This window comes from Candidatus Dormiibacterota bacterium, from assembly GCA_035544955.1.
Taxonomy (GTDB): Bacteria; Chloroflexota; Dormibacteria; order CF-121; family CF-121; genus CF-13.
Map to the genome: position 1 here is coordinate 114,218 of DASZZN010000033.1, position 57,671 is coordinate 171,888.

General features: G+C 65.6%; 46 protein-coding genes, 3 tRNA genes and 1 pseudogene (2 of these 50 running past the window's edge). 19 read left to right on the forward strand and 31 right to left on the reverse strand.

Features of this window, described 5'->3' with window-relative positions:
- Positions 1 to 246: the final stretch of a molybdopterin-dependent oxidoreductase gene (locus VHK65_11810; GenBank protein ID HVS06832.1), read on the forward strand. 1,479 nt of this gene lie to the left of the window's left edge; only the last 246 of its 1,725 coding nucleotides appear in the window; its start codon lies off the left edge, out of view; its stop codon occupies positions 244 to 246.
- A 331-nt stretch (positions 247 to 577) separates the two neighbouring features.
- Here the strand turns inward: VHK65_11810 and VHK65_11815 are convergent.
- Positions 578 to 651, reverse strand: a tRNA-Cys gene (locus VHK65_11815).
- Positions 652 to 766: 115 nt separating this feature from the next.
- Here VHK65_11815 and VHK65_11820 point away from each other — a divergent pair.
- Positions 767 to 1,999, forward strand: a complete 1,233-nt coding sequence (locus VHK65_11820; protein HVS06833.1) for an amino acid ABC transporter substrate-binding protein — start codon at positions 767 to 769, stop codon at positions 1,997 to 1,999.
- On the opposite strand, the gene VHK65_11825 is transcribed toward VHK65_11820, so the two are convergent.
- The 6 genes from VHK65_11825 to VHK65_11850 form a co-directional block, all read right to left on the reverse strand.
- Positions 1,996 to 5,283, reverse strand: coding sequence for an AAA family ATPase (locus VHK65_11825; protein ID HVS06834.1), 3,288 nt, complete (start codon positions 5,281 to 5,283; stop codon positions 1,996 to 1,998). The genes VHK65_11820 and VHK65_11825 overlap by 4 nt on opposite strands.
- Positions 5,284 to 5,315: 32 nt before the next feature.
- Positions 5,316 to 7,037 carry a DUF885 domain-containing protein gene (locus VHK65_11830; protein ID HVS06835.1) on the reverse strand — a complete coding sequence of 574 codons (1,722 nt, stop codon included), beginning with the start codon at positions 7,035 to 7,037 and terminating at the stop codon, positions 5,316 to 5,318.
- A complete protein-coding gene (locus VHK65_11835) occupies positions 7,030 to 8,532 on the reverse strand; it encodes a leucyl aminopeptidase (protein ID HVS06836.1) in 1,503 nt (500 codons plus the stop codon). The genes VHK65_11830 and VHK65_11835 overlap by 8 nt, the downstream gene beginning before the upstream one ends.
- 111 nt (positions 8,533 to 8,643) lie before the next feature.
- Positions 8,644 to 9,234, reverse strand: a complete 591-nt coding sequence (locus VHK65_11840) for a hypothetical protein (GenBank protein HVS06837.1) — start codon at positions 9,232 to 9,234, stop codon at positions 8,644 to 8,646.
- Positions 9,235 to 9,309: 75 nt separating this feature from the next.
- Entirely contained in the window at positions 9,310 to 9,510 is a 201-nt protein-coding gene (locus VHK65_11845) for a MerR family transcriptional regulator (protein ID HVS06838.1), read from the reverse strand.
- Between the two features lie 10 nt (positions 9,511 to 9,520).
- A complete protein-coding gene (locus VHK65_11850) occupies positions 9,521 to 10,492 on the reverse strand; it encodes an LLM class F420-dependent oxidoreductase (protein HVS06839.1) in 972 nt (323 codons plus the stop codon).
- A gap of 350 nt (positions 10,493 to 10,842) precedes the next feature.
- Here VHK65_11850 and VHK65_11855 point away from each other — a divergent pair, with 350 nt between their 5' ends.
- The 7 genes from VHK65_11855 (at position 10,843) to VHK65_11885 (ending at position 19,357) form a co-directional block, all read left to right on the forward strand.
- On the forward strand, positions 10,843 to 11,136 hold the full coding sequence (locus tag VHK65_11855; protein HVS06840.1) for a WXG100 family type VII secretion target: 294 nt from the start codon (positions 10,843 to 10,845) through the stop codon (positions 11,134 to 11,136).
- Positions 11,137 to 11,173: 37 nt separating this feature from the next.
- Positions 11,174 to 11,476 (forward strand): WXG100 family type VII secretion target, encoded by a 303-nt coding sequence (locus VHK65_11860; GenBank protein ID HVS06841.1) that lies wholly within the window; start codon positions 11,174 to 11,176, stop codon positions 11,474 to 11,476.
- A gap of 6 nt (positions 11,477 to 11,482) precedes the next feature.
- On the forward strand, positions 11,483 to 12,622 hold the full coding sequence (locus VHK65_11865) for a WXG100 family type VII secretion target (GenBank protein HVS06842.1): 1,140 nt from the start codon (positions 11,483 to 11,485) through the stop codon (positions 12,620 to 12,622).
- The gene (locus VHK65_11870; GenBank protein ID HVS06843.1) at positions 12,622 to 13,167 is read left to right on the forward strand and encodes an SMI1/KNR4 family protein; all 546 of its coding nucleotides are present in this window, start codon (positions 12,622 to 12,624) and stop codon (positions 13,165 to 13,167) included. Before VHK65_11865 ends, VHK65_11870 begins: the two co-directional genes overlap by 1 nt.
- Before the next feature lie 47 nt (positions 13,168 to 13,214).
- Complete coding sequence (locus tag VHK65_11875) at positions 13,215 to 13,928, forward strand: hypothetical protein (GenBank protein HVS06844.1); 714 nt, start codon at positions 13,215 to 13,217, stop codon at positions 13,926 to 13,928.
- Between the two features lie 75 nt (positions 13,929 to 14,003).
- A complete protein-coding gene (gene eccCb, locus VHK65_11880; protein ID HVS06845.1) occupies positions 14,004 to 17,954 on the forward strand; it encodes a type VII secretion protein EccCb in 3,951 nt (1,316 codons plus the stop codon).
- Between the two features lie 65 nt (positions 17,955 to 18,019).
- Positions 18,020 to 19,357: an EsaB/YukD family protein gene (locus tag VHK65_11885; protein HVS06846.1), complete on the forward strand. Its 1,338-nt coding sequence runs from the start codon at positions 18,020 to 18,022 to the stop codon at positions 19,355 to 19,357.
- Between the two features lies 1 nt (position 19,358).
- Here the strand turns inward: VHK65_11885 and VHK65_11890 are convergent, their stop codons facing one another.
- Positions 19,359 to 20,807 carry a phospholipase D family protein gene (locus VHK65_11890; protein HVS06847.1) on the reverse strand — a complete coding sequence of 483 codons (1,449 nt, stop codon included), beginning with the start codon at positions 20,805 to 20,807 and terminating at the stop codon, positions 19,359 to 19,361.
- 33 nt (positions 20,808 to 20,840) lie between these two features.
- On the opposite strand from VHK65_11890, the gene VHK65_11895 reads away from it, so the two are divergent.
- Positions 20,841 to 21,443, forward strand: coding sequence for a DedA family protein (locus VHK65_11895; GenBank protein ID HVS06848.1), 603 nt, complete (start codon positions 20,841 to 20,843; stop codon positions 21,441 to 21,443).
- Here the strand turns inward: VHK65_11895 and VHK65_11900 are convergent.
- Together VHK65_11900 and mdh are read right to left on the reverse strand one after the other, a co-directional pair.
- Positions 21,440 to 22,990: a phosphoenolpyruvate carboxykinase gene (locus VHK65_11900; protein ID HVS06849.1), complete on the reverse strand. Its 1,551-nt coding sequence runs from the start codon at positions 22,988 to 22,990 to the stop codon at positions 21,440 to 21,442. The genes VHK65_11895 and VHK65_11900 overlap by 4 nt on opposite strands.
- Before the next feature lie 34 nt (positions 22,991 to 23,024).
- The gene (mdh, locus tag VHK65_11905; GenBank protein HVS06850.1) at positions 23,025 to 23,954 is read right to left on the reverse strand and encodes a malate dehydrogenase; all 930 of its coding nucleotides are present in this window, start codon (positions 23,952 to 23,954) and stop codon (positions 23,025 to 23,027) included.
- A gap of 51 nt (positions 23,955 to 24,005) precedes the next feature.
- On the opposite strand from mdh, the gene VHK65_11910 reads away from it, so the two are divergent.
- Complete coding sequence (locus VHK65_11910; GenBank protein ID HVS06851.1) at positions 24,006 to 25,358, forward strand: MFS transporter; 1,353 nt, start codon at positions 24,006 to 24,008, stop codon at positions 25,356 to 25,358.
- A gap of 3 nt (positions 25,359 to 25,361) precedes the next feature.
- On the opposite strand, the gene VHK65_11915 is transcribed toward VHK65_11910, so the two are convergent.
- The 4 genes from VHK65_11915 to VHK65_11930 all read right to left on the reverse strand — a co-directional run bounded on the left by VHK65_11915 (position 25,362) and on the right by VHK65_11930 (position 28,566).
- The gene (locus VHK65_11915) at positions 25,362 to 26,627 is read right to left on the reverse strand and encodes an ATP-binding protein (GenBank protein HVS06852.1); all 1,266 of its coding nucleotides are present in this window, start codon (positions 26,625 to 26,627) and stop codon (positions 25,362 to 25,364) included.
- Complete coding sequence (locus tag VHK65_11920) at positions 26,624 to 27,295, reverse strand: response regulator transcription factor (protein ID HVS06853.1); 672 nt, start codon at positions 27,293 to 27,295, stop codon at positions 26,624 to 26,626. Before VHK65_11920 ends, VHK65_11915 begins: the two co-directional genes overlap by 4 nt.
- A gap of 72 nt (positions 27,296 to 27,367) precedes the next feature.
- Positions 27,368 to 27,670 (reverse strand): hypothetical protein, encoded by a 303-nt coding sequence (locus VHK65_11925; protein ID HVS06854.1) that lies wholly within the window; start codon positions 27,668 to 27,670, stop codon positions 27,368 to 27,370.
- Positions 27,671 to 27,912: 242 nt separating this feature from the next.
- A complete protein-coding gene (locus VHK65_11930; GenBank protein HVS06855.1) occupies positions 27,913 to 28,566 on the reverse strand; it encodes a hypothetical protein in 654 nt (217 codons plus the stop codon).
- Between the two features lie 57 nt (positions 28,567 to 28,623).
- On the opposite strand from VHK65_11930, the gene VHK65_11935 reads away from it, so the two are divergent.
- Positions 28,624 to 28,707, forward strand: a tRNA-Leu gene (locus VHK65_11935).
- Positions 28,708 to 28,730: 23 nt separating this feature from the next.
- Here the strand turns inward: VHK65_11935 and VHK65_11940 are convergent.
- Positions 28,731 to 30,359 (reverse strand): ABC transporter substrate-binding protein, encoded by a 1,629-nt coding sequence (locus tag VHK65_11940; GenBank protein ID HVS06856.1) that lies wholly within the window; start codon positions 30,357 to 30,359, stop codon positions 28,731 to 28,733.
- Entirely contained in the window at positions 30,356 to 30,586 is a 231-nt protein-coding gene (gene secG, locus VHK65_11945; GenBank protein HVS06857.1) for a preprotein translocase subunit SecG, read from the reverse strand. Before secG ends, VHK65_11940 begins: the two co-directional genes overlap by 4 nt.
- A gap of 97 nt (positions 30,587 to 30,683) precedes the next feature.
- Between secG and VHK65_11950 the strand changes: the two genes are divergently transcribed.
- Complete coding sequence (locus VHK65_11950; GenBank protein ID HVS06858.1) at positions 30,684 to 31,736, forward strand: phosphatidylserine/phosphatidylglycerophosphate/cardiolipin synthase family protein; 1,053 nt, start codon at positions 30,684 to 30,686, stop codon at positions 31,734 to 31,736.
- On the opposite strand, the gene gpmI is transcribed toward VHK65_11950, so the two are convergent.
- From gpmI to whiA, 5 genes are read right to left on the reverse strand one after another with little or no spacing between them, the layout of a single operon-like run.
- Complete coding sequence (gene gpmI, locus VHK65_11955) at positions 31,693 to 33,276, reverse strand: 2,3-bisphosphoglycerate-independent phosphoglycerate mutase (GenBank protein HVS06859.1); 1,584 nt, start codon at positions 33,274 to 33,276, stop codon at positions 31,693 to 31,695. The genes VHK65_11950 and gpmI overlap by 44 nt on opposite strands.
- On the reverse strand, positions 33,273 to 34,058 hold the full coding sequence (gene tpiA / locus VHK65_11960; GenBank protein ID HVS06860.1) for a triose-phosphate isomerase: 786 nt from the start codon (positions 34,056 to 34,058) through the stop codon (positions 33,273 to 33,275). The genes gpmI and tpiA overlap by 4 nt, the downstream gene beginning before the upstream one ends.
- Positions 34,048 to 35,202 (reverse strand): phosphoglycerate kinase, encoded by a 1,155-nt coding sequence (locus VHK65_11965; GenBank protein ID HVS06861.1) that lies wholly within the window; start codon positions 35,200 to 35,202, stop codon positions 34,048 to 34,050. The genes tpiA and VHK65_11965 overlap by 11 nt, the downstream gene beginning before the upstream one ends.
- A 50-nt stretch (positions 35,203 to 35,252) precedes the next feature.
- Positions 35,253 to 36,263 carry a type I glyceraldehyde-3-phosphate dehydrogenase gene (gene gap, locus VHK65_11970; GenBank protein HVS06862.1) on the reverse strand — a complete coding sequence of 337 codons (1,011 nt, stop codon included), beginning with the start codon at positions 36,261 to 36,263 and terminating at the stop codon, positions 35,253 to 35,255.
- Positions 36,264 to 36,296: 33 nt separating this feature from the next.
- Positions 36,297 to 37,178, reverse strand: a complete 882-nt coding sequence (gene whiA / locus VHK65_11975) for a DNA-binding protein WhiA (protein HVS06863.1) — start codon at positions 37,176 to 37,178, stop codon at positions 36,297 to 36,299.
- Between the two features lie 22 nt (positions 37,179 to 37,200).
- Here whiA and lgt point away from each other — a divergent pair, with 22 nt between their 5' ends.
- A complete protein-coding gene (lgt, locus tag VHK65_11980; GenBank protein HVS06864.1) occupies positions 37,201 to 38,034 on the forward strand; it encodes a prolipoprotein diacylglyceryl transferase in 834 nt (277 codons plus the stop codon).
- On the opposite strand, the gene VHK65_11985 is transcribed toward lgt, so the two are convergent.
- The 8 genes and pseudogenes from VHK65_11985 to polA form a co-directional block, all read right to left on the reverse strand.
- The gene (locus tag VHK65_11985) at positions 38,031 to 39,704 is read right to left on the reverse strand and encodes a response regulator (protein HVS06865.1); all 1,674 of its coding nucleotides are present in this window, start codon (positions 39,702 to 39,704) and stop codon (positions 38,031 to 38,033) included. The two genes, lgt and VHK65_11985, sit on opposite strands and share 4 nt — an antisense overlap.
- A gap of 153 nt (positions 39,705 to 39,857) precedes the next feature.
- Positions 39,858 to 40,010 (reverse strand): annotated as a pseudogene (locus VHK65_11990) (ClpX C4-type zinc finger protein).
- Between the two features lie 4 nt (positions 40,011 to 40,014).
- Positions 40,015 to 41,886 (reverse strand): excinuclease ABC subunit UvrC, encoded by a 1,872-nt coding sequence (uvrC, locus tag VHK65_11995; GenBank protein HVS06866.1) that lies wholly within the window; start codon positions 41,884 to 41,886, stop codon positions 40,015 to 40,017.
- A gap of 4 nt (positions 41,887 to 41,890) precedes the next feature.
- Entirely contained in the window at positions 41,891 to 44,716 is a 2,826-nt protein-coding gene (gene uvrA, locus VHK65_12000) for an excinuclease ABC subunit UvrA (protein ID HVS06867.1), read from the reverse strand.
- Positions 44,717 to 44,789: 73 nt separating this feature from the next.
- On the reverse strand, positions 44,790 to 46,850 hold the full coding sequence (gene uvrB / locus VHK65_12005; GenBank protein HVS06868.1) for an excinuclease ABC subunit UvrB: 2,061 nt from the start codon (positions 46,848 to 46,850) through the stop codon (positions 44,790 to 44,792).
- 41 nt (positions 46,851 to 46,891) lie between these two features.
- Positions 46,892 to 47,587, reverse strand: coding sequence for a phosphatase PAP2 family protein (locus VHK65_12010; GenBank protein ID HVS06869.1), 696 nt, complete (start codon positions 47,585 to 47,587; stop codon positions 46,892 to 46,894).
- Positions 47,575 to 48,453, reverse strand: a complete 879-nt coding sequence (gene mutM, locus VHK65_12015; protein HVS06870.1) for a bifunctional DNA-formamidopyrimidine glycosylase/DNA-(apurinic or apyrimidinic site) lyase — start codon at positions 48,451 to 48,453, stop codon at positions 47,575 to 47,577. The genes VHK65_12010 and mutM overlap by 13 nt, the downstream gene beginning before the upstream one ends.
- A gap of 5 nt (positions 48,454 to 48,458) precedes the next feature.
- Complete coding sequence (gene polA / locus VHK65_12020; GenBank protein HVS06871.1) at positions 48,459 to 51,323, reverse strand: DNA polymerase I; 2,865 nt, start codon at positions 51,321 to 51,323, stop codon at positions 48,459 to 48,461.
- Positions 51,324 to 51,405: 82 nt separating this feature from the next.
- Here polA and VHK65_12025 point away from each other — a divergent pair, with 82 nt between their 5' ends.
- Positions 51,406 to 51,912, forward strand: a complete 507-nt coding sequence (locus VHK65_12025; protein ID HVS06872.1) for a bifunctional nuclease family protein — start codon at positions 51,406 to 51,408, stop codon at positions 51,910 to 51,912.
- Here the strand turns inward: VHK65_12025 and VHK65_12030 are convergent.
- On the reverse strand, positions 51,909 to 52,760 hold the full coding sequence (locus VHK65_12030) for a zf-HC2 domain-containing protein (protein HVS06873.1): 852 nt from the start codon (positions 52,758 to 52,760) through the stop codon (positions 51,909 to 51,911). The two genes, VHK65_12025 and VHK65_12030, sit on opposite strands and share 4 nt — an antisense overlap.
- Positions 52,750 to 53,364: a sigma-70 family RNA polymerase sigma factor gene (locus VHK65_12035; GenBank protein HVS06874.1), complete on the reverse strand. Its 615-nt coding sequence runs from the start codon at positions 53,362 to 53,364 to the stop codon at positions 52,750 to 52,752. Before VHK65_12035 ends, VHK65_12030 begins: the two co-directional genes overlap by 11 nt.
- A gap of 46 nt (positions 53,365 to 53,410) precedes the next feature.
- Between VHK65_12035 and VHK65_12040 the strand changes: the two genes are divergently transcribed.
- From VHK65_12040 to VHK65_12055, 4 genes are all read left to right on the forward strand, one after another.
- Positions 53,411 to 53,493 (forward strand) — tRNA-Leu (locus VHK65_12040).
- Between the two features lie 163 nt (positions 53,494 to 53,656).
- Positions 53,657 to 56,104: a hypothetical protein gene (locus VHK65_12045; GenBank protein ID HVS06875.1), complete on the forward strand. Its 2,448-nt coding sequence runs from the start codon at positions 53,657 to 53,659 to the stop codon at positions 56,102 to 56,104.
- Entirely contained in the window at positions 56,101 to 57,018 is a 918-nt protein-coding gene (locus tag VHK65_12050; GenBank protein HVS06876.1) for an ABC transporter ATP-binding protein, read from the forward strand. Before VHK65_12045 ends, VHK65_12050 begins: the two co-directional genes overlap by 4 nt.
- Positions 57,015 to 57,671, forward strand: the 5' portion of a protein-coding gene (locus VHK65_12055; protein HVS06877.1) for an ABC transporter permease. 390 nt of this gene lie beyond the right edge of the window; only the first 657 of its 1,047 coding nucleotides appear in the window; it begins with the start codon at positions 57,015 to 57,017; the stop codon falls past the right edge of the window. The genes VHK65_12050 and VHK65_12055 overlap by 4 nt, the downstream gene beginning before the upstream one ends.

Genomic DNA, 57,671 nt, shown 5'->3' on the forward strand with positions numbered 1-57,671 from the left:
TACGACGCCCATCCGGTGGAGCAGATGCACTATCACCTGACCATGCTGGCCTACGACATGAACGGTGAGGCGCTCTCGTTCGGCCACGGCGCCCCGCTCCGGCTGAGAAACGAGGTGCAACTGGGCTTCAAGCAGGTGAAGTGGTTGGCGGCCATCGAGTTCGTGGCGCACTACTCCGAGATCGGCGGCGGCTTCGGCGGTTACAACGAGGACCATGAGTTCTTCGGGTACCGCCAGTCGATCTAGCGCCTGTACGGCAGTGTTGCGGCGGCCCGGTCCCGTTGATGGCGAAGTCGGTGGCTTGCACGACGAGGTTGCCGTTGGCGACATTGACGGCCAAGCTCATCCTAGATTCCGAGCATCGGTTAACCGAAAGGTGCCGACCAGGAGGAAGGGGTGGCACGCCGACAAACCTGGGCCGCTCAATTGCGAGCCCAAGAGATAACGCTCCGCAGGCAAGCCGACGAAGCGCGTCGGCGATCCATCAAAGTTCGCCAGAGTTCATCGAGGTTGCCGTCACCATTGCCGTCAACCGCGGCGCGAATGGCGGGGCAGGCGTCAAATCGTATTCAAAAACTGGAGGCGAGTGCGGGATTCGAACCCGCGGTGGAGGTTTTGCAGACCTCTGCCTTACCACTTGGCTAACTCGCCGCCGCTGCAGCCAATCGCATAGTTTAGTTCGCCAGCCCCTGCCCGTCCGGGTATCAACAAATTTGTCACCCGATCGGCCGGGCTCGCTGGCTCGGCGGGCACATAATCACCCGACGTGCGGAGGTCCTGGCTTCCCCTCGCGCCGCTGATCGCGATCAGCTCAGTGGCGGCCGCCTGTGCACGCAGCCCCGCCGTGATCAGCGCGCCGTTGGGGAGCGCCATCACGGTCGGAGCCGTCCTCTCGCTCACCGGCAGCCAGGCGAGCAGCGGCCAGATGGCCAAGGAGGGTTACCTTTACTGTCAGGACTGGATCAACGGGAAGGGCGGCATCAACCTCAAGGGGGTCGGCAACCGGTTGAGTCTCGACATCGCCGACGATCAGAGCCGGCCATCGATCGCGGCGGCGGCCACGGAGCAACTGATCTTGGACAATCACGAAACGCTGCTGCTGGGCCCCTCGAACGACGCCACCACCAGCCGCGCGGCGCCCGTCGCCGAACAGCACCAGGTGCCGATGGTCAGCAGTGGCGCCTCCTCGGACGCGATCTTCAACAACCACTACCACTATCTATTCAGTGTGCTGGCGCCGGACAGCCGGCAGCTGCAGGGCGTGGTCGATATGGCGCTGGCGCAGGATCCGAAACCGCAATCGGTGGCCATTCTGTACGCCAGCGATAGCCTCTCGGCCGAGGTCGCCGCCGCTACCGCCGCATACGCGACGGCGAAAGGCCTGGCGCTGGTCTACAGCGCTTCCTATCCCTCGGGCGTCAACGACGTCAGCGCGCAGCTGGGGGCGGCCAGCGGGGCTGGCGCCGAGCTCATCCTCGAGGTTGGGCATCCCGGCGAGAGCGTGCGCACCGTCCAGCAGGCCCGGCAGATGAATATCCAGCCCAAACTCCTGGGGTTCACCGACGGACCCGGCGCCGCCCTCTTTACTGCCGATCTCCACAAGGCGGCGAATTACGCCGTGGGCGCGACGCAGTGGGCACCGGCCGCGCGCAACCAGATCAGTTATTTCCTTGACAGCTTCCACTACGCGCTGGCGTTCGCTGCGCAGTTCGGGCACCTTCCCGACGAGCATGCCGGCGCGGCGACGGCCGCCTGCCTCACGCTCGAGGTCGCGATCGAGCGCGCCGCCTCCACCGATCCGGCGAAGGTGCGCGACGCGCTCGCCGCCACAGACCTCAACACCTTTTTCGGCCAGATCAAGTTCGACGACCGCGGGGCGAATGCCGTCAAGCCGATTTACGTTCAGCAGGTTCAGTCAGGCTTCGCGGTCCTCGTCTGGCCGCCCGATGTCGCGAGCGCCCGACCTCGCTACCCGGATCCTGGCTGGGCGAAGCGCTAGACCCCGTCCGCGATCGGCACCGCCAGCCGGTACGCCACATGTGGCAGCGGGAACCCCTTCAGCGTCAGCGAGGCTTGAATGGGGCTGACCCGCTGCTCTTCTAGCCAATGCCGCGCTCGACGGTACGCCTCCTCGCTGAGAATGACCTCTCCCGGTTCGGCCTGAGCCTGCAATCGGGCGGCGAGGTTGATCGTTTCACCCACGGCGGTTAACGGCGAGCCCTCGCTGAGCTGTCCGACTACGGCCGGCCCGACGGCGACGCCCACGCCGACCGGCAGGCCGATGAAGCCCGCCTTGTCGCGGATGGCCAGCGCGGCCTCCACCGCCTGGATGCAGTGGTCGAGCTTGGCCCCGGTGACGTTGAAGATGGCCAGCACCGCGTCGCCGGCATAGCGATCCACCAACCCCTGGTGGCGGTGGATCTCCTGCTCGGCCCAGCGGTAGAAGGTCGCAATCCGGTCGGCCAGCTCGTGCGGCGGCTCCTGGATCGTGATTGCCGTGAATCCGCGGATGTCGATTGACATGACGGTCACGAGTCGCTCGGTCGGTTGGCGCCCTTCACCGTCGACCTCGGCGGCCGTGGCCGCGGTGGGCGGACTCGGTACCAAGTCTGGAACCGCCACCCCGAGCTGAGCCAGCCCTTGCGCGGCGAGGCGAGCCTCTAGCAGATGACCCCGTTCGCGGGCCGCCAGTAAGACGATGCGCAACTCGCGCTCCGCACCGTCGCGATCGCCTGACGCGAGCAACGCCGCGGCGAAGGCCCGTCGCGTCGGCCACTCTTCGTCGGCAAACTCCGCGCCGTCGAGCGCCGAAACGGCCTCGTGAAGGTTGTCGCGAGCGCCAGCCAGATCACCCTCGGCCAGCGCCAAACGTCCACGGGCACGCAGCAGGAGGGGGTGCCGGCCGAAGACGTCAGTGTGGGCGATGGCGAGCAGCCGTCGTGCTGTGGGGATGTCATCGGCGCGCAGAAGGGCGTCGACAGCGTGATCGAGGAGATAGATTTCGGTGTTTCGAACCGGGTCGGCCTCAACCATGCGCACCACCTGTTGCGCTAGCTCCTGGGCGGCCGCGACATTTCCTCCAACCAGGTGAAGCCACATGCTCTCGTAGATGAATCCCATCACTTCCTGCGTTTCAGCGGTGGCGGGCTGCGCCGGTAACACCCGCCAGGCTTCGTCGAGCTGGTCGAGGGCGGCGAGCGCGTGGGCGAGGACGAGCCGCATCCGGTGCGCAAACAGCGTGTCCTCGACCTCCTCAGCGCGAGGCACAGCGGCCTCGAGCAAACGCCGGGCCCGCTCCGGCTCACCCCGTGCTCGCATGGCCAGGAACCCTTCGGCCTCGAGGAGGCCGCTGTCACGCGACCGCAGTGGGCCTGACATGTCTTGCAACCACCCGAGTCGCTCGAGCGCCTGGCGCCCACGCGCGTGGTGAAGCTGGTCGCCGATCGCGTTGTAGAGCGCCACAACCGCGATCCAGTCGTAGCCGGCGGCGACGGCCTCGCGGTAGCCCTGATCGAGCCAGTGCAGCCCTTCTTCCACCTGACCCATGGGCTGAAGGTTGGTACCAAGATAGTTGTACGCATGGATCCTGGGTCCATCCGCCCCAACGGCGGTTGCGATCCGAACGGCTTCTCTCGACAGTTGCAGTGCGATCTCGTGTTCCTTGTCGAAGGTGTGGAGGCTCGCCAGGCGAACATACGCATAGGCCAGGTCTTCACTCGGACCGTGGGGCTCGAGCGCGGCACGTGCGGCCTCGAACTCCTGTCGAGCGAGGTCTGGTCGCGAGCGCATCCAATGACAGCGCCCCAGCCAGATGCGATAGCCCGCAGCCGCACGCGGGTCACCGCATTGATCGAGAATCGCAATCCCTTCAGCCAAATAGCGCTGGGCTTGACGGGTCTCACCCGCGAAGAACTGCACCTTCCCCAGACGGCTCAAGAGCTCGCCCCGCATGCAGCGGTCGCTCGTATGGTCGAGCAGCCGCTCGTAGAGGTGAACCGCCTCGAGGTAACCTTTCCGCCCTTCCGCGTCGGTCGCCGCTCGTAGGGCCACCGGGATCGCCTCCTGCCAGCGTGCCGCGGCCATCAGGTGGGAGGCTAGTTCCATGATATTGGCGCCAGGTTGCTCGCGCAGCTGATCGGCCGCCCGTGCGTGTAGCCGCTCCCGCTCGGGTGCGATCATGTCATCGAGGATGGCCTCGCGCGTCAGCGCATGACGAAAGGAATAGCCGCCATCAGTCTCTTCCTGCGCGAGCTGTTGCTCGACAAAGGCGCGCAGTGCGGCTCGCACGGTGGTCTCGGACTCTCCAGAGATGCCGACGAGCATCCGGTAGTCGAAGCAACGCCCCAGTACGGCGGCGGCCCGAAGAATGTTGGCCTGCTGCTCTTGGAGCCGTTCGACCCGAAGCAGGATCGTCTCCTTGACGGTCGCCGGCAGCTTGAGATGGCCGATCGCCTTCCGATCCCACCCCTGGGCCGTCTTGAAGATGTCACCCTGGTCGAGGGCCGCTTTGAGGAACTCTTCGAGGACGAAGGGGTTGCCTTCGGTGCGGGCAAAGAGGAAATCGCGGAGCTCGTCTTCGACGGGCGCTCCGTCGAAGATCGCGCTGGTCATCCGGCCAACCCCGGGTGGATCGAGCGGTGCCAGCTGGACGGTCTCGATGGTGCCCGCTCGCTGCCAGGCCTGAACAAGCGGCTGAAGCGGGTGGCGCCGATGGAGCTCGTCACTGCGATAGGTCCCGAGGATGAGGATTCGCGAGCGGCGAACGCGTCGGGCGAGGTAGTCAAGCAGTTCGCGGGTGGAGGCGTCGGCCCAATGGAGGTCTTCCAGGACCAGCAGGAGCCCGCGCTGCTCCGCCGCAATTTGCAGCAGGGTAAGCAGCGCCTCATAGAGGCGCATTCGCGCCTGGCCAGGGTCGCCGACTTCGGCGGGCGGGGACAGTTCGAGCTGGGGAAAGAGGTGCCCCAATTGACGGCGGGTCGCGGGGCCGAGCCGAGTCTTGATCCGCTCGCCATCAAGGCTTGCCAGATAATTGCCGATGCCCTCGACGAATGGCAAATAGGGGAGCGTCAGATCGGCTTCGGAACAGGATCCGCTGACGACCGTCGTGCCTGCTCGAGCGGCGCTAACCCGCAGGGCATTGACGAGCCGAGTCTTGCCGACTCCGGCCTCGCCGGCGATCACCACCACTTGCCCTCGGCCTCGGTTCGACGCGATGAGGGCATCCTCGAGGAGATCCAGCTCGCGCTCGCGACCGACGAGGACAGGGCAAAGCGCCCGTTCCATGGGCACTCATCTTAATTGCGCGACGGCACCAATCAGGCTTTCGAATCGAAAGTCGGATCGCCGTTGGCGTTCATTTCTCGTTCCAGCTGGGCGAGGCCCATTGGTCCGAGGTTGAGCGCTCGCGTGTGGAACGTCTTCAGGTCAAAACTCTGGCCCGCGCGCTGGCGTGCCCGCTCTCGAACGGCGAGCCAGGCTCGCTCCCCCACCTTGTAACAAATCGCCTGTCCCGGCCAACCCAGGTAGCGATCGACCTCGCTGCGCAGGAAGTCTGCCGGCTGATGGGCATGCTCGATGGCGAATGGCAGCATCAGCTCCGGCGCCCACGTTTGAGCCGGGTGGTAGCCCTCGTTCGAAGGGATCTTGAGTCCGACGTGTACCCCGACGTCCACGATGACACGCATGGCGCGAAAGGCCTGTGCGCGCAGCATCCCCAATTCGTAGTCCGGGTTCTGCAGGTAGCCCAACTCCCCCATCAGGCGCTCGGCGTACAGGGCCCAGCCCTCGGAGTAGCCAGGAACGAATGCCGCCATGCGCTGGAAACGGTTGAGAGAGCCGGCCATGTAGATCAGCTGCGCCAGCTGAAGATGGTGGCCTGGCACGCCCTCGTGGTAGGCGGTCGAGACTTCGCCCCACAGGGGGAACCGCGTCTTTCCCATTGTGGGATACCAGGTCCTCCCCGGCCGCTTGAAGTCTTCTGACGGCCGCGTGTAATACATTGCCGCCGCGCCGCCCGGCGGCGCGATCATGGCCTCGACGCGCTTGACAGGCTCCGCGATATCGAAGTGCGCGCCATCCAGCTCGGCGATCGTGAGATCCATCAGCTCCTGCAGCCAGTTGCGGAACGTGTCGACGCCCTCGATCGACCGCGCCGGGTCGGTCTCCAACAGGTGGACCACCGCGTGCAGCGGTTCGCCGGGCAGGATCCGGCCGGCCACGGCGGCCATCCGTTCCTCGATCCGATGGAGCTCGTCCCAACCCCAGCGATACGTCTCTTCCAGGTCAATGGTGGTTCCCAGAAACGCCCGCGCCCAGAGCTGGTAGCGTTCCGACCCGACGGCATCGCGCTCGGCCGCTCGCGGCGCGTATTCCTCGAGCAGAAAGCGGGTGGCGCGCGCGTACGCCTCCGAGGCGTGAAGTGCGGCCGCGCTCAGCCGGCGCTGGAGCGACGAGTTGGGCACACCGACGCCGTCGTATTTGGATGCCAGCGTCTGAAAGAATGGCGGCGTCTTTTTCTGTCCACTCCAGGTTGCGCCCTGATCGGCGCAGACGAGCGCCTGGCGTCGTGCGGCCACGATCTTGCGACTCTGTCCCTCGCACAGGGCCGCCTCGAAGCTGGCCAGCGCCTGCGGCACCCGCTCCATGCGAGTCGCGATGACTTGCCACTCCGCTTCGGTCGCGGTGGCCATCAGATCGAAGACCTGGCGGATGCTCTGAAACGGACTGCCGATGATCCGCAGATCTCGGAGGCGCTCTCCCGCGTCGGCCTGGTCGATGGCGACCTGCAACCGCTCGCGCATGCCCTCCGACGCGATCCGGTCGCGCCCTGCGGCGGGACGAAGCCCCGACAGTTCTTGAAGCGTCGCTCGGTCGAGCGCGGTCCGGGCCGCCTGGCCGTCCGGCGAGAAGTCAGTCATTTCGGCGTCGTGACCTGTCACGCCGCGCGACGTGGCGAGGATCGGGTCCAGCGCGGACGATTCATCGACGTACCGACTCGCCAGCCGGTCAACGGCGGAGACCGGGGCGGGCTTATTGATCGGCGAGCAACTGCGCGAGGTGAGCCATCACGCGCACGCCTGAACCGGTCGGTCCCTTCGGCACAGTCTTCAACTCCGACGCATTCTGCCAGGCGCTGCCGGCGATATCGAGGTGCACCCACGGGCGGCCATCGACGAACTCTCGGAGGAACAGGGCCGCCGTGGTCGCCCCGGCCCAGGGCACCGTTGAGTTCTTGATGTCCGCGATTTCGCTGTCGATCAATCCGTCGTAATCCGCCCAGGTGGGCAGCTCCCACAGGCGCTCGCCGGCGAGGTCACCCGCTCGGCGCACGAGATCCATCAAGGTTCGATTGTTCCCAAAGACGCCGATCGCAAGCGGGCCCAGGGTGCGGGCGATCGACCCGGTCAGCGTCGCAATGTCGACGATGTGGGTCGCCCCCTCGTTCACGGCGTAGGTGATCCCATCAGAAAGGATGAGTCGTCCTTCGGCATCGGTGTTGATGATTTCGATCGTCTTACCGCCCGAGCCGGTCACCACGTCGCCCGGCTTGATCGCTTTGCCTGATGGCATGTTCTCGGTTGTCGGCACGATGCCGATCACGTTGATCTTCGGCTTCAGCTCGGCGATCGCCAGCATGGCGCCCACCACCGCCGCGCCGCCACCCATGTCCGATTTCATCATCTCCATGTTCTGGGCCGGCTTGATCGAGATGCCGCCGCTGTCGAAGGTGATCCCCTTGCCGACCAGCGCGAGCATGGGCCCGCCTTTCCGGCCGGAATTGTGGCGGAGCACGATCATCTTGGCCGGCTCATCCGAGCCACGCGCCACGGCCAGCAGGGCGCCCATCTTGAGCCGTCTCATGTCTTCGGCCTCGAGCACCTTGAGATCGAGGCCCGTGCCCTTGACGGCCTCCTTGGCCTTCTCGACAAAGACAGTTGGGGTGAACGCATTGGCGGGCGCGTTGACCCACCCACGAATCCGGTTCGTCGCCTCGGCGAGCACCAGCCCGTCCTTGACCGCCGCCGCCGCGCTCTTTTCCCCGTCGAGGCGGATGATGCTAAGCTCGTCGATCTGTGTGACCGCCTGCTCGTGTCGCGTCTTCAGCGAGCCGGTGTCGAAGTTACTGAGTCCGATGCCCTCCGTGGCGGCTCTGGCCAGGTCAGCGGGCCCGGCGGTTGCCGCGACGGCGCGGGGCAGGATGACGGCGACGCGGCGATGCCCGCGCTTGCGGAGGACACGGCCGGCGGACTGCAGGGCGTTGCGGAGCCTCACCAGGTCAAGCTCCTCGGGCTTGCCCAATCCGACGAGGACGGTCCACTTGCTGGGCGCGTTGCCGAGGTTGTGAACGGGTACCAGCTCCATGAACTTGCCCCGGAACTCTCGATCCGTGAGCAGCTGCGCGATGGCGCCCTTCAGCTTCTTGTCGAGGGCGACAGCCTCGGGCGGCACCTTCGGCTGCCCTTCAAAGATCGGCAGGATGAGCGCGTCCGCTTCCGCCTTTTCAGGGGCAGTGTTCAGCAGCCGAGCCTGCATGCTTTCTCCTCTCCCCCTCACAAAACGTTCCGTATTCTACGTGCCGCGGCCTCTACGCCATGGAGCCGGCGCTGGTCGCGCCGGCTCCCTCACGCTCTGCGGTTTCGGTCGTCAGACTTTGCTGGTGGCGATGTCTCCGCGATTCCCGCCCAGATCCGCCGAGGCGTTGATCCAGATGTGGGATTTGAGGCCCTGGTGGGGGGAGAAGTAGCCGAAGAAGAAGCTGCACGACCCTGGGCCGCTTACGCAGCCGTACTGCGCACCTGGTCCGAAGACTGCCAGAACAAACCCGCTGGTCGTGGTGCACGGGGCCGGGATGTCGCAGCCGTGTGGGTTGTACGCGGGAGTGCCGGTTATCGTGCCATTGAAGAAGCCACCGAAGCGGCCGTGGATCCCGCTGGCCACGGTTGACCCGTTGTTCGTGCCGCTCTGGCAAGCGCCGGGGCTCGCGCCGGCGATAGTCACGAATTTTCCGTTGCTAAAGAGCTCGACCAGCCTGAAGGTGCCGTCCGCGTTTTGATGGACGACGAAGTTGCGGGTGAAGGTGTCGGCTGCCCAATTGTTCCCGCAGGTCCCTGAGTCAGTCGATGCGCTGGCGAACGGTCCGAAATGCTGGTCCCCCTCGCCCTCATCGGCCGCCGCGGCCATCGGCACCAGCGCCAGTGCGACCGCGGCCATTGAAACCATCAGCAATCGCTTCATGCGAACCTCCCCAAAGAACATGCGCGAAGCGGTTAAGGCCCTGTAAGTCTATGAGTGATTCGCCATCGGTTCAAGTCAAACGCGTTTCCGCGCCTGTCGCTCCTGGAAGCGCCGCTCCATCTCGACGAGGTCCGCGTCCGTATAGCGGTTGCGACCCAACTCGTCCTGGCGGCTCGCCGTGGCAATGCCAAGGCGGATCCATGTGGCAATCGTCGCGGGTGACACGCCAAGCTTCGCGGCGGCCTCGGTGATCGAGTAGAGGCGCTCCCCAGCCATCGACCGGAGACTATCGAGCCCCGGCGGGCTGCCGCAGGCCGGCGAGCGTCTTCCCCGCGAGCTCGATCGCCTCGGGATCCTCCATGTGCGGCATGTTGAAGATCAGGCCGTCCAGTCCGGCATCGAGGAGTTTCTGCGCTTGCTCCGCCACTCGGTCGGGGCCGCCGACCATGAGCATGGAGCGGACCCGTTCCTGATCGATCCCGGGCCGGTTGAGGAGTTGCTCGAGGAGCCGCTCGGCCTCCTCGTTGGTCTTGCGAATGACAAGCGTTCCGAGCCGGGTCTTGACGATCGTGCTGGGATCGCGACCAACCGTCTCGCAATGCCGCTCGAGGACGTCCATCTTGTGCCGCACCATTGCGACGTCGCCGAAGATGTTGCACATGTCGGCGTACTGGGCGACCAGTTTGAGCGTCCGTTGCTCACCGCCGCCGCCGATCATGATCGGCGGACCGTTGGGCTGGATCGGTCGAGGGAAGTTCAGCGCGCCTTCGATGCGGTAGTAGCGGCCCTCGAAAGTTGGCGCCTCATCGCGAAACATGGCACGGCAAATCTGCAGGGCCTCTTCGAGGCGGCTGAGGCGTTCCCCGACCGGCGGGAACTCATAGCCGTACCCGCGATGCTCATCCTCGTTCCAGGCGGCGCCAAGTCCCAGGATCGCCCGCCCCGATGACATGATGTCCAGCGTCGTCACGACTTTTGCGAGGAAGGCGGGATTGCGGTACGTCACGCCCGTCACCAGCGTGCCGAGGCGGATCTTCTTCGTTCGCGCGGCAATCCCCGCCAGAACCGTGTAACCCTCGAGCATCGCATCGGTCCGGGGCCCGATATTGGGGAGCTGATAGAAGTGATCCATCACGAAGACGGAGTCGAAGCCGGCCTTCTCCGCGGTGCTGGCGAGCATGGCGACATGGTCGAAGAGCTTGTCGTCGGTTACACCCGGAAAGGTGTAATTCGGAATCTGAAATCCCAACAGCTTCATCAAGAACCTCCTGCCGGTACGATAGCTCATGCATGGAAGCCGTCCGTCCGCCGGTGCGATGCCCTCACTGCAACGGCCAACCCAATTGGCAGGAAGTGCGGCAGCCCTATCTCGATGAAGACCCGCCGGGACGGTTGGGCGTTCACCCTTTGATCGGTTGGCGGTGCAACATCCGCCCGTACTTCCTGGCCGTCTCTCAGTGGGAGAGCTGAGTAACGGGACCGCTCTCCTCCTTGTAACGGTTGTCGAAGCCAGGTAACGCCGCAGCCCTCCCGCAAGGTCGTGCGTAAGGTTCGGACGGTAAAACCTCCTTAAAGACGTCGGTCGCGAAGCCGACGAGGAGGAAAACTATGGGTCTCGTGAGGGTCACCCCTGAACAGCTTCAGCAGGTGTCATCGCAATTGAATGGTGGGGCGTCGAATATCGAAGGCATGCTGCGGCAACTCGCCAGCAATGTCGAGCCGCTCGGTTCCGACTGGGCCGGCGTCGCACAGTCGCGATTCCTAGAGCTCTGGGGGCAGTGGCAACGTGATGCGGCCGGTCTCCACGAGGCCCTCACCGGGATGTCTCAGCTGATGGCGCAGGCCTCGAGCCACTACGCCGACACCGAGCAGGGCATCGCCACGAGCTTCAACAAGATGTAGCAGCCGCGGCTGATCGAGCCTAGGAGCGCATATCCCCATGGAGATCCAGGTCGACCCCGCGGTGCTGGCGTCGGCGGCCGCTCGTTACCGGCAGGCCGCCAACCAGGTCCGCGACGTACAGGGCCGTCTAACAGGCGCAGGGCACAGCCTTGCCAGCCCGGCGGTAATCGGTGACATCAGGACCGCCACCGAGTTCGATCATGTCTGGTCGATCTGGTCCTCCAATCTGCGGGAGCTCGCCACCGCCCTCGACAACGTCGCGAGTGCGCTCGAAACTACCCTGCAGGCCTACACGGAGACGGATGACGAAGTGGTCTCCCGTAGCGGGGGGCCCCAGTGATCAGCCATGCCAGGCATTAGCACAGGCTACGGCCGCACGGCACAGGCCTCGCCGCCGCCACAGGGCGATCCGGCCGCCGTGGCTGCTGCAGCCCGCACGTTCCACGCTGCGGCGGATGCGATGGACCGGTCGGCGCGCGACCTCGCGCAAGCGCTCGCCACCCTGACCGACGGTCCGGGCTCGTGGCAGGGTGAGGCGAGTCTCCAGTTCGCTGAACTCTCGAACTCCCTGTATGCGGGCACGGAGCAATTCGCGAACAACTTCCGAGAGCTGGCCGCCGGGCTCAACTCGCTCGCGAGCGGACTCGAATACGCCCAACAAAAGCGTCGCGAGGCGGAGATCGGCGCCGCGGTGTCGGGGCTGTTGCTGATTGGGGCCGTCATCCAGCTTGGCCTGGACCCGGTTGACGATGCAGCGACGGCTGCCACCGTCGCCGAAACGACCGCGCTTACCGCCGAGGCGACCGCCGCCGCCGCGGAGGCGACGTCCGTAGCCGTCGCCGTCCTCCGAGCCCTTGCCACCGCGATGACAGCCATCCGCGGGCTGACCGCCTTTGTGGCCGCGACCCACCTGGGGGCGGGGCTCGCTGCCGGAGGCCAGACGGCCATCATCAGCTGGCTGGCCAGCGGCAAGATCGACTGGAACGAGATCGGACCCAGCGTGCTCTTCGGCACCGTCACCGGACTACCTCTGGGAAAGGTCGGGGGCACTCTGCTGCGCGCGCTCCGCCGCGAGGGTGTCCCTGAGGCGGAGGCTCAGGTGCTCGCCCGCCAACTCGAGCGGGACGCGGCGGTGGCTAAGCCGGCGACGCCGATTGTCAACGGCGCTGGGAAGCCTTACCCGGAGATCCTCGATCCCCGCACCGGACAGCCAATTCCGTTCCCGACCGGCCCGATGAAGCTCGTCGCAAAAGTCGACCGGGTTACGTGGACCACGGAGGAACGCGGCGCCTTTATTGCCCAATGGTACCGTCGTGGATTCAAGACGCCTAAGGGGGGATGGCAAAAATACGACATCCATCACATCCGCCCCCGTGAATACGGCGGGACTAATGACTTCGATAACCTCGTACCTGTGGAGCGCGGCCTCCACCAGTCCGAATTCAACTCGTTTTGGCGGGATTACTCTCCGCCCGGAGGGGAATGATGGCGACCATCGATGAGGTCCTGGGAAGGGTCCGGTCGTTCGGGTCCGAGCCAAGGGTCGTGGTTCATCGCCGCGGCCCAAGTCCGTTCCCACTCAGTTGCAGCCTGAGTAATCCTGTGCCGTGGTCAGCAGACAAAGTCGAGGCAGCATGTTCGGCATCGTTGCCGTCGGACCTGAAGGCATTTTGGGACAGAGTTGATTCGGCGCGGCTCTTTGAGGATGTCGAATACGGTCAGTGGGGCCTTGTGTTCTGGTCGGCCGAAGAGGTTGCAGAACGGAGCCCCAAGATCGCACGTGAACGGTCAAGGGATTACCGACCAGGCGACATCTTCATTGGAGAGTTCCTCGGCGACTCTGACCTGTTGCTGATTCGCGGTGACCGGTCCGCGCCTGACGACGGGCAGGTGATGATCGCGCTGCCGATCGACCGGCGTGCCGAATGGGACACTGTTGGATCTTCGTTCACCGACTTCCTGGATCAGTACGTGCGTGCGTCGGGTGATAAGTTCTGGGAAAGCGAGCGCGCCTCACAGCCCCGGGCGTAGCGTCGCCGCGCGATCGCGGCAGGGAAATCGACTGAGCCGGGACAGTAATGAAGGGCGCATTTGACGTCGTGCTCTACTCCCCGGCCGAACAGCTCGAGCGGCATGCCTGGGTGGACCGCGTGCTTCGCACCTTGGAGCGGCTGGCCGTGCTCACTGGCAACCGGCCGTTCACCGGCTACCGTGGAAACCGAGAGGTGACGGTGGAGCATAAGCGATCGGCCATCGAGGAGCTGATTGAGGCGAACCTCAACCGCGAGGGCGGCCAGGTCTTCGCCGAGTTGGGCAGTATTTTCGGTGTCGGGATCACGTTCCCCGGCGGCGACCCCGAGGTCGCCGATGTGACCGCCTCGTTTCGGGTCGGCAATACGAAGCCGCGCTTCCACAACGGGGTCATCGTGGAGTTCGTCCGCGGGATCACCCCGGCTCAAGCAAAGGAGTTCTTCGAATCCATCAAGCCGATCTGGAAGCCGTATTGGGGGTGCATCGCATCGGACGAGAACGCGGATGCCCGGTTGGACGATGACCTCATGTACGAGCAGCGGCTGCACTGGTACACGTGCTACGGCCCCGACCGTGTGCGCGACCTCGACTTCGCCGTCCTCGAGCGAGATCCGCAGGCCGTCGTCGAGCGTCAGGCCGACGGCGGCGTCGTCGTGATGCTGGGTGCTCAGTGGCAATCCGCCGAGAAGTTGCTCGAAGCGCAGCGACGCCTGGAGCCGCTCTTCTTTCGCAGCGCCCCGGGCGCGGCCGGCCGCCGCTAGCCTCCGGTCACGATCCGGTAACGCCGGATACCCCCCGGGGCCCCGTTATTCCTTGTTCAGGGGATACGCGCGTCGATGGAAGGCATTTATCACCGCCCCGCCCGCACCTACCCCGAGGCGCCGCCCAGCACCGAGGTGGTCATCGTCGCGCCTCCCACTCTCCAGACTCCGGCGCCGGGCGCCAGCTCCTGGCTGCAATTCCTCGTTCCGGTGATCGGCAGCGCCGGGTCACTGGTTTTCGTCGTCTTCTACCACAACCTCGCGATGCTGATCCTCGCGGGCACCACCGTGGTGCTCTCGGTCGGCCTCGGCATCGCCTTGCGCCTGCAGCAACACTTCGGCGTGAAGCACAAGCGCAAGGCGGACCGGGAGCGCTACCTCAAGTATCTCGGCGAACGTGAAACCACCCTGCAGCGGGTGGCCGACATGCAGCAGGATGTGGACGCCCGCCTCTACCCGGACCTGCAAAAGCTCTGGACATTCGTCATGCGACGGCAAAACCTCTGGGAGCGGCGCCGCGAAGACGACGATTTCCTCGCAGTCCGGATCGGGCTCGGCCCCAAGCCACTCAGCTCCGCCGTCAGGCTCGACCTCGGCTCGAACCCCTTGGTTGAGTACGACCCCGACCTGCTAAGCCGAGCGCAGGACCTGGTCAGTCGCTTTGCCACCCTTCCCTGGGCGCCCATGGTGCAGCCGCTTCGCCAGGTCGGCACCCTCGCGGTCATTGGAGACCGCCCGACTGGTCGCGGCGTGGTGCGATCGCTGCTCTGCCAGCTGGCCGCGTTCCAAGCACCCGAGGACCTTCGGATCATGACGTACTTCCCACCCGATGCCGCCGACGACTGGGAATGGCTGAAATGGCTTCCCCACGCGCGGGAGCAGCGCATGTCCGCGCTGGCAGACGGCGAGCTTGACCTCACGTGCCTGATGACCGACCAGCTGGCCGACTTCCACGCCATGCTGGAGGCGGAGATCAAGCCGCGGGTCGATCATCTGCGGCGCCTCAGCGAGCGGCAGGACGGCACCCAAACCCATGTCGCCCCCTACCACCTGCTCGTGATCGTCGACGGATTCTCTCCCAGGGCATCGATCGCCCGGCTGCCGCTCCTCGACGAGCTCTTCAATCGTGGCGTGGACCTCGAGGTCACGATCGTCTGCCTGGTGGACCTCCCCAGCGATGCGCCGTCGCGGGTCCGGGCGCGCATCGAGGTATCGGATAGCGGACATCTTTCGTTTGAAGAGACCACGCCTGGCGGTGTGCGGCTCCGGAAGCTGCTCGCCGACCGGGCCGAGGTTCAGATGTGCGACTCGATCGCACGCGCCATGGCGCCCCTCCGTCTCGAGGAGCACAGCCGGCGCCGCGAGCTCTCGGAAAACATCCGCCTGCTGGATTTGCTCCGGTATCCCTCCGCGGACGCCGTCGACCCGCAGCACAGCTGGCTACCTAGCGACCCTGACCAGCTGCTACAGACACCGATCGGCATCCGGGCCGACGGCGAGCCTCTGATCCTTGACCTGAAGGAAGCGGCGCATGGCGGAATGGGACCCCACGGCCTCGTCGTCGGCGCCACGGGCTCCGGCAAAAGCGAGTTGCTCCGGACGATCATCACCGGGCTCGCCATCCGCCATGACCCGGAGACGTTGAGCTTCGTCTTCGTCGACTTCAAGGGGGGCGCCGCCTTCGCGGAGCTGGCCCGCCTTCCCCATGCCGCGGGGCTCATCACGAACCTGCAGAGCGACCTGACGATGGTCGATCGGATGCGAGCCGCGCTCTTCGGCGAGCAGGAACGGCGGCAGCGCCTGCTGCGCCAGGCAGGCAATCTGGATGGTATCCGCGAGTACCATGCGAGACGCCGGCAAGATCCGCAGCTCGAGCCGATGCCCTACTTGCTGATCATCGTTGACGAATTCGGCGAGCTGCTCGCCAACCGTCCCGATTTTCTCGAGCTGTTCGTGGCCCTCGGCCGCCTCGGACGAAGTCTCGGTATGCATCTCCTGCTGGCCACCCAGCGCCTGGACGAAGGTCGCATCCGTGGCCTGGAGGGCCACCTCCGCTTTCGCATCTGCCTTCGCACCTTCAGCGCCGGCGAGAGTAGCGCGGTGCTCGGTACGGCGGACGCGTATTACCTGCCCGCCTTTCCCGGAGTCGGCTACTTCAAAGTCGACACGAGCCTCTACCAGCGCTTCAAGACCGCGCTCATCTCCACCCCCTACCGCGAGCGACATCGTGCCCCCAGCGTCCCGGCGGCCATCCGCGCCTTTGCACCGGGGCCCGCCGCCGGGGCGGAGCCCGCATCGAGGGATGCCCTGATGCTCCCGCGCCTGCGAACGGAAATGGAAGCCGTCGTCGACCGGCTTCGCGAGGGAGCTGCGATCGTCCACCAGGTCTGGCTGCCTCCGCTGCAGCCCGCCATCACCCTCGACCAGGTCGCCTGGGCGGGCGCCGGCGAGCTCCGCGTCCCCATCGGCCTCATCGACGTACCGGCGCAGCAGTCGCAGGAACCACTGATGCTCGATTTCGCCGGCAGCGGGGGTCACCTCGCGGTGGTGGGTGCGTCGCAGACCGGCAAGAGCACACTGCTTCGCACACTCCTGGCGGCGTTCATCCACACCCATTCGCCCAAGGACGTCCAGTTCTACTGCGTGGACCTCGGTGGCGGCGGGCTGCGTGCCTTCGAGCGGGCGCCGCACGTCGGCGCTGTCTGCGGGAAGCTCGAGCCGGACAAGGTCCGGCGCCTGGTGCGCGAGATGCGGGCTGTCGTCGATGAGCGCGAGCTCACCTTCCGGGAGCTCGGCATCGACTCGATGGCCGCCTATCGCCGTCGTCGCGATCGCGGCGACCTCGCTGCGTCTCCCTACGGCGACGTCTTCCTGGTAATCGACAACTGGGCCCTGCTTCACCAGGAGTTCGAGGGCCTGGACGCCGAGGTGGCCGAGATCGCCGCCAACGGCCTTCACTTCGGCGTCCATGTCGTGCTCACCAGTAGCCGCTGGGCTGACATCCGCTCGAGCCTTCGCGACCACGTTGGCAATCGTCTCGAGCTCCGTCTGAACGACCCCGCCGACTCCGAAGTCAGCCGGGCCGCCGCGCAGTCACTGCCCGCGAACGTGCCGGGTCGTGGACTGACGAGCGCGGGCCTGCAGTTCCAGGTCGCGCTGCCGCGGTTGGACGGCCAGCCGGAAACCACCCAGCTACAGCAAGCAATCGGAGAACTGGCCGAGCGTGCCGGCAAGATGTGGCCCGGCGTCGCGGCACCGCCCATCCGTATGCTTCCCACCCTCGTGGAGGGCAGCGCGCTGGCGCATGCGACGGCGGAGACCGGCGTCGCCTTTGGTCTGGAGGAGTATCGGCTCGAGCCCGTCGGCCTCGACCTCCTCGGTGCGGATCCGCACTTCCTGGTGTTCGGGGATGCGGAGTCCGGGAAGACAAACCTGCTGCGCGCCGTGATGCAGGGTTTACGCAGCCGGTACCGCGCCGAAGAGCTGCAGTTCCTGGTCGTCGATTACCGGCGCACGCTGATCGACGCGGCCGACGGGCCGGACATCTTCGCCTATACCTGCACGGCCCCGATGGTCCAGGATGCCCTGGCGCGGCTGCGGGAGACCGTTGTCAGCCGCCTCCCCTCGTCGTCGATGACCCGAGAGGACCTGCTGGAGCGCAACTGGTGGCGGGGTTCCCATTACGTCCTCATCGTCGACGACTATGACCTGGTGCTCTCGCCGTCCGGGAACCCCCTCAGCCCGCTGGTGGAACTCCTTCCCCAGGGCCGCGACATCGGCCTCCACCTGGTTTTGGCCCGGCGGGTGGGCGGCACCGCCCGCACCAGCTTCGAGCCGGTCTTCCAGCGGGTCAAGGAGCTCGGGACGCCCGGGTTGATCCTCTCAGGCGACCCGCAGGAAGGCCCGCTGCTTGGCACCCAGCGGGCGGCACTGCTGCCCCCAGGACGGGGCTACCTGGTGCGCCCGCATCGCCGCACCTGCCTGGTCCAGACGCTGTACAGCCCGCCCTCTCGGCTCGAAAGTTAGGCCCTCACCTGGCGTTTCACCAGAATCAGGGCCGCCACGGCGGCAGGGAGGTCGGTGCGGTGCGCATGCTGCTGGTGACGGTCGTCGGCCCGCAAAAACGGGCGGATTTGACAGTGCCGGGCGACGCTCCGATCGTCGAATTGATCCCGACCCTCGTCGAGCTCACCGCGAACGGCGAAAGTCCGGCCGGCGGGGTGTGGACCGTCGGAGCAACCGGCAAGGAGGCGTTTCCCGCCACCCGGACACTGCTCGAGTGCGGCGTGGTCGACGGCACCATCCTCTATCTGCAGGTAGCCCACGCGGGCGCCAGCATGGCAGCCACGGAGTCCGGCGATCCCAAGGCGCCACGGCTGGGCACCGGATCCCCTGAACAGCGAACCCGCTCGGTGCTCCCGCTCCGCGCCTCGCGGATCGACCGGCTCGGTGGCGCCGCGGCCGCGTTTTTCGGGCGCCCACCGGTCACCGCCCGGACGGCGACCACGGCGGCCGGTCCATTGCCGACCGGGACGCCGAGCCCCGCCACACTCACCCTTCAGTTGGCGCCCTCGCCGTTTGAACGGGCTCGTCTCACGTGGCGCGAAAGCGAATACCGAAACCGGCTGATGATGGCGATCGCCGCGCCGCGGTTGCGGAAATGCGTGACCATCGCGGTCGTCTCGCCCAAAGGTGGCGTGGGAAAGACGACCATCAGTGCCCTGCTTGGGACGTTGCTCGCCCTGGCTCGGCGCGACCGCATCGTTGCCATCGATACGAACCCCGACTACGGCTCCCTGGGCCGCACCCTGACGCCACATCACGGTATCTACGTCGACGACCTGCTGGACGTCCTCGGGCATCCGTCTCTCAGCGTCACCCGGCTCGATACCTCGCTCGGTCGAGGACCGCACGGGCTGATGGTGCTGCCGGCACCAACCGATCCCTCACGGATGGCGCGCCTCGACGAGGCGGCCTACACCAGCGTCATCCGGCGCCTACAGGACCTCGTCGGTGTCATCGTGTTGGATTGCGGCACCGGCTTGCAGGACCCGGCATCCAGGGCGGCGATGGCGACGGCCGATGAGATCGTACTGATTTCCGACGCCGAACCGGCCACGGCCAGCCTGGTCGCCGAGGCGGCACGACGGCTCACGGAGGCCCAGCGTCCGCTCTTCCTCGTGGTCAACAAGATGCCCGCCAAAGGCGGGCGGCTGAATGTTCAGAGCCTGGCCGAGCACGTGCCGAATGCCAGTGGGCTGGTCATGGTGGCGGCTGAGCCCCATGCCTCCTCACGCCTGGCCCGCGGAGAATTCAACTGGTCCGATGCGCCGCATTCGTGGCAGATCGGGATCGGTGAGCTCGCGGTCGCGCTAATCGCCGACTGGGGTGCACTGGGTCTGACGCTTACCGACGAAATGGCGGCCTGATTCAGGCGTCGACGACCAGCCCCTGCAGGGGGCCGAGCAGGAGGCGCGATCGCCGGGAAACCCCCGGCAGCAGGGTGAGACGGTGGGTCGCCCGTTCTCCGCGCTTGCGGCGCTCCGCCTGCTCGCTCGCGATCGGTCTCCAGATGCCATCGATGACGGCGATGGGATCAGCCGCGACCTCGTTGACCGGCCGCTGCAGGTGCTGAGCCCATAACCGGAGCCGCGTCTGACGAGTCAGGTCGGCGTCGTGCGTGACAACGTTCATCTCGGTGTCGTTGAACAGCGAGTGTTCGTTCAGGTTCGCCGAGCCGATCGTCATCCAGGCATCGTCGACAATGCCCACCTTGGCGTGGATGTAGACTTGCCAGTCCTTTTCCCCACCGATGGCGTAGAGCGTGCACGCCAGCAGCCGGCCCCCGTCGCCGTCGGCCTGAACGAGCGTCCCGAGCTGGCCGCGGGTGTCGTCGGCACCCGAGTCGGGCCTGGCGGGTAGAACGAGCACCACGCGAAAGTCGGGTGTCGGCGGCCGGGCGAGCTTTTCGCGAAGGACCGCAAGGATCTCGGGTGACCAGAGGAACTGATTCTCCAGGTAGATGAAGCGTTGCGCGGCTCGCAAGGCGCGCAGGTAGGACTCGAGGATGCGAAAGTCCCCGCGGGGGAGCTGCGGGTAGGTGCCGTCCGGCACCGTGCGGACGACCTGCACTTCGATGTCACCCGCGGTTGACGGCGTCGCGACCGGCGGGAGGGCTTCGCCGGTGATCGCCCGCCAGCGCATCGCAAAGTTCTCGGCCACGTCTTGCACGGCGGGCCCCGTGATACGGGCCGCGACATCGTGCCACCCGACGGCGCCGCGCGACGGGTGGTCCGGCGAATCCCAGCGGTCGCCATTGAAGTTGGTCAGGTCGACGCCACCGACGAAGGCGAGCCGATCGTCGATCAGGATCGTCTTCTCGTGGTGGCAGTGCATCGGCCGCTCTCGGGCATCGAGCGCGCACTGAATGTGGTTGCCGTCGGTGAGCTCGTCACGCACCTTGCGGACGTCGCCCCGCCAGGGCTTCATGACCGGCACCGGGACGCCGGCCCAAATCAATACCCGTACGGGGATGCGTTCGGCAACCTGAGCGAGCAATTCTTTCAAGGCGACCGGCCGCTCGCCACGGGTCATGGCGAAGGTCGGCGTGATGTGCCAGCCCGTGATGTGGACATGCGATCGGGCTTCGGCGATCGCCGCGGCCATCGCCTGGAGCGCGTCCGCTCCATCGATCAGCACGGTCAGCGCGTTCCCCGGTCGCGGCGGGGGCTCTCCCGCCGCCCATCCACCCGGCGGAGGGTCGGCGGCGGTGGTCCAGCTCACGCGCGCCAGGCGTCGCCGGTGATGTGAGGTCGTCAGCCGCTCGACCAACTGGCCGAGCGCGTCGTCGGCCGCGTCGCGCGGGCTTCGTGCCGGCATGTACGGTACAGGCTAACTGCTAGGCTTCGCCGAATGTCGCATCAGCTCATCCAGATCATCAGCGCCGGCGGCCTGATCGCGATTTTCCTGACCATGGCCGCGGAAAGTGCGGGCATCCCGATTTCCAGCGAGATCGTCGTTCCCCTTGGAGGCGCACTGGCCTCGCAGGGCAAGCTCTCGTTCATCGGGGTCGTCATTGCCGCGACCGCCGGCAACCTCCTGGGATCGCTGGTCGCCTACTTGCTGGTCAAGCGCTACGGCGAAACGTTGATCCTCGGGCCGGGCCGGCGCGTGGGTCTCACCGCCGGGCATCTCCGACTGGCGAACCGGTTCTTCGAGCGCTGGGGCCTGTTGGCGGTCTTCGCCGGGCGCCTCCTACCGGTTATCCGCACCTACATCTCGTTCCCGGCGGGGCTCTCGCGCATCACTGTCGTGCCCTTCACCCTGGCGACGCTGCTCGGCGCGATCCCCTGGAATCTCGCCCTGGCCTACGCCGGCTTCAAGCTGGGCCAGAATTACGAGCGGGTTGCGAGCGCCCTCGGTCCGTTCACCATCCCGATCGCGATCCTTGTGCTACTCGCCGTCGTGGCGGCCTACTACTACGGGCGGCGAATCGGGGAGGCCGAGGCTGCCTAACGGACGGCGGAGACGACCTCCTTGTCCAGCCCGGGATACTTCTGGAACTCCGCCGCGCGTTCCTGCCGGAGACGTTCCACCCAGCGGCGGTACTCGTCGGCGCGCCCGCTCCGCTGGTATAGCCGCTTTGGTTGCAGCAACTCGATATCGTCGATGCCGGGGACGGCTTCGGCAACTTCGTAGCCGAAGTCCGCATCCGGCGTCCACGTGATGGTGCCTTCGGCGATCGCTTTGACGATCGCGCTCGACGCCGCGATGGTGACCTTTTTGCTGTTCGGGCTCCCCTCCCCGCCACCGACGTTGCCCGTGTTCATCAGGTAGACCTCGAACGGGCGCGACCGGTGCAGTTCCAAGAAACGGTTGCCCTGCTGCTCGTGACGAAGCGGAAAGAACGGATTGGTCCCCGGGACCCGCAGCGCCTTTCCCATCTCGTCCTTGCCGCCGGCTGAGGTTCCCTGCGTCTCACCGAGCATGAAGTAGGCGGCGGCGTGCGCTGAGTCGAGCCTGGCCACGCCCGGAATGATGTTGTCATTGCGATTCAGGATCAGCAGGGCGTCGACCGGGCCGATGTTGCGCGCATCTTCAACCCAGCCCAGCGCGGACAGCTCAAACGTCGCACGGCCATTCTGCGTGTAGCTCGTGTCGAAAAAGTCGACCGCCTCTTCGCCTTCCTTCTGCGACACGTTTTCCAGGTATGCATCCCGCTTGGTTATGGCGCCATAGATGGTCGGCTCGTGTTTCGGGTCCAGACCAAAGGTCTTGGCAAAGCAGCCGTTCTCCGTGCCATAGATCTTTCCCTGCGGCATCAGGGCGACGAAGTCGTCCTGGACCGGCTTGGAATTGTTCTGTCTAGTGAACGTGGTGGTCGTCTTGCCGGTGCCACTGAGGCCGACGATCAAGAACACGCGCTGCTGGTTGCCTACCGGGACCACTTTGCAGCCGGCATGGAGGGCGAGGCCGCCGGCGTCGTAGACCTTCTTGTTCCACATGCGAAGGCCGCCTTTCTTCGACTCGCCGAAATAGTCGGAGTTGATCACCCGGGTGATGCCGGCCTCGAGGTCGACGAAGATCGCACGATCGTTCGGATAGCCCGGCGCCGTCAGGTTCGGCGTGTCGATGATGGTGATCTCGGGCTGAACGCCATGCCCATTTCGCGGGTAGTAGAGGTGACGCTGCATCCCGGCGACATTCGCGTTGCGAGCCTCGATGATGAGCCGGGCCGGCGTCTGGAATTTTGCCTCGTTGCCGATGTAGCCGTCGACGACGACCATTTCCTGGCTGCGGATGTAGTCGTCCTGGATCCTGGCCCACTTGTGCCCCTCGTCGGGCGTCACGGTTTGCGCCGTGTGCTCCTGGGGGCGGTCGGTGACGATGTAGGTGCTCTTGGTACTGCGGGAGTCGACGCGCGCATGGACGTTGTAGTTGTCGTAAATGGTGTGCCGTGCGTTAGGCATGTTCGCGGTCAACGCTCGCAACTCTTCGCCGGTCGGGTTGTCGATCAGACGCTTGGACTCCGGGATATACCCGCTGTGGATCTCGATGGTCACTGACTCACAGGATACCGGGAAAGGCCGCGCCGACCTAAAGGCCCATGATGCCGACGAGCTCCTTGACCGAGTCGGCGGATCGCTGCAGTGCGGCACGCTCATCTTCGGTGAGGTCGAGCTGGACGACCTCTTCCGCGCCGGCCGCCCCGAGCTTGACCGGAACGCCGACGAAGAGGTCGCGGATGCCGTATTCCCCTTCCAGGCGCACGGCGCAGGGGAGGATCTGCTTGCGGTCGAGCATGATCGCGTCGACCATCTCGGCGACCGCCGCCGAGGGCGCGTAGTAGGCACTGCCCGACTTCAGCAGGTTGACGATCTCGGCTCCGCCGTCGCGAGTGCGCTTGACGATGGCCTCGATGCGGTCCGGCTTGATCAGTTTGCTGATCGGGATGCCGGCGACCGTGCACATCCGCGCCAGCGGCACCATGGTGTCTCCATGGCCACCGAGGACGTAGGCCTGCACGTCCCGCACCGACACCTTGAGCTCCTGCGCGATGAAGCTGCGAAACCGCGCCGTGTCGAGGACGCCCGCCATCCCGATGACCCGCGCGCGCGGGAATTTGCTGACCTCGTAGGCCAGCTGTGCCATCGCATCGAGCGGGTTGCTGACGACGATCAGAATGGCGTCAGGTGATCGGCGCACGAGCTCCTGCGTGACGCCTCGGACGATGTTCTGGTTGGTCTTGACCAGATCGTCCCGAGACATGCCCGGCTTGCGTGGGACACCGGAGGTGATCACGCAGACGCTCGAGCCTGCCGTCTCCTCATAGCCGTTGGTGCCAACGATCCTGGAGTCGTAGCCAACGATCGGCCCGGCCTCGAGCATGTCGAGCGCTTTTCCCTGCGGCAGGCCTTCGACGATGTCGACCAGGACGATGTCGGCATAGCCGCGCTCGGCGAGGCGCTGCGCCAGGGTCGCGCCCACGTTGCCGGCGCCGACCACCGTGATCTTGGAACGAGCCATCCGCCCGCTACCGTAGCAAATCGACGACAGCCGTCGTTACACTCCCCGGGAATGGCGGGGAATCAGCGAGCCCTGGCGTGGGAAGGCGAGCGTCGCCTCCTGAGAACGTTGCACGAGTCGGCGGCGCGCAAGCATCTGTCGTGGCGGAGCATGCTCGTGCTCAGTTCGTTCTGGTTCGCGATTGCCTACACGATGCAGCCGCTGGGCGGCAACATCATCCCCCTGCTCGTCGCGCGCTTCACCCATCCGATGACCGCGCACCTTGGGCCGATCGCGTTCCCCGTCGATGTCAACACCTACGTCTCCCTGCTCGACACCATCGGCGCCGCGTTCGCGATCGTCTGGCAACCGGCGATCGGCGCGATCAGCGACAACAGTCGCTTCGAGCTCGGCCGCCGTCGGCCATTCATCGCCATCGGCGTCGTCGGCGACGTCATCTTCCTGACGCTGATCGCGTTCGTCACCTCGTTCTGGGCCCTGCTCCTCGTCTACGCCGCCTTCCAGATCGCCTCCAACACGGCCCAGGGCCCCTACCAGGGGATGCTGCCCGACCAGGTTCCGGCCGACCAGCGCGGGGAGGCTTCCGGCTACTACGGCTTGATGAACATGGTGGGCACGATCGTGGGTTTCCTGGTGGTTGGCGCGCTGCTGATCCCGACCGGCAACCTCAAGCTCGCCATCCTGACGCTGCCGGCCATCATCGCCATCGCTGGGGCACTCGTGATCTTCGGCGTGCCCGATCGGCGGCGCACCGCCGCATCGAGTCAGCGACTGGGCCGCTCGATCCTACTCAGCGTCGCCATCGACGCCAGGCGGTACCGCGACTTCGCCTGGTTGATGGTCTCTCGGCTCTTCTTCCTGATGGCGCCAGTGGCGATCGGCACCTACGCCTTCAACTTCATCCGTTACACCTTCCATTACTCGGAGGGAAAGGCGTCCCTCTACGCCAGCGCCTTGCAGGCAACCATCCTCATCTTCGCGGCGATGCTGTGCATGACCGCGGGTTTCCTCGCCGAACGCTACGGCAAGAAGCGGTTGATCGCGGCCGCCTGCCTGATCGGCGCCCTGGGCTCGATGCTGCTCATCTTCGCGCCCAGCCTGCCGTGGATTCTGGGCTTCGGCCTGATCGTTGGCATCTCCCTCGGCACTTTCCTTTCCGTCGACTGGGCCTTCATGACCGACCTGATCCCCAAAGCCGAGGCGGGTCGCTACATGGGTGTCTCGAATATCGCAACCGCCAGCGCGGGCCTGATTGCGCGCCCGATCCTCGGGCCCATCATCGACGCCTTCGACAACAACCGCACGAGCGCGGTCGGCTATCGCGTGATGTTCGGCATCGTCACCGGCTTCTTCTTGATCGCGCTGCTGACCCTGCAGCCGGTGCGCGAGATCAAGGTCGAGTAGCGGTCAGTCGAGGGCCGGGAGGCTGACGTCGACCTCGGTGCCCTTGCCTTCGGCGCTCTTCACGTCGATCTCACCCTTGTGCGCGTCCACGATCCATTTGGCGATCGCGAGGCCGAGACCGGTGCCGCCGCTCTCGCGCGTCCGCGCCTTATCCGCCCGGTAGAAGCGCTCGAAGATATGGGGCAGGTCTCCACTGGGGATGCCCTCGCCGGTGTCGCTCACGGTGACATGGGCGCGGCCGTTCTGGCGCACCACGCCGACCAACACCTCCCCGCCAGCGGGCGTGTGGGTCAGGGCATTGTCGATCAGGATCAGCAAAAGCTGACGAACCCGGACCAGGTCGGCGTCCACGCGAACGCCACCGTTGAGATCCGGGCGAAGCTGGACGCCGCGCTCCTCCGCCAGCGGTGTCGCCTGGACGATCAGCCCCTTGACGACCTCGTTGAGCTCCATCGGCCGGGGGTCGAGCCGCAGTTGTCTGGCGTCGGCCAGGGCCAGCGTGGTCAGATCGCCCACGATCCGGTTCAACTGTTCGACCTCCTCGACGATGCTCTTGGCATATACGCGGGATGTCCCATTGGAGCGCCGCAGCCAGGCCTCGACGTTGGTCCGGATCAGGGTGAGCGGCGTGCGCAGCTCGTGCGACGCGTCCGCCACGAATTCTCGCTGGCGCTGGAAGGCACGACCGATGGGGCGGAGGGAGCGAGTCGCCATCAGCAACGAGGCGAGCGCGCCTAGCACGATCCCGATGGCCGACGCCAGCACGAGCTGCCGCACCAGCCGAGAGAGCGCGTCACCAACCCAGGAGTTCGGTTGCGCCACCTGCAAGACGCCGACGACCTTCTTTGACTTCGCCAGGATGGGGCGGGTATCGACCATGTAGAGCTCGCTGCCGCTGGAGACCTGCGTCTCACTCTGTTGGCCGGCGTTGGCCGCGGCGATCGGCGCCGTGAGGCTCGGGTTGTTGAAGAGCTTTTTGAGCTCGGCGCGCGGTTGGCTGACTTCCTGGCCCTTGGGGTCGAGCACGCGCACGAACACCTCGGCGACGCTGGGGGTGAGGAGCGCCTGGGCGGTCACGCTCACCGTGTCCCCGGTGACGGTCACGTTGCTCAGCGCCTGCGTCACGGCCGAGCGGAGATCTTTGTCGGCTTTGGCGTGCAGGGCCTCTGAGACCGTGACGTAGACGATCAGATCAAAGCATCCAAGGATCAGAATGAGCAGCACGAAATACTGTGCGGCGAGGCGCGCCAGCGCGCCCCGGAACATCATCCCGACAGCCGGTACCCGACCCCATACACCGTCTGGATGAGCTTCGGGGAGCGGCCCTCATCGATCTTGTCGCGCAGGTACGAGATGTAGACCGCGACGCGGTTGGTCGTGCCTTCGAAGTTGTAGTCCCAGACGCGCTCCGCGATCTGCGCCTGTGTCAGCACCTGGTTGGGATGGCGCATCAAGAACTCGAGCAGGGCGAACTCGCGTGCCGTCAACTCGATCGGCGTGTCCCCCCGCCGGACCTGGTGCGTCTTCAGATCGAGCACCAGATCGGCCACCTGCAACCGATTGGCGTGGCCATTCTTTTGCTCCCTCCGCATGAGGGCCCGCAGTCGGGCGAGGAGTTCCTCGAACGCGAAGGGCTTCGGCAGGTAGTCGTCCGCACCGGCGTCAAGGCCCGCGACACGGTCATGGATCTGGCTGCGCGCCGTCAGCATGATGACCGGCGTTTGAATGCGGTTCTGGCGCAGCCAGCGGCACACCTCGATGCCGTCCTTCTTCGGAATCATCAGATCGAGGATGATGGCGTCGTAACGCGCGGTTTCCGCCAGTTCCTGGGCCCGTTCACCGTCGGCGGCGATGTCAACGGCGTACCGCTCGTCCTCCAGGAGCTGCTTGAGCAGCGTCGAGAGCTTGCGCTCGTCCTCGACGAGGAGGAGGTTCATGGGGATATGTCCCAGTGTAGCGGGTCGCCAGCCGGATGTAGGCGACCGCCAAACCCCCCGACGAGCGCGAGCTTAAACGGCGACCGAGGAGACGGTGGGGACGCGCTGCGCGGCCAGCTCGGCGGCCGTGAGCAGGTGGTTACCCGAGATCCGGGAGCCGCTGTCGACGAAGCGTCCGAGACTGGCACGGGCCCGGCGGACGTTCCAGCCCAGGATGTCGCAGTATTCGACAAAGGTCTCCCCGGCAAAGAATCGCTCCGATTCGCAGCGATAGGTCTCCACGCTGAGGTCCGCGACCGCCTGCCAGATCACCCGGGTCAAGAGTGACTGGACGGCCTCCAGAGGGATATCCGGTTCCGTTGCGCCCTTTCTCATCCCTTCCTCCGATCGAACGCCGCCACCACGGCCGCTTGCCGTGCCATTTGAATGATGGTTTCGCTAATTTAACAAGTGATACCGATAATGTCAATCGCCTAAGGCTGGGGTGTTCATGTGCGGCGGCCTGACGCTGCCCGAAGGGGCAGCCGTGCTGGGGTTGTCGGTTCGCCAACTGAAGCGATTGAAGCGCCGATATCGGCAACGGGGGCCGGCCAGCCTAAGGCTGGGGTTCTTGCAGTTCAGGGATCGCCCCTAACGCTGGGCCACTTCCCTGCAGCGGGATGTCCCAATAGGCCGGCGGCCTTGACGCCACGACTGACGGGTGTCAGTCGCCTGGTGACACTGGACGGGAGCAACGCCACGTGGGGGATCCGTTCGAGGTGCTCCGCGATCGGCCAGAGGTCGATCTCTGCCGTCATCCAATGGAGCCGGTCGAAGCGAGTCAGGTTGACGGGGCGTCCGTATCCGCGAAGGGTCCGCTCGCCATCCAGATTGAAGTAGTGCTCGAAATACGACATGGCCAGCTCGCGCAGGGTTCGGTAGACCGGTTCCCGGTTGCGCAGGCCGGTGAACTTGCTCGTGCCGATCGCGCCCCAGAGCCGGCGCCACCGATAGACCGCAATCACGTGGTCCTCGTCGTGCACCGCGGTGAGATCCATGATCAGCGGCGGGGCACCCTGGACTCGCAGCGCGGCGGCCGCCAGCACGGCGCCCTCGATGCAGTTGGCCGTCTGGTCGCGCAGGACGCGCCGCGGCGAGCGGAAGGTTTCCCCGTCGTCTTCGGTGTTGTACGGGATCTCGTCGAGGAACCGCTGGATCTTCGAGGGTGTGTCGAGGCGCCGGCGGAAGGTCGCCCGCTCCTTCGCCGTCAGCTCAGCGAGGGGACGGGGCATGGTTGGGGCGGCGGGGTTTCGCTCGCGGGCCGGCTATGGCAGAATCTGTAGTTCGACGCGGCTGTGGTGAAATCGGTAAACACGCCAGGTTCAGGGCCTGGTGGGCGCAAGCCCTTGAAGGTTCAAGTCCTTTCAGCCGCATACCCCCCAACTTTCGCGCGCGCTTATCGCCCCACCTCGCGGTACCAGTCGCTGACGTAGGCGTACCGCTCCTCCGGCTCGATGGCCGAATCAAGGCGTACCCCACGGATGCGGCGGTTGACAGCCATCACGTACCGTGGGCTGTAGAGAAAGACCGCCGGAATCTCCTTGGCAAAATCCTCCTGGAACGTGGCATAAGCCTTGGCCCGGGCCGTCAGGTCGAGTGTGTTACGACCGTCCTCGAGGTCGCCGTCGATGAAGACGTTCTTCTTCATGCCCGCGAAGTTGAAGCCGCCTGGGTGGGCCTGGGAGGAGTGCCAGAAGGAGTAGACGTCGGGATCAGGTCCATTGTCGAAGGCCGTGAGCGTCATGTCGAAGGTCCGCGGGTTGAGGTAGTCGTGAATCAAGGAGGCTGTGGTGACGGGACGCACCTCGGCGACGATCCCCACTTGCGACAGCTGACTGGCCACCTTCTCGGCCACCCGTTCGTAGGGCGGGACGTCGCTCGACACCGTCAAGCCGAAGCTGAGGCTGGTGGTGCCCTTGGTGCGGATGCCGTTGACCAGGGTCCACCCTGCGTCGTCGAGCAGCTTCGCGGCGGCGATCTGGTCGTAGGCGGGCTGCTGGGCCGCGCTGTCATAGGCCCACGTGATCGAACGCGGGATCGGCGAGTCGTCGGGCACGGCCTGGCCGCCGAGGACATCCCGGATGATCGCAGTCCGGTCGATCGCCTTCGCGATCGCCTGCCTGACCCGGACGTCCTGGAAGTAGGGCTCGTCGGTTTTCAGGTTGAAGATCAGCTCTGCATATTGATAGGTCGAGCTCGCGAGAACCTTGACCTGCGTGTTCGCCTGCTCCTGGGCGGTACCGGACGGCGTCAGATTGGCCAGACCATCGATCTGGCCACGGTCGAGCGCATCTAACGCCGCCGCCTGGGACGGGAAGCTGCGGATGGTGACGGATTCGAGCCAGGGCCGGCGCCAGGCAAACGGATTGCGTTCCAACTGGATCCGGTCCCCCTGCGTTGACACCATCCGAAAAGGCCCGGTGCCGACCGGGTTCAGATTGGGAGAAGCCGAAGCGAGCTCGGCCATGGCCTTGCCCGCGAGCAGGTGTGCTGGCACGATGTCGAGCAGCTCGAGGTTTGCCAGGAATCCCGCGTTGTGGCCGGGAAGCGCGAAGCGAACGTGGCCCGGGTCGACCGCCGTGGCGATGATGTCCTTCCAGCTCTGGTTGAGTAGCGCGCCCGGGAATTGCGGATCCTGGACGGTCCGAACCGTAAAGACGACGTCATCGGCGGTGAGGGGGGTGCCGTCCGACCAGCGCGCATCCGGGCGCAAGGTGAAGATATAGCTGCGCCCATCCGGGCTGACTTCCCAATGTGAGGCCAGCCGTCCCTGGACCGTGCCGGTTGGTAAGACGCGGACGAGCGGCTCGAAGAGCAGGGCATCGAGGTCGTTGGGCCCGGCCGTGGCCTCGCCAAAGAGTGGGTTCAGCGATCCGACCAGGCCGACCACGCCCTCCACGTAGGTGCCGCCGGGTCGGGGCGCCTCGGGTGACAGGATGACGCCACGAAAAACCAGGACCAGAATCGTCAGCAGCGCGCTCAGCGGCACGCCCACCCCGAGGGCGAGCAGTCCGCGCCGGATCAACCGACTCGGATGTAGACGACGGAGACCACCACGAAGAGGACGACCAGTCCGATCGTGGCATAGAACAGGTTCTTTTCCAGTCCGCGCTTCGTGCGGTAGCCACCGCCCGAATCTCCGCCGCCACCGATGGTGCCGCCCAGCCCGCTCGCCTTGGGCGTCTGGAGCAACACACCCAGCATGACAAGGAGGGCCAGGACGAGTTCGACGATACCGAGGAAGGATTTCATTGAGGCCGAAGCCGCTGAATTATACCGCCAATTCTCCGCCAGCCCGGCCGGATGGCTGGCGTTGACATATACACAAATATGTAGTAGCATGCCGGACGTGTACGGCCCGACCCGCTGCCTCCGGTTGCCCCTCCTCCTCCTGGCGCTGCTGGCTGCCTCCTGTGCGCCGGGCCGTACCGCCCCTCCGACGGGCGCCGCCCTTGCCCTCCCGGCGGTCCCCGTGGCGCCGATCAGCAGCGGGGCCGACCGGCTGGTCCCGCTGCCCGACGGCGCAGCCGCCTTTGCGGCGATCATCGAGGCGCTGAGCCACGCGCGCCGCTCGATCGATCTCGAGCTCTACGAGTTCCAGCGACCGGATCTCGCCCTCATGCTGCTTGACGCCCGCGACCGTGGCGTGACGGTGACCGCCATCAAGGATCCATCGGAGCGGAGCAGTCGAACCATCTGGGCCCAGCTCGAACAAGGGGGCGTGAGGGTGGTGGCCTTCCCCCTGGAGCGCCTCACGATCGACCACGTAAAGCTGCTGATCGTCGACAGGACCCGTGCCATCGTCGGCGGTATCAACTGGGGCACGCACTCGTCGACGAACCACGACTTCGATGTGCTGGCGTCCGGCCCCGTCGTGGACAACCTCGAGCGCGTCTTCACGCAGGACCTTGCGCTGGCGGGTGAGCCGACCATCATTCCATCCCCTGCCGCCGACCGGGCCGTTCAGGTGTTGACGACCCGTCCCGGTGACGGGATCAGGGCGGCCGCGCTCGCCGCGATCGGCGCCGCCCACCAGTCGATCGATATCGAGATGTTCGTCTTGAGCGATCGCCTGGTCCTGGAGGCGCTGGTGGCGGCAGCGCGTCGTGGTGTGCATCTCCGCATCCTGCTGGACCCGACCCAGCCGCAAAATGCCGCCGTCTTCGCGCAATTGCAGCCGGCGGGCGCCACGGTCCGCTTCTACCGGCAGGCGGGCGATGAGCTGCTGCACGCCAAGCTCGGGATCTTCGACGGCGGGGTGGTTCTCTTCGGTAGCTGCAACTGGTCACGCTCCGGGTTCACGCGCAACCATGAGCTCGACCTCCTGCTCAGCGAGCCGACGCTGGCGCGGACCTTTCTCAGCCGGCTCGAACAGGACTGGGCGGAGTCCCAGCAACCGTGAGGTCGTCACCAGACATGGCACGGGGCACGTCGAGCCCGACCAGGGGCAACAGCGTGGGCGCCACATCGCCCAACTTGCCGCCGTCGCGGAGCCCCTGGACCCCTCGCGCGCCGGCGAGAATGAGCGGCACGGGGCTCGTGGTATGGGCGGTCAGGGGCGCGCCGGTTGCGCGATCGACCTTCAATTCGGCGTTCCCGTGGTCCGCCGTGATGGCCAGGATGCCGCCACTGCCCAGCACGGGGCCGACGATCCGACCGAGCATGGCATCGACGACCTCGACCGCCTTCACCGTCGCGGGGAAGACCCCCGTGTGGCCCACCATGTCCGGGTTGGCGAAGTTGACGACCAGGAATCGGTAGTCGCCTTTATCGAGCCGCCGCAGGAGCTCGTCGGTGACCCCAACCGCACTCATCTCCGGCTGCAGGTCGTAGGTTGCCACCCTCGGCGACGGGACCAGCAGCCGGTCCTCGCCCGAAAACGCAACCTCACGTCCGCCGTTCAGGAAGTAGGTCACGTGGGCGTACTTCTCGGTCTCGGCGATGTGGAGTTGCCGCCACCCCGCCTGTGAGACGACCTCGGCCACGACCTGGCGGAGCGGCTCGTCGCGGAACGCTACCTCCGCGGGGAGGCCGGCCTCGTACTCGGTGAACGTCACGAAGTGCGCGAGCTTCGGTCGACGGTTGCGCTCGAAATGCGGCCAGCGCTCATCCAGGATGGCGTGGCTCAGCTGGCGTGCCCGGTCGGGCCGGAAGTTGAAAAAGATCACGCTGTCGCCGTCGGCCATCGGCGGAGGCGGGGGCTGGCCGTGGGGCACGATGCGGGTCGGCACGATGAATTCGTCGGTGACGCCGGCGCCGTAGCTCTGCTCGATCAAGGCCACCGGGTCCGTGGCCGTCGGCCCGGTCGCCTCGACCACGGTTCGATAGGCGCGCTCGGTCCGCTCCCAGCGTTTGTCGCGGTCCATCGCGTAGTAACGGCCGCTCACCGAGGCCACCGTGCCGGTGCCGATCGTGCGGACGCGCTCGACAAGCTCCGCCATGTAATCGGCGGCGCTCGTGGGGGGCTCGTCGCGGCCATCGGTGAAGGCATGCACGGACACGCGAGGTACACCCAGTGAATGCGCCATCTCGAGCAGCGCATACAGGTGTTGGGTGGAGCTGTGAACGCCGCCAGGAGAGACGAGCCCCATCAGGTGCAGCGCCGGACCGGCCGCCGCGGACTGCGTCGCAGCGCGCAGCACCGGGTTGGTGAGAAAGCTGCCGTCCTGGATCGCGCGGTTGATCCGGGTCAGGTCCTGGTAGACGATGCGGCCGGCGCCGATGTTCAGGTGGCCGACCTCCGAGTTGCCCTGCTGGCCCTTTGGCAGCCCAACGGGCTCGCCGGCCGCCGCAAGCGTCGTGTGCGGCCATCGCGTCCAGAGCGCATCCCAGTTGGGCGTCTTCGCTGCGGCAATCGCGTTCCCGAACGGATCGGTGCGGTATCCCCAGCCATCGATGATGACGAGCACGAGCGCGCGTCCCGGCGCTCCGTCCGCGCTCACGCCGACGGCACTACCTCAGCGGCGGCGCGCACGATCTCCGTGAAATCGGCCTCCTTCAGGCTGGCGCCTCCCACCAGGGCACCGTCGATCTCGGGCTGTTCCATCAGGGTCCGCGCGTTGGCCGACGTCACGCTGCCCCCATAGAGGATGCGCATCTCTGCGGCGAGCCGCGGGAACTTGTCGGCAAGCAGGGTGCGAATCAGGCCCATGGTCTCGTTCGCGTATTCCGGTGTGGCCGCCTTCCCGGTGCCGATCGCCCACACCGGCTCATAGGCGATCGTCAGGTCGGTGGCGCGCTCGACCGTAATGCCGTAGAGCGCAGCGCTCAGCTGACGCGTGATGACCTCCCGGGTCCGTCCAAGCTCGTGCTCCTCGAGGGTCTCACCCACGGCAAGGATGACCTTCAGCTTGTTGCGCTGCGCCACTTGCAGTTTTCGGTTGAGCTGTTCATCGGTTTCATTGAACAACTGGCGCCGCTCCGAGTGCCCGATCAGCAGGTAGTGGCACCACCCCGCCAGCATCTTCGGCGAAATCTCACCGGTGAACGGTCCCTGGTCTTCCCACGACGCGTTCTGTGCGCCGACCTCGATCGGGCAACCGCGAAGCAGGTTCGCGATCTCCCAGAGCATCAGCGACGGCGGCAGGACCACGACGTCCTCGCGGTTCGCGAATGGCTCGAGCGCATGCCGAAGACGCAGTGCGTACTCCAGGCCTTCGGGGACGGTGAAATGCATTTTCCAGTTGCCGGCGATCAGTGGCTTGCGCATCGACTCAGACGGCACTCCGGTCCAGTAGCACGGCGATTCCGGGCAGGATCTTGCCTTCGAGGAACTCGAGGGTGGCGCCGCCCCCCGTCGAGACGAACGACATCCGCTCCGCCAGCTGCTGTTTCTGCAGCGCCGCGACGAGATCCCCGCCACCGACGATGGTTTCGGCGTCGCTTCCCGCGAGCCCCTGCGCTAAGGCATCGGTGCCGTGATCGAACGGCGGGACCTCATAGACGCCGAGCGGGCCGTTCCAGACGACCGCCGCCGCGCCGTCGCAGGTCTGCAGGAAGCGCTCGACCGTCATGGGTCCGACATCGAGCACCTTCATATCGGCAGGCACGGCGTCGATCGGGACGGTTTTCACCGTGACGCCCGGTTTCGCCTCGGAGGCCACGACGGCGTCGAGCGGCAGGACGAGCGTCGCCCCCGATGCCAGGAGCGAACGCGCGACCTCCAGCTGGTCGTCCTCGACCAGCGAGCGGCCCATCTCCAGACCTTTCGCTTTTAAGAACGTACAGGCCATCGCGCCACCGATGCAGAGGCGATCGACGCGTCCCAGCAGGCTGCGGACAACACCGATCTTCGTGGAGATTTTGGAGCCGCCGATGATGGCGACCAGCGGATGGGGCGGGTTCGTCATGATCCGCCCCAGCGTCTTGATCTCGCGCTCCATCAGCAGCCCGGCCACCGCCGGCAGAAATTGGGCGACACCCACCGTCGAGGCGTGGGCGCGGTGCGCCGTGCCGAAGGCGTCATTGACGTAGAGCTCGCCGAGGGCGGCCAGCTGCTTCGCGAAGGTCGGGTCATTTTTCGTCTCACCTGCGTGGAAGCGGACATTCTCCAGCATCACGATCTCGCGGTCCTGCATCGCCCCCACACCGGCTTCGACCGCCGGGCCAATGCAGTCGTCGAGGTGGCGCACCGGACGAACCATCAGCTCACCGAGCCGCTGCGCCAGCGGGGTGGTCCGATACGCCTCATCGACCTGGCCGTCCGGCCGGCCGAGGTGCGTAATCAAGATCACACGCGCGCTGCGTTCGACCAGGTTCTGAATGGTCGGGATCGCCTCCCGGATCCGGGTATCGTCGACGATCTGGCCGGACTCGATCGGGACGTTGAAATCGACTCGCACGAGCACGCGTTTTCCGGCGACGTCCACGTCGCGAATCGTGGCTTTTTGGAGCGTGCCGGCCTGGCTGACGTCGTTAGTCAGTTCAGCCGGTCACCCATGAACACGGCGAGGTCCACGACCCGGCAGGAATATCCCCACTCGTTGTCGTACCAGGCAAAGACCTTCCCATGACGATCGCCGACCACCATCGTGAGCGGCGCATCGACGACGGATGAGTAGGAGTTGCCCTTGAAGTCGCTTGAGACGAGTTCGTCCTCGGTAACCGCGAGGATTCCCTTGAGGTCGCTGGCGGCTGCCTCCCGCAGCGCCTCGTTGATCGTCTCCACAGAAACGGGATCGCGGGTCATCACAGTGAGGTCGACGAGCGAGACGTTCGGCGTGGGCACCCGCAGCGAGATGCCGTGGAACTTTCCCTTCAACTCCGGCATGACGAGCGCCATCGCCCTGGCCGCGCCGGTGGTGGTTGGGATCACCGATAGGGCCGCGGCCCGCGCGCGTCGCAGGTCGCTGTGGGGCGCATCGAGCAACCGCTGGTCGCCCGTGTACGAATGGACGGTGGTCATCAGGCCGGCTTCGATTCCGAAGCTGTCGTGGAGGACTTTCGCCACCGGCGCCAGGCAGTTCGTCGTGCAGGAGGCATTGCTCACGACGTGGTGTTGCCGTGGCTCGTACCGTTCGCCGTTGACCCCAAGTACGATCGTGATGTCCTCGTTCTTGGCCGGCGCCGAGATGATCACCTTCCTGGCGCCTCCCTTGTCGATGTGGACTTTCGCCTTGGTGGCGTCGGTGAAGAGGCCCGTCGATTCGATGACGATGTCGATCCCCAGGTCTTTCCAGGGCAGGTTGCCTGGGTCCCTCTCGGCGAAGACCTTCACGCGGGCGCCGTCGACCTTGAGGGCATCTCCGTCGGCGCTGACGTCGCCGGCGTAGTTGCCAAGGATGGAGTCGTACTTCAGGAGATGCGCGAGCGTCGGCGGATCCGTGATGTCATTGACCGCCACGATCTCCAACTCGCGCCGGCCGCGGGCGGCGCGGAAGACGTTGCGGCCGATGCGGCCAAATCCGTTGATGCCAACCTTCACCGGCATGACGCCTCTCCTCGCTCTCGGGGAATTCCCTGGTCAGGGTTGCGGGATGTCCCGCACGTGATCTATTAGACCATTTCGATTCGCGTGCGTCACCAACCGGCGAAGCCGATTGGCGACCGCCGACTTACTGACCTGGGCGAGCTCGGCGAGTTCGCGCAGGCCGGCCTGCGGGTGCGCCAGGCGGAGTTCGGCCACCTCGCGCAGCGCGGGTGGGAGCAACTGCAGCCGCGTGTCGCGCGCTTTGAGCCGGCGGATCGCCTCTCGCTGCTGCAGCGCCGCCCGCAGTCGCTTGTCGATGTTCGCGGTCTCGCTGTTGGCGCGGCGGTTCGCCTGGCTGCGCATGTCACGCAGGATGCGGTCGTTCTCGAAGCGCATGACTGCACGGTTGGCGCCCATCAACCCGAGCAGCCGTGAGATCGGCTCGGCGCCTTTCAAGTAGTAGACCGTCCGGCCACGGCGTGTGGTGTGTTTCAGCGCGATGCCCGCCCGCGCCGCCCCGGCGGTCACCAGGTAGGCGGCGCCCATGGGCACGGCCATCTCCAGGTGGTAGGCGTCGGCCGGGTTGCCCAGCACGCCGCGCGCCAGGAAGGCCCCGCGGAGCGTGGCCCGGGCACAGCAGCCGTCCGCCGAGCCCCGCCCGGCCGGTAAGGTGAGCCGTAGCCGGTAGCTGGGTCGTTTTTCCGTGGCGCCCTTGCGCACGGTCTCCACCCGGCCCCCGGCGACCTTGGCGAGGTGAACGACTTTCCGAGCCACGGCATTGCGCGGGATGCGCAGCGTCAACGGCGCCCCGTCGACGGAACCCGCCAGCGCCTCGACCATCGCCGTCAGCTCCGCCTCCTGGCAGCACGGTTTTGCCGGCTGGACGTTGGCCAGCTCAGCTTTGACCTCGTCGGTGAAGGACGCCTTGACCGTCATCCCCACACATTAAACTTGGTCAGTGCTAGTTAAGATCCCCATCGATCCCGTCCTCGTCACGATCGGCGGGCTCAAGATCCACTGGTACGGGATCATGATCGCGATCGGCCTCTACGTCGGGATCCAGGTCGCGCTTCGCGACTCAGCCCGCCGGGGCATCAGCGGGGAGCAGTTGATGAACGTCGCCCTGCTCGCGGCGGTCCTCGGGATCGCGGGCGGCCGCCTCTACTACGTCGTCCAGAACGACCCCTCCTTCTTCCTGCACCACCCGGCCCAGATCATCGCCGTCTGGCAGGGCGGCATGGCGTTCTTCGGCGCGATGTTCGGCGGGGCGCTGGCGGTCGCCATCTCGTCCTGGCGCTGGAAGATCCCATTCTGGAGCCTGCTCGACGTCGGCGCGCTCGGCATGACGATCGGCCAGGCGATCGGCCGCATCGGCAACATCATCAACGGGGACATCGTGGGCTACAAGACCAACGGCTGGGGCTTCGAGTACACGAACCCCAACACGTTCGCAACGCCCAATGTCCCGGTTCAGCCGGCGAGCTTGTACGAGCTCCTCATCAGCCTCGGGCTCTTCCTGCTCCTCTGGAACCTCCGCAAGCGGATTCATCCGGAGGGGATGCTGGCGATGCTTTATATCGTGCTCTACTCGGTCAGTCAGTTCTTCATCTTCTTTGTGCGCGATAACGTCGTGGTCCTGGGCGGGCTGAAACAGGCGCAAGTCACGTCCCTGGTGGTCATCGCCTTGAGCCTGCCGGTGATCGCCTACCTGCTTCGCAAAGAACGCCTCGCGCGCCCATCAGAGACCAAGCCGGCGGAAACGCCGTCGACCGCGGGCGAGGTCGCGACCTAAGCCGCGCGCTTGCGGCGTTCGCCGCGCTTGAGCAGCAACTCGAGGAATCGCTCTGGCTGGAATTCCGCCTTCTCGACGATCGACTCGACCTTGCCATCGAGACGCTGCCGATCCTCGGCGGTCAGCACCTTGGCCGTGTGGACGAGGATCGGAATCCGGCCGATGTCCTTGTCGCGGCGCAGCGCCGCGATGACTTCGAACCCGTCGACCCCCGGCATGACGAGGTCGAGAATGACCAGGTCCGGCTTGTTGCGGAGGGCCTGCTCGATGCCGGTCCGAGCATTGTCGACGGCACTCACACGGACGTTGAAGGGTTTGAGGACCGCCTTGACCAGGCTGATCGCCTGCAGATCGTCATCGATGACCAGGACATTCGCCGGCATCTTCTTGGCGCGCTTGCCGTCGGCCATAAGATCGAATCTCACCATCAGCTGGACGAGCTGCTGGCGGTCGACGGGCTTGGTCAGGACGTCAACGTCCGCCACCGTGACGGGCGGGCCATCGGCGGCCGACATCACCACCAGCGGGATCTCTCGGGTGCGCGGATCCTTCCGCAGTTCCTTGATCAGCGCCGGAGCGCCGCTGAGCGGCAGGTGGGCGTCGATCAAGATGGCGAGCGGCTGGAGGTGCGTCGCCTTCTCCAGGGCGCGGGGACCGTTCTCGACGTACACCACCTCGTAACCGGCGCGCTTGAGGAAGGGCTCGATCCGCTGGCGCGAGACCATGTCGTTGTCGGCCACCAGGATGTCCGGCGGTCGACCCTCACGATCCACCACCGGTGGGTCGGCACTCGCGGCGCGGCTGCCAGTCAGCGACCGCACCGCCTCGCCGAGGGTGACGGCGCTGTCGTGCAGGTACTTGAGATACTCGCGACGCTCCTCGACCGTTAGCGCGTGGGTATGGTCGTCGAGTAGCACGCTCGAAAACCCGATGAGCGAGTTGAGCCGCGAGTTGATCAGGTGGCTTTGCTCGGGGCTCAGACCGGCGCTCGGGGTGATCACCGGTCCAGTGCCAACCCCGGGCCGCTCCTGCGCCCTGGTCTCTTCCAGGGCTTTCCGGATCTGCTGCATCTCGTCGTTCTGGGCCTGGATCTCGGCGGTCAGCGCCTGCCGGCGCGACACCCAGTCCGATGCCAGCCGGTTCGACTGCTCGGCGAGCTCCGCATGACGACCCTGCAAGGCAAGGTGCTGCTCGCGCTCGCTGCCCAGGTCCCGCTCCAGTCCCGCGGCGTGTTCCTTCAATGGGTTGAGCTCGGCAAGCAGGCGCTCGCGGTCGAGGCCCCACTGGATCTGGTCGGCCTGGAGCGCATCGCGGTCGCTCGTGACCATACCCAGCTGATCACGCACCCGGTCGCGATCGGCCGCCGCCGCGTCACGATCCGCCGCGAGCCGATCGCGCTCTTGCCGCGCGGCGTCCAGGTCGCGCTCGAGCTGCGCCAGGCGCTTACGCTCGCCGGCGATCGTTTCATTGACGGTCCGGAGCGTCGCGCGGAGCCGGTCCTCTTCGTCCTTGATCGCCTGGCGTTCGGCGGACCACTGACGGGCGGCCTCCTCATGGCGGGCGAGCTCAGCCGTAAGCGTCTCGGCCATCGATTCGACCCGCGCGAGGAACTGCCGACCCTCGGAAACGGCCTCGCCAAGCGAGCTGGACAGGTCGGGCGAGTCCGGCACGCCCCTATAACGGCGGGTGGTGCCGGGGCTGGCGCCTCGGCTCAAAGCGGCCTTCGGGCGGCTGGACGACGCATCGGCCCGTTAGGAGGAAATGACCTCGGTCCGGATCAGCGGGCCCTTCTCGGGGGGCTGGCCGGGCGGGTCGGGCGGCCGGTCCGCCGCCGCCTCCTGGCTGAGGATCTCGTTGCAGAGAGCGACGCAGAGATGGCAGATGTAGACGTCGGACGGACCGGCGACGAGGCGGACTTCCCCCTGCTTCTTTCCGCAAAACGAGCAGCGGCGCACCGGGCGGTCCACGATCGTGATTATCTCAGAGCATTTCCTTGATTGCGACGGCGACGGTCCGGGTGATCCCCTTGACCGCCATCAGTTCGTCCACCGAGGCGCTGCGGATGTTGTCGACGCTGCCGAACTGGCGGACCAGCGCCCGCCGGCGGACCGGTCCGAGCCCGCTGATCCCGTCGAGCACCGACGCGAAGGCGTCCTTCTTCCGGACGACGCGATGAAACGTGATCGCGAAGCGGTGCGCCTCGTCCCGGACACGCTGAACCAGGAAGAGCGCCTCGGAGTCCAGCGGCAGCCGGATCGGTTCGCTCTCACCGGGCCGGAAAAGCTCCTCCTGCTCCTTGGCCAGGCCGAAGGTCGCCACCGACGCAAGCCCCATCGATTCCAAGACCTCCCTCGCGGCCGACAGCTGGCCCTTGCCCCCGTCGATCAAGACCAGGTCTGGCAGCCGGCTGAAGCTGGGTTCCTCGGGAGTGCCTTCCTCGGAACGAGCGTGCCGGCTGAAGCGGCGCCGCAGCACTTCCTGCAGCATGGCGAAATCGTTGGCGCCCTGCACGGTCTTGATTCGAAAGTGCCGATAGTGCGCTGGCTTGGGGCGGCCATCTTCGAAGACGACCATCGAGCCGACCGGGTACTTGCCCTGGATGTTCGAGATGTCGTAGCACTCGATCCGCACGGGCAGCGCCGGCAGCTCGAGCCGCGCCTGGAGATCGTTCAGCAGCGAGGCCGTCCGCTCGGCGTCGTAGTCGAGCTTGATCCGCATCTGCCGCATCGTCTCGGCGGCGTTGGCGGCCGCCTGCTCGAGCAGCTCGCGCTGCTTCCCTCGCTGGGGCACCCGGACGGTCACGATGCTGCCGCGTCGCTCGGTCAGCCATTGCTCGATCAGCTCGCGGTCGGGCAGCGCCTCGGGGACGAAGACTTCCTTGGGGATGTGCGTGGCGTTCGCGTAGTACTGACTGACAAACGCGTTGAGGATGTCAGCATTCGACTGGTCCTTGCCGAGGCCGACGAGATCGAAGTTCTCCGAGCCGGAGAGCCTGCCCTCGCGGACGCTGAAGACGCGCACCGATCCCTGGCCGTCGGCTCGCGCCAGGCCAAAGAGATCCTGGTCGTAGCGGCCCATCGCCAGCACTTTCTGGCGCTCCGCCATCCGTTGCATCGCGTCCAGGCGATCCCGGTAGCGGGCGGCGGCCTCGTATTCGAGCTTGTCCGCCGCCTCTTGCATCTGCTGCTTCAGCCGCTTCGCCACGTGGTCGGAGCGGCCGTCGAGGAAGCTTGCGACCTGATTCAGCTGCTCGTGGTAATCCTCGCGGTTGATGAATCCCGCGCATGGCGCCGAACAAAGACTCAAGTGATAGTAAAAGCAGGGACGCCCGAGCGCGAACTCCGAGTCTTTGCAACTCCGATACGGGATGACCCGCCGGACGGTTTTCAACGTGGTGCGTAGCGCGATCGCATGCGTGTAGGGTCCCCAGTAGCGGGCGCCATCGTTGGCGGGCCGGCGCACCAACGTGATGCGCGGGAAATCCTCGTTCAGAGGCAGTTTTATATACAGATAGTTCTTGTCGTCGCGCAGCCGGATGTTGAAGCGAGGACGATGCCGCTTGATCATCGTCTGCTCGAGGACCAGCGCCTCTTTTTCAGTCGCCGTCGTGATGACTTCGAATTCGTAGACGCGGGCGACCATGGCGGCGATGTGCTCGGGTAACACGCTCGAGGCCTGGAAGTAGTTCGGGACACGATTGCGCAGGCTCAACGCCTTGCCCACGTAGATGACGCGCGCCTGGATGTCACGCATCAGATAGACACCTGGCGTCTCGGGCAGTGCCTTGAGCCGTTCGCGGAGATAGTCCGGCCGCTCCGTCAGGGGAGCCGCCTTTTTGGTCGCCGTGGCCACGTGCTTAGGCTATCGCGAGCTCCTGGTCGAGCACACGCTTGAGGTACTGGCCGGTATACGACCGGGGATTTCGGACGATCTCCTCCGGGCTGCCGGCCGCGACCACTTCGCCCCCCTTGTCGCCGCCTTCGGGACCGAGATCGATGATGTGATCGGCAGTCTTCAAAACGTCCAAATTGTGCTCGATGACGACGACGGTGTTTCCGGCATCGACAAGCCGTTGCAGGACGTTCAGCAGTCGCTCGATGTCCGCGAAGTGCAGGCCGGTCGTGGGCTCATCAAGAATGTAGAAGGTCTTCCCGGTATCACGCCGGCTGAGTTCTTCCGTCAGTTTGACGCGCTGCGCCTCGCCGCCCGACAGTTGGGTGGCGGGCTGGCCCAGCCTGATGTAGCCCAAGCCGACTTCGCAGAGCGTCTGCATCTTGCGCCGGATTCGCGGTATCCGGTCAAAAAATTCCGTCGCCTCCTCGACGCTCATGTCGAGCACATCGGCGATCGTCTTGCCGCGATAGGTGACTTCGAGCGCTTCCTTGTTGTAGCGCTTGCCTTTGCAAACCTCGCAGGGGACGTAGACATCGGGCAGGAAGTGCATCTCGATCTTGATGATGCCGTCCCCCTCGCAGTTCTCACATCGGCCGCCCTTCACGTTGAAGCTGAAGCGGCCGGGCTTGTAGCCGCGCACGCGCGCTTCCGGCATCTCGGCGAAGAGCTCGCGGATGTAGGTGAAGACCCCGGTGTAGGTCGCCGGATTGGATCGCGGCGTGCGGCCGATCGGCGACTGGTCGACGTTGATGACTTTATCGATGAAGTTCAACCCGGAGACCTCGCGGGCGGCGCCCGGCCGGTCCTTCGCCCGGTAAAAGTGCTGCGCCATGCGCCTGTACAGGATGTCGCTGACGAGCGTGCTCTTGCCGGACCCGCTGACGCCGGAAACGCAGATCAATTTGCCCAACGGGAAATAGACGTCGATGTTCTTCAGATTGTTTTCCGTCGCCCCCCGAACGACGATCATCTGGCCATTGCCCTTGCGGCGTCGCGCAGGTAGCGGAATGGATCGCTCGCCGCGCAGGAACGCCCCGGTGATCGACTCCGGCGATTTCAGGATGTCGTCGAAGCTGCCGGTGGCAACGATCCGCCCGCCGTGCTCGCCGGCTCCGGGTCCGATGTCCACGATAAAGTCCGCCGTCCGCATCGTTTCCTCGTCATGTTCGATGACGACCACCGTGTTGCCGATGTCGCGCAGCGCCAGCAGCGTATTGATCAGCTTGCGGTTGTCGCGCTGGTGCAGTCCGATCGACGGCTCGTCGAGGATGTAGAGCACGCCCATCAGCTTGGAGCCGATCTGGGTGGCGAGCCGGATTCGCTGCGCCTCCCCACCCGACAACGAGTCGGCCGCCCGGGCCAAGCTCAGGTAATCGAGACCAACGTCCACGAGGAACTGGAGCCGTTCGCGGATCTCTTTCAAGATGGCGCGGGCGATCAGCATCTCCCGCTCCGTCAACTTCACCTTCGCAAACCAGTCCTGTGCGGCCGTGATCGATAGGTCGCAGACGTCCATGATCGAGCGATCGCCCACTGTCACCGCCAGGTACTCCGGTTTGAGCCGCTTGCCTTTGCAGACCGGGCACGGCCGTGGCGTCATCAGCCGCTCGATCTCCGCGCGGATGAACTCGGATTCGGTCTCGCGGTGGCGCCGCTCGAGATTGGGGATGATGCCTTCGTACGAGGTCTCGTACCAGCGGCGCTGCCCCTCACTGTTCAAGTACTTCACGCGCAGGGGATCGCCGTTGTTGCCATAGAGAATAATTTGCCGCTCTTTGAGCGCCAGCTTCCCGAACGGCTTATCCATCGGGATCTTGTAGCGCTGCGCGACGGCCTCGACGAGATCGTTATAGAAGTAGGACGAGCGCCCCAGGGAGCGGATCGCGCCATCGGCGAGTGGCCGGCTCTTGTCCGGGATGACGAGGTCCGGGTCGATCTCGAGCTTGCTGCCCAGCCCGGTGCACGCGGGGCACGCCCCGTGCGGATTGTTGAACGAGAAGTTCCGCGGGGCCAGCTCCTCCATTGAGAAGCCGTCGTAGGGGCAGGCAAAATTCTGACTGAAGAGCAGCTCCTCACCCTTGGCATCCACCCTCGCCACCAGCACCAGTCCACCCGCCATCTTTGCGGCGGTCTCGACCGACTCGCGCAGGCGGCTGATCCCTTCCCGGTCGATCACCAGCCGGTCGACGACGATCTCGATGCTGTGCTTCTTGTTCTTGTCCAGCGAGACACGCTCGGTCAGCTCGTAGAGATTGCCGTCGACCCGTGCGCGCACGAACCCGGCCTTTTTGGCCTCCGAGAGCACGTCATGGTGCTCGCCCTTACGGTCGCGAACCACCGGCGCCAGGATCATCACCCGGCTACCCTGTGGCAGCTCCATGACCTTGTCCGCGATTTGCTCGGTGGTCTGGCGGGTGATCTCGTGTCCGCTGATCGGACAGTGGGGATGGCCGATCCGTGCCCACATGAGGCGCATGTAGTCGTAGATCTCCGTCACGGTCCCGACCGTCGATCGCGGGTTATGGCTGGTCCCCTTCTGGTCGATCGAGATCGCCGGTGACAATCCGTCGATCTGGTCGACGTCCGGCTTGTCCATCTGGCCGAGGAACTGGCGGGCGTAGGACGACAGCGACTCGACGTAACGGCGCTGCCCCTCGGCGTAGATCGTGTCAAAGGCGAGCGACGACTTTCCCGAACCTGACAGCCCGGTGAAGACGACGAGCTTGTCCCGCGGGATGGTCAGATCGATGTCCTTCAGGTTGTGCTCCCGGGCGCCCTTGATGACGATCTCGGTGTGCTGCCCACGGGGCCCGGGTGTTTCCCGCCCCCTCTGGGGGAGGCTCGGGGTGGGGGCCTTCTTGTCAGCCACCGACGCGAGCCCTCATCCGGCTGGTCTTCGGCTTGCGCCACACGCCCGACTCGGCCGCGGCCGCCGGCGTCAGGGAGTCTCGATACGCCATGGCGTCGCGACGCAGCGCAACCAGCCGGTCGCGCAGTTCCGCGGCCCGCTCGAACTGCAGGTCGCGGGCCGCCTTCTTCATCTGCCGTTCGAGGTCTTTGATGAGGCGCTCGATCTCGTCCGGCGGCAATCCGGACGCTAGCGTGGCGATCGTTTCTTCGATCGCTTTCTCCTGGTGCTTCTCGAGGTTGTAGACGGCCTTCACGATGCTGGCCGGTGTGATGCCGTGCTCCTCGTTGTAGGCGATCTGGATATTGCGACGGCGGTCGGTCTCGTCGATCGCCCTCTGCATCGAGCCGCTGACCGAGTCCGCGTACATGATGACGTGCCCCTCAACGTTGCGGGCCGCCCGTCCGGTCGTCTGGATGAGCGAGCGCGCGTCGCGCATGTAGCTCTCCTTGTCCGCGTCGAGGATGGCGATGAGGGCGACCTCCGGCAGGTCGAGTCCTTCTCGCAGGAGGTTGATGCCGACGAGCACGTCGAAGACGCCGAGCCGCAGGTCGCGCAGAATCTCGACGCGGTCAAGCGTATCGACGTCCGAGTGCAGGTAGTTCACCTTGATGCCCATCTCGCGTAGGTAGTCGGTCATGTCTTCCGCCATCTTTTTCGTCAGCACGGTGATCAGCGTTCGCTGCTTCTTATCGACTCGCTTATGGATCTCCCCGATCAGGTCGTCGATCTGGCCCTTGGTCGGGCGGACTTCGACAGTGGGGTCTACCAGGCCGGTCGGCCGGATGATGACCTCGATCGTCTGCTGGGAGCGCTGTTCCTCGTACGGCCCTGGGGTGGCGGAGACGTAGACAACTTGTTGTACCTTGCGCTCCCATTCCGCAAACGTCAGCGGCCGGTTATCGAGCGCCGAGGGCAGCCGGAAGCCGTAATCGACCAGGGGGATCTTCCGCGACCGGTCGCCGCCGTACATGCCGCCGATCTGGGGAACGCCGACGTGTGACTCGTCGACCACAATCAGCGTATCTTCCGGCAGAAAGTCCATCAACGTATACGGCTCCTGGCCGGGGCCGCGGCCCGTGAGGTGCCGGGAGTAGTTCTCGATGCCGGCGCAGCTGCCGGTCTCCCGCATCATCTCCATGTCGAACATCGTCCGCTGACGGAGGCGCTGCGCTTCCAGCAGCTTTCCCTGGCTCTCGAACCACGCGACGCGCTCCTCGAGTTCTTCGCTGATGCCATCGAGCGCTCGCAGCAGCTTCTGCCGAGGCGTCACGTAGTGCGTAGCTGGGAAAACCTGGAACGACTCGACGTCGCCGATGACCTCACCAGTCAGCGGGTCGATCTGGACGATCCGCTCCACCTCGTCGCCGTTGAACTGGACCCGAGTGGCGATCTGGTCATACGAGGGCTGCACGTCGACAGTATCGCCGCGCACCCGAAAGCGCGAACGGCCAAAGTCGACGTCGTTGCGTTGGTATTGCAGGTTCGTCAGCTTGCGAAGAAAAATATCGCGACGGAAACCCTCGCCGGCATGGATCTCGACAGACTCACCCAGGTAGTCCTCGGGCGAACCGACGCCGTAGATGCATGACACGCTGGCCACGACGATGACGTCGCGGCGGGTCAGCAGCGCCCGGGTCGCGGACTGCCGCAGCCGGTCGATCTCATCGTTGCGAGATGAATCTTTCTCGATGTAGGTATCGCTTCGGGGTATGTAGGCTTCCGGCTGGTAGTAGTCGTAGTAGCTGACGAAGTACTCGACGGCGTTGCTGGGAAAGAAGGAGCGAAACTCGCTGCAGAGCTGAGCGGCCAGCGTCTTGTTAGGCGACATGACAAGCGTCGGCCGCTGGATCTCCTGGATCATCTGGGCGACGACCATCGTCTTGCCGGAGCCGGTCACCCCCATCAGGACCTGGTGTTTTTGGCCCTTATCGACCCCTTCGGCTAGCTTCTTGATCGCCTCCGGCTGGCCTCCCGCGGGCGAAAAACCAGCCGTGAACGCGAAGTTGGGCATCCCTCAATTGTAAGTTTGCGGCGGCGGAAACTTAAAGGGGCCTAGTCGAGCTGATGACCGGGGTTGACGGTGCGTTTGCGTTCCAGATACGCGATCAGCGCAAACAGAAGCGTCAGGCCGAGCAGGAGCCCCCCAAGGGCGTCCGAGAGCCAGTGCCATCCGAGGTAGACGACGCCGTAGCCGACGAAGAAGACCAGGAGCACCAGCACCGGGCTAAGCCGCGAGCTGTCGCGGCCGAACAGCTCCCAACGCTCCGAGAGGTACAGCACCAGGCCGTAAGTCATCGTCGCCCGAAGTACGTGGCCGCTGGGAAACGAATAGTGCCCGAACTTGTGAGCCAGCCCCGGCAGGAAGTCCGGGAACCGCTGAAACGCCCTACCCGGAGCCGGGCTCGTGATCACCTGCTTCCCAATGAGCTCCAGAAGCGAGCCGGCGAGCACAAAGGCTACGGGTAGCACAGCCAACAGGCGGAGGCCGCGAAAGAGGGCGATGCCGATGAGGGCGGCGACCAGCAGCGTCGCCTCGATGCTGCCGAGATACGAGAATATTCCGAGCCCGATGTCCTGCCCGGTGCTGCCCCGGCCCTGTAGGTAGTGTGTCATTCGCAAATTTAGCCGGTCGAACGCACCCAGGTCGACCAACAGCGCTAGAAGGACGAAGGCGGCGAAGAAGGCCCCGCTCGTGATCAGGAGCCGCCGGCTGAGGACCGGCCAGTGGAGGCGGATCAGTGCTGGCATTTGCGGCAGTAGACCGTGCCGCGGCCGGCCATCCGTGTTCCCAGCAATGGCGTCCCGCATCTCAGACAGGGCTCGCCGCTTCGGCCGTAGACGAGCAGCTTCTCCTGATTGCTGCCGCGCAGCCCAAAGCCGTCGACGTAGTTAATGATCGAAGAGCCTCGCGCAGCAATGCTGTTCTCCAGGACGTACTGAATTGCTTCGTACAGCGCCCGCCGTTCACGAACGGTGAGCCGGTGAGTCCACCGGCTAGGACGGATTTCGGCCCGAAAACATGCCTCGTCCGCATAGATATTGCCCACGCCGGCCAGAAAGGACTGATCGAGTAACGCCGATTTCACCGGCCGGCGGCGGGCCTTGACGAGCCGTTCGAATTCGGCCTCGGTGAGGTCGCCGTGGATCGGCTCTGGACCGAGGCGCCGGGGGAAGGCGCGGGCCGCGATGAGTTCATCCATGGTGCCGACGACCAGGCGCCCGAACTGCCGGGGATCGTCGTAACGCAGCTCCAGACCACTATCGAGCACGGCCCGGAAGTGCGTGTGCTTGACCGGCGCTTCTTCCGGCTCGCAGACCCGCAAGTGCCCGGTCATGCCCAAATGGACGATCACCTGGTCACCCAACGCGCCGTTGGGCGCCAACGTTCCGGTGGGAGCCGGCTCCAGGGGCATCACGATGTATTTGCCCCGACGTAGGACTGTCTTGATCGTCCGGCCGCGTAGGCGACGAACGAACTTCGTCGCACTCGGGTAGCGCACGACTCGTGCCCGGACCGCGGGATCGCGCGTTAGTTGCAGCGACTCGATGCGGCGGCCCGTGAGTTGCGGCCGCAAATCGCGGACGATGGTTTCGACTTCGGGAAGCTCGGGCATCGCGCCTAGGCCCGGGCGGCGACAAGTCGCACGCGCTCCATATCCTGCCAGTTAGGCCCGACTTTCAGGTCGACTTGAACTGGCACTTTCAAGGGGTAAGCGCGGGCCATCAAGTCCGGCACGACTTCGATCAATCGATCGCGTTCGCCCGGGGTGACTTCGAAGACGAGCTCGTCGTGCACGGTGAGGATCATCTGGCTGGCGAGCCGCTGCTCGTGCAGATAGTCTTGTAGCCGGATCATCGCCAGTTTCATGATGTCGGCCGCGGATCCCTGGATCGGCATGTTGATGGCGATTCGCTCAGCGCCCTGACGAAGCATGCGATTCGGCGAGCGAATGTCCTGGATATAGCGCCGCCGATGAAGGATTGTCTCGACGTAGCCTTGCTCTCGGGCCTGGATCTTGATGCCTTCGAGAAATTCACGGACCCGGTTGTAGGCGCGGAAGTATGCGTCGATGAAAACCCTGGCCTCTTCCGTTGACATGCCCGTGTCGCGGGCGAGCCCGAAATCACTGAGGCCGTAGAACAAGCCGAAGTTAACGACTTTGGCCAGGCGCCGCTGATTGGCCGTGACGTCGGCCTGCGGAATGCCAAAGACTTCGGCGGCGGTCCGGGCGTGGATGTCTTCGCCGCGCGCAAAGGCATCGACCAGCACCGGATCGTCCGTCATGTGGGCCAGGACACGCAGCTCGATCTGCGAGTAATCGGCCGATAGCAAAACATCGCCGGGGCGTCCCGGGATGAAGGCGCGACGCACTTTCTGGCCGACCTCGGTCCGGATGGGAATGTTCTGTAAGTTTGGGTCAGACGACGAGAGCCGGCCGGTCGCCGCCACGGTCTGATTGAAGCTGGTGTGGACGCGATGCGTCTTCGCATCGACCAGTAGCGGCAGGGCATCGACGTAGGTGCCCTTGAGTTTGCTCAATTGTCTGAACTCGAGAATTTTCGAGACGACTGGATGCTGGTCGCGCAGCCCTTCGAGCACGTTGGCATCGGTCGAGTAGCCGCTTTTTGTCTTGCGGCCGCCAGGTAGGTCGAGATCTTCAAAGAGAAATCTCGCCAGTTGCTGCGGCGAGTTGACGTTGATCGGCCCGTGGGCGACGTCCGCGATCTCCTGGTCCAGAACTCGTAGTTGTTCGTATAAGTCCCGGGAGACCTGCTGCAAGTAGGGCAGGTCGACGGACACGCCGGCCAGCTCCATCTCGGCCAGCACGGGGAGCAGCGGCATCTCCAGATCACGAAACAATTCGGCGTTGCCTAAACGATCCAGTTCGGACTCGAGCCGTGGCGCCAGCTCCAGCATGACGCGCATGCGCTCGCCGAAAAACGCCGCCGCCCGCATGACGTCGACCTGGTCGCAGGTCATGGCGGCCTTGCCGCTGCCGAAGAGGGCCTCGCGCCCCTCGATGGAACGATGCAAGACATCCGAGGCCAGCGCCTCGAGGCTTGGCGAGCGAACACCGGAGTTGAGCAGGTAGGCCGCCACGAGCAGATCCCAGTCGGCCCCACGGAGTTCGATGCCATGCACTCGCAGCGCCAGGTAATCGGCCTTCTGATTGAAGCCCAGCTTGGACGGCTTCGCGCTACCGAGGCTGGCGGCGAAGCGGCCAAGGACATCGCGCACCTCGAGGCAACGCTCCTGTTCGTGGGCCAGCGGCAAGTAAAAAATCTCATGCTCATTGAGGCCGACGACCAGGGCGGCGATCCGGCCGTGACGCGGCACGTCATCCAGCGTGATGACCTGGAACCCGACCCGGTCGGCTGCCGCAAAAGCGGCAGTCAGCCGCTCGAGCTCGGCCGACTCGCGGACGAGGGTGACAGACTCCGTCGGCGCCGCCTCGAGGGACAGCGTCGATTGCGCTGGCTGGCGGGTCGCCGGCTGGCGGGCCGCCTCCTGGCGCGCCGGCTCCCCATCCAGAGGAAGGCGCCCCTGCTCTCTGACGGGCGGCGCAAAGATCGGCGGGGCGGACATCGCGCTACCGTCGCTCCAGGTGGTTGGGACCCGGGCCGCGAGGCTGCGGAAGCCGAGGTCCGCCAGGATCGTCCGCGCCGCTTCGGGGCGATAATCCGTGGCAGAGCCGTGGCTCAAGTCGAGCGTAACCCCGGAGACGTCGAGGACGATCGTCGCCATTCTCTTGCTGAGCAGCGCCTGCTCCCAGTGCTCGTCCAGCAGTTTCTTGATCTTGGGTGGCGCGACCCGCTCGCGGTTCTCAACGAGGCTCTCGACGGACCCGAACTCCTGGATCAGCTTGATCGCCGTCTTCTCACCGATTCCGCGGATGCCGGGGATATTGTCCGAGACGTCGCCGACCAGGCCCTTGAGATCCACGGTCTGGATCGGCTCCAGGCCATAGCGCTCGCGCACACGGTCGGGCGTGTACAGAATCGTCTCCGACACGCCGCGCTTGCTCGTCAAGACAAAGACATCGTCATTGACAAGTTGCAAGGCATCCAAATCGCCGGTGACGATCGTGCTGTGCAGGCCTTGCTCACGGGCCTGCCGCGCCAGCGTGCCGATGACGTCGTCCGCCTCGACGCCCTGAATTTCGTAGATGGGAATCCCGAAGGCGCGGACAATGTCGCGCGTCAGCGGAAACTGCGGACTCAGCTCCGGCGGCGTCGGCCGCCGAGTCGCCTTGTACTGGGCCAGCTCCTCGTGGCGGAAGGTCCGGCCGCCCAGGTCGAAAGACGCGAGCACGTAGTCTGGATGTTCCTGCAGAGCCAGCAAGAGCATCGACGTAAAGCCGTAGGCGGCGTTGACGATATTGCCTTCGCGGTCGGTTAAGGAGGGCAGCGCAAAGAAGGCGCGGTAGACCAACGAGTGGCCGTCGATAAGGACGAGCCGCTGCTTCTGTTGGGACTCCGGCACCACCAGAGTTTAGTCGTGCCGGAATCTGTTAAACGCTGCCGGTGACTGAAAAACCCGATGATAAGATAGGCTCGAATTCAGGATGGCTAAATTCGTCGAAATGCAAGTCGACTCCATCCGCGTGCACATGCCCAGCGGGCAGCACGTCGTGATCCTCAAAGAAAAAGAAACAGACCGGTATCTACCGATCTGGATCGGCATCTACGAAGCCAACGCGATCGCCCTGAAGATCACGGGCATCACCCCCGAGCGGCCGATCACCCACGACCTGTTGGCCAATATTCTGCAGAGCGCCGAGATGCGACTCAAGAAAATCCAGGTGACGTCGCTGACAAATGAAGTCTTCTTTGCCAGACTGTTTCTCGCGGTCAACGGCAAGGAAGTCGAGATCGACTCGCGACCGAGCGATGCGATCGCGCTCGCGGTCCGGATGACCTGTCCGATCCTTGTCTCACAGGACGTTCTCGACAAGGCCGGCGTGTTCCCCGAGAAAGAAGAGGAAGAAGAAGACAAACTCTCGATCTTCAAAGAGCTCATCAACAGCATGGACCTGCCGGACCTGGAAGGTCCACCGCCGGAGAAGAGCTAGCCCGCGATCCGGACCGGGATGCTCGCCTGGAGTACCCGTCCCGACCCGTCGGGAATCAACCAGGTGGCCTCGAGCCGATAATCGCCGGCGCGCGGTGCCGACAGGGGGAAGCTGGTGAGGTCATACCAACCGCCGAAGATCGGCGTGCCGTTCCAGCTCTCGACGCCGACCGGATTGAGTGCGACGCCCTGACCGTTGCGGACCAGCGTCAGGGTCAGCCCTTGGTCACCGCTGTTGAGGGACGTCGACGGCGAGCCGATCAACTGGACAGTCACCCGCATCCTGCCATTCGTTGCGTAGGACGAGCGGTCCGAATCCAGGACCAGGCGCCGCGAGCCATTTGTTGGATCCGAGACAGTCGCGCCATTCGCTGCCGCTCCACTGGACTGCGCGTCAAACTGCTGCGTAGACGGAACCGGCGCCGCGAGCGGAGCGATGGCGCCTTTCTGGTTCCGCGTGGCGGAACTGTACGCCGGCGCCGCGGCACCGCCTCCGTTGAACGTGCTGGTGCTGGCCGTGCCGGCAGGACCTTGGAAGTGCAACTGCGACACCCCGATGACGACGACGAGCATGGCTGCCGCGCCAGCGCCCAGCCAGCCGACTGGCGCCCAGCGAAACGACTGGCGGGGCTGCGCCGGGATGCGGAAGGTCCGGGTCGGCGTCTCCATCGGCAGCGCGCGGACGGCATAGACCGTCTCACGCAGCCGATCCAGACGCCGCGTGCACTCGGCACAGCCGGCGACGTGTTCCGCGACGCGCGCCTGCGCACGAGCGTCGAGCTCATGGTCGAGATACGCCGAGAGCTCCTCAAGCGTCGGCTCGGTCGGGATGCGTGGCTCATTCGGCATGGGCATCCTCCCGAGTCGGAAAGAAATCCGGGTGCTGCTGCAGGCGCTCCTGGACCTGAGCGCGTGCGCGTGCGATCCGCGACTTGACCGTGCCGAGCGGAACGCGAAGCACGGCGGCGATCTCCTCGTACGCCATGCCGTTCACGTCGCGCAGGACGATCGCGATCCGCATGTCGTGGTCGAGTGCCTGGATGCTGTCACGGACCAGGCGCGTCCGCGCATTCGCCTCGGTTTGCTCCTGCGGATCAGGCGTCGCGATGCCGAGGCCGACGACGTTACCGGCCTTGGGACTTATCTGATCTTCGTCGGGCATGACGCTGAACCGCCGGCCGCGCCGAAAGTGGTCGTAACAGAGATTCGCGGCAATCTGGAACAGCCAGGACTTGAACGGCGCCTCCCGCAGGGTGCGGATCTTTTCCCAGGCGCGGAGAAACGCCTCCTGCGTGATGTCGGCGGCATCATCCGGTTGGCCGACCATCCGCAGCGCCATGTTGTAGAGCGGGACTTGATATTGCACGATCAATTGGGTAAACGCCTCCCGATCGCCCCGGCGGGCCCGGCCCACCAGGTCGCGATCGTCGTTCGAGTTGTTAGACGCAACCATCTCTAATAAGTTCCCAACGAGCGTACTCGGATATACTCGCCGCGCCGCCGGAGTGTCGGAATGGTAGACGAGGGCGCCTCAAAAGCGCCTGGGCGTAAGTCCGTGTGGGTTCGAGTCCCTCCTCCGGCAGTAACAAATCGGGAATTCTGAGCGGCCTGCTGGTCACGCTGCGTCCATTTTCCGAGCCTCCACGGGCCGGCAACCGATTGACGATCGGCCGGCACCCCGCCATACTGCCGCCGAAGAGGCGAGAACGGAACTTTTTCCTTCGGCGGCCGTCTTAAGGCAGTAGATGCGTGTCCAGCGCTCGTTCGGCTTGCCCGCGCGGCTTGCATTGGCATCGCTGCTCGCCGGAACGACGCTGGCGGGGGCGTCCATCGGCGCCGCGGCCGCCAGCGACGTCACGCTCAGCGTCCTCGTCGGCTACCAGGACGTCGTCAAGCCCGGCGAGTGGATGCCGATCACGGTCGTCGCCAAGAACGGCGGAGCCGGTATCGATGGCACGCTCGAGCTCCAGGAGACGTTGAACGGCCAACCCGACGTCAGCGGCTTTCCCGTTTACCACGCGCCGATCAGTCTCGCCAGTGGAGCCAGCAAGCGGATCCGGGCGTACGCCATCATCGACACGAGCGGCGCGACGATCACGGCGCGAATCGTCCAGAGCGGCCGGGTGATCGTCTCCCAGGACTCCGCGTCGACGAGCACCACGTCGACGATGATCGGCGTCCTCTCCGACCAGGGCACGGCTCTTGATACCTTCGGGGCCGTTCACCCAGCGAGCGTCGCCGCCCGCGTGGTTCACCTGGCGGCCGGCGACCTCCCGGAGTCGGCGATTCCGCTACGCGCCTTCGACATCCTCGCGATCGACGACTTCGCCACCGACAGCCTGACCACGGGCCAGCGGACGGCCATCGGCGACTTCGTCCGCGCCGGCGGCGATCTTCTGTTGGGCACCGGCGCCGCCTGGCACAAGACGCTCGCCGGCCTGCCGACGGCGATCGTGCCGATGACGGTCAGCGGCACCACGAGCGTGACCACCTCCCTGCTCGGCGGCGCCCCTGTCGAGGTGGCCACCGGGGCCTCGACGCCGGGGCCGGTCTGGCTGGCGACCGGCAGCCAGCCGCTGCTGCTCGAGCGCCAGGTCGGGGCGGGCATGGTTACGCTTGCCACCTTCGATTGGAATCAGGATCCCGTCGCTGGCTGGAGCGGGACCGCCCCCCTCCTCCGCCAGATCATCGCGCGCTCCGTGATTGGCGTGGGCAGCTCCAACCAGAACTTCGCCTATGCGATGGGCGTGCCGGGCCCGATGAGCTTCACGTCGCAGCCATCGATCGCCTCCAAGAGCGGCGCCCTCAGCTCCACGTTAGGGAACCTCCCGGGACTCGACCTGCCATCGCTCCAGCTGACCGGCCTGCTCGTGCTGCTCTACGTCCTGCTCGTGGGTCCCGTGAACTACATCGTGTTGGGCGCGATGCGGCGCCGAGCGCTTGCCTGGGTCACCGTGCCCCTGATCGCCGTGATCGCCGCCGGCGGCGCCTACGGGGCCGGGGTCTTCACCAAGGGCCGCTCCGTGCAGGCCAACCAGATCACGATCCTGCATGTGCAGCCGGGCTGGGACCACGCTTACCAGGAAACGTACACCGGGATCATGGCGCCGAGTCGCGGTGATTACCAGGCCGTCATCGGCGGAGGGCGGCTCCTGATCAGCCCGATCGTCAACAACAGCGGTTTCGGCCCGGGGGGCTTCGGAACGGGGTCGCGTGCGGGCAGCCTCCGCATCAACCTGGACAACAACACTGTCACGCTGCCAGGGATGACCGCCTTCGTGCTGGGTGGCTTCGCGACCGAGTCGATGAGCTCGGCGCCCCAGTTGGGCGCGCACCTCCAGGTGGTGAATGGCAAGCTCACCGGCACGATCGAGAACCACTCGAACCTGGCTTTCACGGACGCCGTCCTGATCATGGGCGACAACTTTCAGACCTTTGGCGCGCTGAAACCCGGAGCGACGGCGGCCGTCTCACTGGACCCGAAGCCGTCCAACCTCTTTGGGCAGCCGACCTACAGCCGCATCTACGGAACCGCATACTTCACCGGCGGCCCGCAGCCGACTCAGCTGAGCGACGCGCAGCGCGAAGATTATGCGAAGGCGCAGATCCTGGCCGTGCTGCCCACCGGAGGAAGCTTCAAGGGCATTTCGTCCGCGAACACGCCGCTGCTGGTCGCCTGGACGCACGAGTCGTTCCAGGACCTCACCGTGAACGGGAATCATCCGCGATCGACGGCCGAAACCGCGGTCGCCCTGTCGCTGTCGCTGGACCAGATTGGTACGGGCTCGTTGCCGGCCGGTGTCGTCAGCGGCCGCATCGTGGACGTCGTGGGTGACACGCAAGGCCAGGGACCGGTTGGCATGCTGCTGATCCAGAGCGGCAGCGTCACGTACGAATTTTCGCCCTTGCTGGCGGCCGGCACGCAACTGACCGCCGCCTCGCTCACCACCTCCAACCCGTACGGCGGCAAGTTCATCCCCGCCCCGGGCGGCGGTACAACCGCTCCCACGGTCCAGGGACAGGTATGGGACTGGGCACGGTCGACCTGGACCGACGTCGCCTACCAGGACAACGGCACGACCACCCTACCCGACAGCGCCGTCAATCCCGACAGCGGCCTGGTGCGCCTTCGACTCAGCAGCAGCGGCGGCTTCGTGGCGGGGACCATTACGCTCGCAGGGACGGTCCGATGATTTCGGTCGAGCAGCTCACCAAGGTCTACGGCAAGCGGACCGCGCTCGACGCGGTCTCATTCGAAGTTCCCAAAGGGGAGATCTTCGGCTTTGTCGGACCGAACGGCGCCGGGAAGACGACTACGCTGCGCATCCTTGCGGCGCTGCTGGAGCCGACCACGGGACGCGCCTTTGTCGACGGTGCCGACGTGAGCCAGCAGCCGGAGCGTGTTCACGAACGCCTTGGTTACATGCCGGACTTCTTCGGCGTCTACGATCAGCTCACCGCGGCGGAGTACCTGGATTTCTACGCCGCCTGCTACCGGCAGCCCAAAGCCCGTCGTACGAAAATCGCGAATGACCTGCTCGAGCTCGTCGGGCTGACCGACCGTCGCGATCAGCCGGTCGACACATTGTCGCGCGGGCTCAAGCAGCGGCTGTGCCTCGCACGGGCACTGGTGCACGACCCGGCCGTGTTGTTACTCGACGAGCCGGCCTCCGGGCTCGACCCGCGGGCGCGCGTCGAGATGCGCGAGATCCTGAGAGAGTTGCAAAAAATGGGCAAGACGATCGTGATCTCGAGCCACATCCTCCCAGAGCTGACGGAGCTCTGCACCATGGTCGGCATCATCGATCAGGGTCGGATGCGGGCGACCGGCGCCGTCCAGGACGTCATCCGACAGTTGACCAGCGGGCGACGTCTGCGCATCACGGTGCTCGGTCAGAAGGAAGAGGCCGCCGCGCTGCTCAGGCCGTTGACGATGATCCACGCGGTCAGCACGGTCAATGGCGCCATCGAGGCCGAGTACGAAGGCGACGACACAACGGCGGCCAGCATCTTGCAGACGCTGACGGCGGCGGGCATCAAGGTTTCGGGGTTCAGCCAGCTCGAGGGCGGCCTCGAAGACGCGTTCATGAGGGCGACGGAGGAATGAACCGCGTCGCGATCGCGCTGTGGAATCCCATCGTCGCCAAGGAGTACCGCTCCCGGATGCGCACCTGGCGCTCACCGCTCGCTATGACGGTTTACATCCTCTTGCTGGGCGGCCTGGGCTGGGCGGTCTTTGCGGCGATGGCGTATTCATCGCGCAATTCGTACAACGGTGGGCAGGCCGCCAATTACGGACAAGGCTTGTTTCTCTATCTGGTGCTGTTTCAAATGGTGTTGCTCGCGTTCATCACCCCGGCCCTGACGGCCGGCGCGATCAGCAGCGAACGCGAGCGCCAGACGATCGATTTGCTCTTCGTGACGAAGCTTCCATCGTTTGCGATTCTGTGGGGCAAGCTGCTGGCATCGATGTCCTTCGTGCTCCTGCTCTTGCTGCTCTCGGTGCCGATTTTCAGTCTGGTGTTCCTTTTCGGCGGGATCGAGCTCGACCAGGTCGCCGCGGCCTTCCTCGTCACGGCGATCAGCGCGTTGACGCTCGGCATCATCGGGATCGCCTGCTCGACGGCGTTCCGGCGCACGCTGCCGGCGACCGTCACCGCCTACGGGGCGGCCTTCATCCTGCTGGCGGGCAGCCTGCTCTTTGGGCTCCTCTTCCCGACCGACATCGATCCCAAGGCGACCGCCGCGCCGGCGCCGCCC

Bases quoted from the DNA above. Each gene is read 5' to 3' on its own strand.
- VHK65_11915 (HVS06852.1), bottom strand. From the start codon at position 26,627: ATGATGTTCCGGGGCGCGCTGGCGCGCCTCGCCGCACAGTATTTCGTG.
- VHK65_12010 (HVS06869.1), bottom strand. From the start codon at position 47,587: ATGCCAGCACTGATCCGCCTCCACTGGCCGGTCCTCAGCCGGCGGCTC.
- VHK65_11875 (HVS06844.1), top strand. From the start codon at position 13,215: ATGAAGGGCGCATTTGACGTCGTGCTCTACTCCCCGGCCGAACAGCTC.
- eccCb (HVS06845.1), top strand. From the start codon at position 14,004: ATGGAAGGCATTTATCACCGCCCCGCCCGCACCTACCCCGAGGCGCCG.
- VHK65_11860 (HVS06841.1), top strand. From the start codon at position 11,174: ATGGAGATCCAGGTCGACCCCGCGGTGCTGGCGTCGGCGGCCGCTCGT.
- VHK65_11890 (HVS06847.1), bottom strand. From the start codon at position 20,807: ATGCCGGCACGAAGCCCGCGCGACGCGGCCGACGACGCGCTCGGCCAG.
- VHK65_11925 (HVS06854.1), bottom strand. From the start codon at position 27,670: ATGAGAAAGGGCGCAACGGAACCGGATATCCCTCTGGAGGCCGTCCAG.
- secG (HVS06857.1), bottom strand. From the start codon at position 30,586: ATGAAATCCTTCCTCGGTATCGTCGAACTCGTCCTGGCCCTCCTTGTC.
- VHK65_11855 (HVS06840.1), top strand. From the start codon at position 10,843: ATGGGTCTCGTGAGGGTCACCCCTGAACAGCTTCAGCAGGTGTCATCG.
- VHK65_11930 (HVS06855.1), bottom strand. From the start codon at position 28,566: ATGCCCCGTCCCCTCGCTGAGCTGACGGCGAAGGAGCGGGCGACCTTC.
- gap (HVS06862.1), bottom strand. From the start codon at position 36,263: ATGCCGGTGAAGGTTGGCATCAACGGATTTGGCCGCATCGGCCGCAAC.
- mdh (HVS06850.1), bottom strand. From the start codon at position 23,954: ATGGCTCGTTCCAAGATCACGGTGGTCGGCGCCGGCAACGTGGGCGCG.
- VHK65_11850 (HVS06839.1), bottom strand. From the start codon at position 10,492: ATGAAGCTGTTGGGATTTCAGATTCCGAATTACACCTTTCCGGGTGTA.
- VHK65_11870 (HVS06843.1), top strand. From the start codon at position 12,622: ATGGCGACCATCGATGAGGTCCTGGGAAGGGTCCGGTCGTTCGGGTCC.
- VHK65_11910 (HVS06851.1), top strand. From the start codon at position 24,006: ATGGCGGGGAATCAGCGAGCCCTGGCGTGGGAAGGCGAGCGTCGCCTC.
- VHK65_11895 (HVS06848.1), top strand. From the start codon at position 20,841: ATGTCGCATCAGCTCATCCAGATCATCAGCGCCGGCGGCCTGATCGCG.
- VHK65_11920 (HVS06853.1), bottom strand. From the start codon at position 27,295: ATGAACCTCCTCCTCGTCGAGGACGAGCGCAAGCTCTCGACGCTGCTC.
- VHK65_12050 (HVS06876.1), top strand. From the start codon at position 56,101: ATGATTTCGGTCGAGCAGCTCACCAAGGTCTACGGCAAGCGGACCGCG.
- VHK65_11825 (HVS06834.1), bottom strand. From the start codon at position 5,283: ATGGAACGGGCGCTTTGCCCTGTCCTCGTCGGTCGCGAGCGCGAGCTG.
- whiA (HVS06863.1), bottom strand. From the start codon at position 37,178: ATGACGGTCAAGGCGTCCTTCACCGACGAGGTCAAAGCTGAGCTGGCC.
- VHK65_12045 (HVS06875.1), top strand. From the start codon at position 53,657: ATGCGTGTCCAGCGCTCGTTCGGCTTGCCCGCGCGGCTTGCATTGGCA.
- VHK65_12025 (HVS06872.1), top strand. From the start codon at position 51,406: ATGGCTAAATTCGTCGAAATGCAAGTCGACTCCATCCGCGTGCACATG.
- uvrB (HVS06868.1), bottom strand. From the start codon at position 46,850: ATGCCCAACTTCGCGTTCACGGCTGGTTTTTCGCCCGCGGGAGGCCAG.
- VHK65_11835 (HVS06836.1), bottom strand. From the start codon at position 8,532: ATGCAGGCTCGGCTGCTGAACACTGCCCCTGAAAAGGCGGAAGCGGAC.
- VHK65_11865 (HVS06842.1), top strand. From the start codon at position 11,483: ATGCCAGGCATTAGCACAGGCTACGGCCGCACGGCACAGGCCTCGCCG.
- mutM (HVS06870.1), bottom strand. From the start codon at position 48,453: ATGCCCGAGCTTCCCGAAGTCGAAACCATCGTCCGCGATTTGCGGCCG.
- VHK65_11885 (HVS06846.1), top strand. From the start codon at position 18,020: ATGCTGCTGGTGACGGTCGTCGGCCCGCAAAAACGGGCGGATTTGACA.
- VHK65_12035 (HVS06874.1), bottom strand. From the start codon at position 53,364: ATGGTTGCGTCTAACAACTCGAACGACGATCGCGACCTGGTGGGCCGG.
- VHK65_12030 (HVS06873.1), bottom strand. From the start codon at position 52,760: ATGCCGAATGAGCCACGCATCCCGACCGAGCCGACGCTTGAGGAGCTC.
- VHK65_11840 (HVS06837.1), bottom strand. From the start codon at position 9,234: ATGAAGCGATTGCTGATGGTTTCAATGGCCGCGGTCGCACTGGCGCTG.
- VHK65_11845 (HVS06838.1), bottom strand. From the start codon at position 9,510: ATGGCTGGGGAGCGCCTCTACTCGATCACCGAGGCCGCCGCGAAGCTT.